Consider the following 56,033-nt stretch of genomic DNA (forward strand, 5'->3'; position numbering starts at 1 on the left):
ACAGCTTTTTCCGCGACGCCAAGGTCATCGACCTGATCAAGGAAAAGATGCCGGTATCGATTTCCCTCGGGCTGTGGAGCACCCTGATCATGTACCTGGTGTCGATTCCCCTGGGGATCGCCAAGGCCACGCGACATGGCAGCCACTTCGACGTCTGGACCAGTTCGGCGATCATCGTTGGCTATGCGATCCCGGCGTTCCTGTTCGCCATCCTGCTGATCGTGGTGTTTGCCGGCGGCAGCTATCTGGACTGGTTTCCGCTACGAGGACTGACTTCGAACAACTTCGATGAGCTGAGCCTGGGCGGCAAAGTGCTCGACTACTTCTGGCACCTGGCATTGCCGGTAACCGCCCTGGTGATCGGCAACTTCGCGACCATGACCCTGCTGACCAAAAACAGCTTCCTCGATGAGATCAACAAGCAGTACGTGGTCACCGCCAAGGCCAAGGGCCTGACCAAAAACCGCGTGCTCTACGGCCACGTGTTCCGCAACGCCATGCTGTTGGTGATCGCCGGTTTCCCGTCGGCCTTCATCGGCATCTTCTTCACCGGCTCGTTGCTGGTGGAAGTGATTTTCTCCCTCGACGGCCTCGGCCTGATGAGTTTCGAAGCCGCGATCAACCGCGATTACCCGGTGGTCTTCGGCACGCTGTTCATCTTCACCCTGCTCGGGCTGGTGGTGAAACTGATCGGCGACCTCACCTACACCTTCGTCGATCCGCGTATCGACTTCGAAAGCCGGGAGCATTGAGATGAACCTGTCCCCTCTCAATCGCCGCCGCTTCGAACTGTTCAAGGCCAACAAGCGCGGCTGGTGGTCGCTGTGGCTGTTTCTGATTCTGTTCGGCGCCAGCCTTGGCGCCGAGTTGATCGCCAACGACAAACCGCTGGTGGTGCACTACGACAACGGCTGGTACTTCCCCGCGCTCAAGCGCTATCCGGAAACCACCTTCGGCGGCGAATTCCCGCTGGAAGCCAACTACAAGAGCCCCTACATCCGCGAACTGCTCAAGGCCAAGGATGCCTGGGTGCTGTGGGCGCCGATTCCCTTCAGCTACCAGAGCATCAACTACGACCTGCGGGTCCCGGCCCCCGCGCCGCCGTCGGCGGATAACCTGCTGGGCACCGACGACCAGGGCCGCGACGTACTGGCCCGGGTGATCTACGGCTTCCGCGTGTCGGTGCTGTTCGCCCTGACCCTGACCCTGCTCAGCTCGATCATCGGCGTGATTGCCGGTGCCTTGCAGGGCTTCTATGGCGGCTGGGTCGATCTCGCCGGGCAGCGCTTCCTGGAGATCTGGTCGGGGTTGCCGGTGCTGTACCTGCTGATCATCCTCGCCAGCTTCGTGCAGCCGAACTTCTGGTGGCTGCTGGGGATCATGCTGCTGTTTTCCTGGATGAGCCTGGTGGATGTGGTCCGCGCAGAGTTCCTGCGTGGCCGCAACCTTGAATACGTGCGTGCGGCCCGGGCGCTGGGCATGCAGAATGGCGCGATCATGTTCCGCCACATCCTGCCCAACGCCATGGTCTCGACCATGACCTTCATGCCCTTCATCCTGACCGGCGCCATCGGCACCCTGACCGCCCTGGACTTCCTCGGCTTCGGCCTGCCGGCGGGCAGCCCGTCGCTGGGTGAGCTGGTGGCCCAGGGCAAATCCAACCTGCAGGCACCGTGGCTGGGCATGAGCGCGTTTGCCGTGCTGGCACTGATGTTGAGCCTGCTGGTATTCATCGGCGAGTCCGCTCGCGATGCCTTCGACCCGAGGAAGTGAAATGAATCAGGACAATCTGATCGAAGTGCGCGACCTCGCCGTCGAGTTTGTCGTCGGCGCCCACAGCCAGCGGGTGGTCGAAAATGTCAGCTTCGACATCAAGCGCGGCGAAACCCTGGCGCTGGTGGGTGAATCCGGTTCCGGCAAATCGGTGACCGCGCACTCGATCCTGCGCCTGCTGCCCTACCCGCTCGCCCGGCACCCGTCCGGCACCATCGAGTATTCCGGGCAGAACCTGCTGGACCTGAAAGAGAAAACCATCCGCCACATCCGCGGCAACCGGATCGCGATGATCTTCCAGGAGCCGATGACCTCGCTCAATCCGCTGCACTCGATCGAGAAGCAGATCAACGAGGTGCTGGGCATCCACAAAGGTCTGGTCGGCAAGGTTGCGACCAAGCGCACGCTGGAATTGCTGGAAATGGTCGGCATCCCGGAGCCGGAAAAACGCCTCAAGGCCCTGCCCCACGAGCTGTCCGGCGGCCAGCGTCAACGGGTGATGATCGCCATGGCGCTGGCCAACGAGCCGGAATTGCTGATCGCCGATGAGCCAACCACCGCGCTGGACGTGACCGTCCAGCTGAAAATCCTCGAATTGCTCAAGGAATTACAGGCCCGCCTGGGCATGGCCTTGCTGTTGATCAGCCACGATTTGAACCTGGTGCGAAGAATTGCGCATCGCGTATGTGTCATGCAGCGCGGTTGCATCGTCGAACAGGCATCGTGTGAAGAATTGTTTCGTGCGCCGCAGCATCCGTACACGCGGATCCTGCTGGCAGCGGAGCCCAGCGGGACGCCGGCGACCAATGAAATCGGCCCGCCGTTGCTGACGGTCGAGGACCTGAAAGTCTGGTTTCCGATCAAGAAAGGGCTGCTCAAGCGCACGGTGGATTACGTCAAGGCGGTGGACGGCATCAACTTCAACCTGCCCCAGGGCCAGACCCTGGGGATCGTGGGCGAAAGCGGTTCCGGCAAGTCGACCCTGGGTCTGGCGATCCTGCGGTTGATCGCCAGCAAGGGCGCCATCCGTTTTGAAGGCAAACAGCTAGACTGCCTGACGCAACAACAGGTCAGGCCGCTGCGTCGGGAGATGCAGGTGGTGTTTCAGGACCCGTTCGGCAGCCTGAGTCCACGGATGTGCGTGAGCCAGATCGTTGGCGAAGGCTTGCGGATTCACGGGATCGGCACCGAGGCCGAGCAGGAACAGGCGATTATTGCGGCACTCAAGGAGGTAGGTCTGGATCCGGAAACCCGGAACCGCTACCCCCACGAATTTTCCGGCGGGCAACGGCAGAGAATCGCCATTGCCCGAGCATTAGTGCTAAAACCGGCGTTGATTTTGCTGGACGAGCCGACTTCGGCCCTGGACCGCACCGTACAACGCCAAGTGGTGGAGCTTTTGCGTTCACTGCAAACCAAGTACAACCTGACGTACCTGTTTATCAGCCATGACCTGGCTGTGGTCAAGGCGCTGAGCCACCAGCTGATGGTGGTCAAGCATGGCCAAGTGGTCGAACAGGGAGACGCGCAAAGCATTTTTGCCGCCCCCCAACATCCGTATACACAGCAGTTACTGGAAGCCGCCTTCCTGGTTCCGGAAACTGCGCAATAACCTGAAAGAGGAGCAACACATGGGTTTTCTCGCCGGTAAGCGCGTACTGATCGTCGGTGTCGCCAGCAAGCTGTCCATCGCATCCGGCATCGCTGCCGCCATGCATCGCGAGGGCGCTGAGCTTGCCTTCACTTATCAGAACGACAAACTCAAGGGTCGTGTCGAAGAATTCGCACAAGGCTGGGGTTCGAGCCCTGAGCTGTGCTTCCCGTGCGACGTGGCCAGCGACGCGGAAATCGCCAAGGTTTTCGAAGAGCTGAGCAAGAAGTGGGACGGCCTGGATTGCATCGTGCACTCCGTCGGCTTCGCCCCGGGCGACCAACTGGACGGCGACTTCACCGAAGCCACCACCCGTGACGGTTTCCGCATCGCCCACGACATCAGCGCCTATAGCTTCGTGGCCCTGGCCAAGGCCGGTCGCGAAATGATGAAAGGCCGCAACGGCAGCCTGCTGACCCTGTCGTACCTGGGCGCCGAGCGCACCATGCCGAACTACAACGTAATGGGCATGGCCAAGGCTTCCCTGGAAGCTGGCGTACGCTACCTGGCCGGCTCCCTGGGCCCGGACGGCACTCGCGTGAACTGCGTATCGGCCGGTCCTATCCGTACCCTGGCCGCTTCCGGCATCAAGAACTTCCGCAAGATGCTGGCCGCCAACGAAGCGCAAACCCCGCTGCGTCGCAACGTCACCATCGAAGAAGTCGGCAACGCCGGCGCGTTCCTGTGCTCGGACCTGGCGTCCGGCATCAGCGGCGAAATCATGTACGTGGACGGTGGTTTCAACACTACTGCCATGGGCAACATCGAAGAGTGATCTTCGGTTAGCCAATAAAAAACCCGCCTCTTTGGCGGGTTTTTTGTGCCTGTCATTCCCGACTCCCGTAGGAGCGAGCATGCTCGCGATGAACCTGAGAACGCCAAGGGGTGTCAGGCTTCCCGCGTTATCGTTAACGTCCATCGCGAGCATGCTCGCTCCTACAGGGATGCGGTGTTCAGGCATTTGGCAAACAACTGCTGGATCGGCTGCTGTCGCTGGCTGTAGCGCTGCAACAGCACCATTTCCCGGTAAAACGTCAGCTCGCCCAACTCAATCACCCTGACCTTCGCACCATGCTCCAGCCACAACCCGGCTTGCGGCAGCAGCGAAACGCCCAACCCGCACTCGACCATTTTCACAATGGCCTCCAGCTCATCCAGCTCCAGCGCGACCTGTACGTCAATCTGTTGCTCACGCAGAAACCGCGTCACCAGACGCCCGCCGAAGGAGTTGCGGTCGTAGCGCACATGGGGATGGTCGGCCAGCAGTTGCAGCGGATCGTCGCCTTCGAGGTCCGCGGGCACGATCAGCACGAACGGCTCGCGGCGGATCACCTGGGCTGACAGCTCCTTGGGCAGTTCGAACGGCGGCTTGATCATGATTGCCAGGTCCACTTCGCCGGTGTCCACCTGGCTCAGCAGGTTAAGCGACACGCCGGGTACCAGCTTCGGCTCCAGGCGTGGCGCCTGCTGGCGCAATCGCAGCAGCGCCTGAGGCAACAGGCCAGTCTGCGCCGTGGCCACCGCGCCTATCTTCAACTCACCACGGTACTCGCTGACGTCCTCGCTGATCGCCATGCGACTGAAGGTCTCCAGCATCTCCCTGGCCATCGGCAATGCACGCTGCCCCGCCGCATTGAGCAGCGCCTGACGCCCGGTACGGTCGAACAGACGAATGCCCAGTGCCTGTTCCAGGTTGCGAATCTGCGCGCTGACTGCCGACTGCGTCAGGCCTATGTGCATCCCCGCTGCGGCGAAGGTGCCATAGCGGGCCACGGCGATAAAAGTTTTCAGTTCTCGCAGCATGGCGGCCCCTGATTGATCGAAATAATTTGTGCTCGACGCAAAAACTATCGTCTTTCAATAAAGAATCACAGGGATAAACTCGCAAGAACCTTCACGAACGAGGAACGCATGATGCAGCTGTCCCCTTTTCATCTGGCCATCCCGGTGTACGACCTGGTCGCCGCACGGCACTTCTATGGCAGCGTTTTCGGTCTGGAGGAAGGTCGCTCTAGCGATCACTGGGTGGATTTCAACTTCTTCGGCCATCAACTGGTGATCCACCTGGCGCCGAAAAACGCCTCGCAAGAAGCCGCCCACACCAACGCCGTCGACGGCCATGACGTGCCGGTGCCGCATTTCGGCGTGGTGCTGGGGATGGCGGAATGGGAGGCGCTGGCGCAACGCCTGACGGCGCTGGAGACACGCTTTGTGATCGAGCCGGGGATTCGTTTTCAGGGACTGGTGGGTGAACAGGCGACGATGTTTCTGTTCGATCCGTGCGGCAATGCGCTGGAGTTCAAGGCGTTCAAGGATATCGGGCAGTTGTTTGCCAAATAAGGTGTCGCCAGCAAGGGCCCCATCGCGAGCAGGCTCGCTCCCACAGTGGATGTGTATTCACAAAACTCATTGTGGGAGCGAGCCTGCTCGCGATGAGGACCGCCCACACAACACCTAACTCAACGGCCCAACACCCTCTCAGCCTCCACCAACAACTCCTCCACCGATTCATGCTGCCCGGGGTCATGCTCAATTTGCCCGATACTGAAGCGAATCCCATACCCGCGATGCGCCATGGTATTGCGCTCATCAAGCATCTCTTCCAGCCGTGCCTTGATCGCCGCGACATCCACGCCGCAGGAGCCAGTGAGCAAGGCCACGAACGTGGCGCCTTCCAGGCGGCCAATCACATCGCTTTCCCTGAAGCCGATGCTCAGCACGTCGGCGAAGGTTTTCAGCGCGTGATCGCCCTCTTTGCGGCCAAACAGGTAGTTGATGCGCTTGAAGTCTTCGAGGTTGAAAAACAGCAGCGTGGCCGGCCGGCCCAAGCGTTGACAGGCGTCCAGCCCCAGTTGGGCCAGGGCGATGAAGCCATGGCGGTTGGGCAACAGCGTCAACTCATCCATGCTCGCCATCTGCACGCCGATCAGTTCCTGCTCGGCCTTGCGGGCCAGATCGCGCAGCAGTTCGCGCTCGTTTTGTGGCGTCCCTGCACATACGCGTGTCTTGTGCGGTTTGCCTGAGGTCAGCATCGGATACTCCCTGGGTGGTTATAGTTTTTAGAGTCCTCGATAGCAGGTTTGACTCCGGATTCATTGACCGACGGTCATGTACCCGCCAACGGACAGGGCCCTCCTGCGTCAGCCCACAGCTTGAATTGCGTGACAAATACATCGTGCGGCACCGGCACCGGAGCGCGATTGCCCCCCGGATTCCAGCCCCACAGCACCAGCTTGTCTTCGCTGACATGCTTGATCAGAGCGGCGAAATCACGGTCGCCGTTGCTCGCACGGTCCTTGATCATGTTGCACAGCCTGTCCGGTGGCAGGCCGATCCAGGCCATTTTGTGCGCGGCCGGCGGCAGGCTCCAATGAGGCGCACCCGGCGGCGTCGAGGGGCCGTAACTGGCCGGCGGGTTGGCGTCGGCATGGCAAGTGGCACAGGGCAAACCCGCGGCGCCCTTGCCATCCATGCCCCGCACTACATTCATCGCGTGGGGCTTTCCGGCATCGAACTGCAGCGGCGAATCACCCGGGATGTGGCAGTTCTGGCAACGGGGGCTCTGGAAGACCTGTCGCACGGTGTCGAAGGCCTTCAGCGCCTCCTTGTCATCGGCGAACAGCTCGGTTGCATAGATAAACAGGCACACCAGGATCAGCGTTCCGAGAATCCAGTGATGTCGTTTCATCTCACACCCCCGACAACTGCAGCGGCAGTTCCCGCAGGCGTTGCCCGGTCAGGGCGAACACCGCGTTGGCCACTGCCGGCGCCGTGGGCGGTACACCGGCCTCGCCGATACCGCCAGGTTTTTCGCTGCTGGGCAGAATATGCACTTCGACCACCGGCATCTCATTCAGCCGCAGCACCTGATAATCGTGATAGTTGGACTGCACCACCTGGCCGCCCTTGATCGTCAGCTTGCTGTGCAAGGTGAAACCCAGGCCAAAGGCGATGCACGACTCCATCTGCGCCTCGATGCTCTTGGGATTGACTGCAATCCCGCAGTCCACCGCACACACCACGCGATGCACGCGGATTGCCAGGTTGTCCTGGGAAACCTCGGCAACCTGAGCCACGTAGCTGCCAAACGACTCATGCACCGCCACGCCGAGGGCATGGCCGTCCGGCAGCGGCGCCTTCCAGTTGGCCTTCTCCACCGCCAGGTTCAACACCCCCAGGTGTCGCGGATGGTTCTTGAGCAAGGTTCTTCGGTACTCCACCGGATCCTTGCCCGCCGCGCTGGCCAGTTCGTCGATCAGCGACTCCATGACGAACGCGGTGTGGGTGTGCCCCACCGAACGCAGCCAGAGCACGCTGATGCCGGTTTTCGGCGAATGCAGCTGGACCTGATGGTCAGCCAGGTCCTCGAGGTAGGGACTGTCCGCCACCCCCTCCACCGAAGTCTTGTCGACGCCGTTCTTGACCATGGCCGCTTCGAGCGAAGTGCCAGCCATGATCGACTGTCCGACCAGTACATGCTTCCACGCCAGCGGCAGGCCATCAGGTCCCAGCCCGACCCGCGCCTGATGCAGAAACGCCGAGCGGTAATAGCCGCCACGGATGTCATCTTCCCGCGCCCACACGGTTTTCACCGGCGCGCCCGCGGCCTTGGCGACCTGCACTGCTTCGGCGACGAAATCCGAAGTCGGGTTGGCCCGCCGACCGAAGCCGCCGCCGAGGAACTCGGTGTGGATCTCGACCTGCTCGGGTTTGAGCCCGGTGATTTTCCCGGCGATCATCTGGTCCAGGGTCTGGAACTGCGTACCGGTCCAGATCTCGCATTTGTCCTGGGTGATTTTCACCGTGCAATTGAGCGGCTCCATGGGCGCGTGGGCCAGATACGGCACGCTATATTCGACGTCGAGGGTCTTGGTCGCTTTGGCCAGCGCTGCCTGGGCGTCCCCGGCCTGACTTGCTGCGATACCAGGCGTCGCGGCGAGTTTGCGGAAGCTCTCCAGCAGCTTCTGACTGTCCAGGCCGCTGTTGGGCCCCAGGTCCCACTCCACATGTAATGCATCGCGCCCCAGTTTCGCCGCCCAATAGTGATCGGCGATCACCGCGACGCCGGTCGGCACCTGCACCACCTTGCGCACGCCGGGGATTGCCAGCGCATCGGCGCCTTCAAAGGATTTGACGCTGCCACCGAAGCCCGGCGGACGAGCGACCATCGCGGTCAACAGGCCGTCGAACTGCACGTCCATGCCGAACTTCGCGCGACCGGTGATTTTCTCCGGCGTGTCCAGGCGCTTGGTGGGCTTGCCAATGATGGTCCAGTCCTTGGCCTCCTTGAGTTTGATCGAGGCAGGATCCGGCACCGGCAGCTTGCCCGCGTCATCGGCCAGTTCACCGTAGGTGGCGCGCTGGTCGCCGGCAATCGCCACGCCCGATTCGGTTCGAATTGCCGAAGGTGCAACGTTGAAGCGCTTGGCCGCCGCCTCGATCAGCATCATCCGCGCCGCCGCGCCGGCCTGGCGGTAGCGGTCGAACTCCATCCAGGTCGAGGTCGAGCCACCGGTGATCTGCATGCCGCCGAAACCCGCCAGGCCGTAATCCTTGGCTGACGCGGGGGAATGTTCGACGCGGATTTTCGACCAATCGGCGTCCAGTTCTTCGGCGATCAACATGGTCAGGCCGGTCCAGATACCCTGGCCCATTTCCGAATGCCCCAGCAGCACCGTGACGCTGTTGTCATTGCCGATACGCAGGAAGGCATTGGGGGCGAACACACTGCCCTCGTTTTCCGCGCCCTGGGCAAAACGGTGGGCACCGGGGATAACAAATGCCACCACCAGCCCGCCGCCCAATACGGCAGTGCCCCTGAGAAAGCTGCGACGTGAAAGTGGATTGAGACTGTTCATGGCCATCAACCCAGTTGCGCGGCGCGTTTGACCGCGGCACGGATTCTTGGATAGGTGCCGCAACGGCAAATATTGCCGGACAACGCCTGATCGATATCGCTGTCGGTCGGCTGCGGGATCTTCGCCAGCAGCGCCGCCGCCGACATGATCTGCCCCGACTGGCAGTAGCCGCACTGCACCACATCAAGCTCGGCCCAGGCTTTTTGCACCGGATGCGAACCGTCCAGCGACAGGCCTTCGATGGTGAGGATTTTCTGCCCATGGGCCACGGCCGTGGCAGGGGTGATGCAGGATCGCAGCGGTGCACCGTCGACGTGCACGGTACAGGCGCCACACTGGGCCATGCCGCAGCCGAACTTGGTCCCGGTCAGGTGGGCTACATCGCGCAAGACCCACAGCAACGGCATGTCCGCGGGGACATCCAGTTCCTGGTCCTTGCCATTGATATTGAGGGTCAGCATTGCAAGGCTCCTCAGACTCACGGTGTTCTGAAGGGGGGCGCGTTCTGGGGCACTTCGTTGTTTTCTGTAGGAGCAAAGCTTGCTCGCGATAGCGTCAGGTCTGTTGTACCGAGTTATCGTTCATCGCGAGCAAGCTTTGCTCCTACAGTCAGCGGGGTCACGCGCGCCTCGGTTATCCCTTCAGCTAAGTCCAATTTGCTTCGCAGGCCGAACTCTATCGACCACCGGTCAAAAAATGTGTGGGCACCACGGACCTGTGTTGATCGTTCCCACGCTCTGCGTGGGAATGCAGCCCGGGACGCTCCGCGTCCCAGAAGCGTGACGCAGAGCGTCACAGGAGGCGTTCCCACGCGGAGCGTGGGAACGATCGCTAATAGTCTTCAAGCCCTCGGTTTGAGGAGGATGTCGGTATAGCGCAGCAGGAACAGGCCAAAGGCAGCACACCAAAGCACCGCCGACAAGCCCAGGCCAAGTCCGGAAAACGGCACCAGCAGCACCCGTGACAAGCCTGCCACCAGCACCAGGGCAAAACCCGTGACAATCGCTTTCGACGGCAGCAGCGGCCGCCCGGTATGACCCAGGCTCACCCGGGCAATCATCGCCAGGACCAAGCCGCCCACGCCACCGACCGCCAGCGAATGAGTGGCCAGGCTTTGCTGCGGCAGCAACCCGGCGTGCCACAGCGCCATGCCAACCGCCGCGACCAGCAGCCAGGTGTAGGACAGGTACAGCGACCACAACAGCGGCACGCGCCACATGCCCCGATCGTGCCAACGCCACAGCCGCAGCAGGTGCAAGCCAGTCATCAATGCAAACAACGCCGCCAGCCATGGGTTGGGAACGTCGTTCAAGCCCAGGGCAAACGTCAGCGCTGCCATCAGACTGCTCACCAACAGCACGCGCGTCGGCCAGGGGCTGGCAGCAGGCGTTGCCGGGCGATTGAGGCCACGCTGGATAAAGAACGGAATCACCCGGCCACCGATCACCGTCATCATCGCGCCCACCAGCCACAGCGCGGCCAGCACGCCACGACGTTGCAGGCCGACGTCGTCGCTCCAGATGCCCCACAGGGTCATGGCTTCGCATCCGGCCAACAGCGTGAGCATCAACAGGATCGGGTAGTTTTCGCGCTTGCCGGCTGCAATCAGATCACGCCCGAGGACGACGGCCAGCAGCGGCAGCAAAGGCAGTTGCAGGATCAGCAGCAACCCGGGAGGAATCGGCATCAGCCAGGCCAGCCGCGCGAGCAGCCAGACCAGTACCAGCCCGATCAGAGGCCAGCCCTTGAGGCCCGGTCGACCGGTCCAGTTTGGCACCGCGGTCAGCAGAAATCCGGCAATGATCGCCATGGCAAAACCGAACGGCATTTCGTGGCGGTGCCAGGCAAGCATGCCGCCCACCGGCTGTGAGCCGGGCAAACGGCCATACAGCCACAACGCCCATATCGCCACCGCCAGTGCGGCAAACGCAGCCCCCGCCAGAAAGAAAGGACGAAAGCCGAGACTGAAGACCGGTGCCGCCGATAGTTTGCCCATCAGGCCACCACCGCTGCCTGGGGCATGCTCAAGCGGTGCTGTGACAGCAGGCGCATGACGTAGCCGATTTTCAGCAGGGTTGGCCCGACGATGGTCATGGCATGCAGCGACACCAGAGCCAGGATCGACAGGTGACCGTCGTAGAGGTAAGCGCCGTAGATCCCCGCCAGCAGCATTGCTAGGCCGACGCCGAGTACACGGCTGGAAAGTTGCAGTACATTCTGAGCATTGCTGAAGAAATGGAACATTTTCCGTACTCCTGTAGCAGTTCAGTAGTACCTGTCATGTATCAAGTCCCGTGCCAGCTATTCAGGCCATATGAATCAAGCGCTTGAGACAGGCCATGTCAAAACGACTCTTTTGCGAATAAGTCTAATTGACTCGAAACGCAGTCATACTGACTACATAAAACCCTGTAGGAGCGAGCCTGCTCGCGATGGTCGTTAACAAAGACGAGGGCTATCTGGATTAACGCGGCGCTCTTGAGTTCATCGCGAGCAGGCTCGCTCCTACAGAGGGCAAGGAGCCGTTTTATGCATTTCTCGATCTATGGCACAGCCATACCCACGGTGGCTGACTACGCTGATAGTCCAGCATGCAAAAACCTGCCAGGGAGACCCGCCATGCTACATGTTCAAAAACTTACGCCTTGCCTGTGGTTCGACGGTCAGGCCGAAGACGCCGCGAAGTTCTATTGCGCGATCTTCGACCATTCGAAAATCACTGCCATCACTCACTACGGCAAGGCCGGCCAGGAGATCCATGGGCATCCGGAAGGTTCGGTGCTGACGGTCAGCTTCGAACTCGACGGCCAGACTTTCACCGGGCTCAACGGCGGCCCGAACTTCACCTTCAACGAGGCGATCTCCTTCCAGGTCAATTGCCAGACCCAGGAAGAAGTCGATCACTTCTGGGGCCGGCTGTCCGCTGGCGGTCCGGTGGAGGCGCAGCAATGCGGCTGGCTCAAGGACAAATTCGGCGTGTCGTGGCAGATCGTGCCGGTGGCGATGATGGACATGCTCAAGGATCCGGACACGACCAAATCCCAACGTGCCATGGCCGCGATGATGCAGATGAAAAAGCTCGATATCGCCGAGTTGAAACGAGCCTTTAATGGCGAGAGCTAATACACTCCGGGGCTGATTTGCCAAGGACCGACCATGACGCGTTCACAGCTCAAGGACACCGACAAGGCCCCGCGTTTCTGGCGCGATGATGCCCTGCCCTTCATCGAGGCTCGCTCCATCGCCGACGGGCGCGAGGTCTGCTACACCCGGCATGCCCACGCGCACTTTTCCATTGGGGCGATCACCGCCGGGCGCAGCACCTATGTCCATGAGCAATCGCAGTTCGAGGTGGGTGCAGGCACGGTGGTGCTGATGAACCCCGGCGACGTCCATGCCTGCAATCCGATCGACGACCAGCCCTGGTCGTACCTGATGCTGTATGTCGAAACACCGTGGCTCACCGACTTGCAGCATCAGCTTGGTTTTAGTGACGACCTGGCGTTTCGCCGCTTTGCCGTCACCCATACGCAGGACGCGGATCTATTCACGGGTTTGCAAGCCTTGTATCAGGTGCTGGTCAATCCGCAGCAGGACATCCTGCGCAAGCAGAGCGCGGCGGTGGAATTTTTCAGCGAAGTGCAGTGGCGCCTGAACCCGGTCGATTCAGCGTTGCGCGAACCCAATTTCAAACTGGAACGCGCCGCCGATTTCATCCGCGAACACTGCACGCAAATGCTCAAGCTCGAAGACATCTGCGAGGCGGCGCAGTTGTCGCCGTCCTACCTGATCCGCGCCTTCAAGCAGCATTACGGCATGACGCCCCACGCCTTCGTGGTCAACCAGCGCATCCAGTTCGCCCGCGATCAACTGCGCAACGGCAAGCTGATCGCCGACGTGGCGCTGGAAGCGGGTTTTGCCGATCAGGCGCATTTCCAGCGAGCGTTCAAACAGCATTTGGCCGCCACGCCGGGGCAGTATCGAGGCTGAGCCCCCCTGTAGGAGCGAGCTCGCTCGCGATGGTGGCGAACGATAACGCGTGAAATCGGGCATCCCGCGGTGGCCTTTGGTTTTTCGCGAGCAAGCTCGCTCCTACAGGATCAAGTAAATGGCACTCACCGCCAGCAACATCGCCATCACCCGATTGAACAAGCGCATCCCCGCCGGATTGTTCAGGTACCCGCGCAAAAACGTCCCGGCATATGCCCAGCAACCGACCGACACATAACAGATCACCAGGTACACCGCCGCAAACTGCCACACCAGTCGTGCTTCGCCATCGGCCACGAAGGCGCCCATGCCGGCGACGCAGGCCAGCCAGGCCTTGGGGTTGAGCCATTGCATGACCGCGCCATAGAGCATCGATGGCGCGCGACTCGCGTCTTTCGCCTCGAGCTGCCCGTTGTCCGCCGCCAGCTTGAACGCCATGTACAGCAGGAACCCGACACCGGCCCATTGCACCACTTGAGTCATCGCCGGCCAGACCTGCAACAGCTCATGCAGCCCCAGCCCCATCAGCACCAGCAACAGCACGAACCCCAGGGTTGCCCCGGCCACATGCCGCTGGCTGGCGCGAAAACCGAATCGCGCTCCCGAGCTCAGCGCCACGATATTCACCGGCCCCGGGGTGATTGAAGCGGCCAGCGCAAACGCCGCCATGGACATCATCAGACTCATCGCACACCTTCTTCTTTTCAATTGAACCAGGCCTCAAGGTAAACAGCCCCTTGGCGTGCGTATTGAAGAAAACTGCCCTGGCGCCTGTCCGCTACTGGTAATAGCCCACCACCTTCTTCACTTTCACCAATGCCCGGCGCAGCGAGTCCATGTCCACCGAGCCCAGCGCCAGCCGGATTGCATGGGGTACATGGGGGGTGATCGCAAAAGGTTCGGCGGGCGAAACCGAGACCTGTTCCCGCATCAACGCCATGGCGATCTGGTCGGCGCGGGCATCTTCGGTCAGCGGCAGCCACATGAAGTAGGAAGATGGGTGGCTGATGATCCTCATTCCCGCCAGCTCCTCGCGGGCCAGCGTTTGCCGGGCCTGTGCGTCGGCGCGCTTTTGCGCCTCCAGCCCAGTCACCGTGCCGTCATCCAGCCAGGTCGTGGCAATGGCGGTCATCACACCGGGGGTGTTCCAGGTGGTGGCCATGATCGTGCGCTCAAACCCCGCCACCCAATGCGCGGGCGCGGCAATGAAACCGACGCGCAATCCGGTGGCGATGTTCTTCGATAAACCGGAGACGTACACCGTTCGCTCCGGCGCCATATCCACCAGAGGTGGTGGCGGGTTATCGGCGAGAAAGGCGTAGGCGGCGTCCTCGATGATGGTCAGGTCATGCTGGAGTGCGATCGCCACCAGACGTTCGCGCTGATCGGCGTCCAGCACCCAGCCCAGCGGGTTGTGCAGGGTCGGCATCGCATAAATGGCCCGCACCGGTCGAGTACAACAGAGCTTTTCCAGGGCCGGCAAATCCGGCCCCCGGTCGGTAACCGGGATGGGCAGGACTTCCAGGTGCAGGGTTTCGGCCAGGGTCTTGAACCCCGGATAGGTCAAGGCATCGGCAGCGATCACATCGCCGGGCTTGAGCAGCGTCATCATCACCACGGCCAGGCCATGCTGGGCGCCACTGACGATCAATACCTGCTCGGCCGGCACCTTAAGACCACGCGCCTGCAAATGCCGGGCGACCGACGCCCGCTCATGCAAGCGCCCTGCATGGGGTTGGTAGCGCAGGAGGGATTCGAGGTCACCGGACAGCGCGAGCTGACGCAGGGCGCCGCGCAGCAGGTCGGCCTGGCCAGGCAGCGACGGGTAGTTGAAGTTGAGATCAATCATCCCCGCCGCCACCACGGACTGGGAAATACCCTGGCCGGGCGGCAGCGACGTCTCCCGGACAAAGGTCCCGCGTCCGGTCTCGCCACTGATCAGGCCCATGCTCTCAAGCTCCGCATAAACCCGGCTGGCGGTGACCAGCGCCAGACCGTGCTCCGTGGCCAGTTGACGGTGAGTCGGCAGGCGCGTGCCCGGCGGCAATTGGCCGGAACGGATGTCGGCGGCGAAGGCATCCACCAGGGATTTGTAGCGGGACCGAGGCATGTCGAAATGTATCCATGACAATTTTTTGATTGTATCGATAGTCAGCCATAGCATGGGTTTCATGCAACCCATCAACGAGCGTGAGCGAAATGGAACGGACCTCTAACCTGCAAAACCCGACGCTGGAAAGTGGCGCCAGCGGCTGGATCAACGGCCTGATCGGCGTGGTGATCTTCAGTGGTTCACTGCCCGCGACCCGCCTGGCTGTGCTGGAATTCGATCCGCTGTTTCTCACGGTGGCGCGCGCGACCATCGCCGCCCTACTCGCCTTGGGCCTATTGCTGTTGTTCAGGGAAAGACGCCCGGCGCGCAATCAGCTTGTGCCGCTGGTCATCGTGGCCCTGGGCGTGGTGGTGGGGTTTCCGCTGTTGACGGCGCTGGCGTTGCAATACGTGACGTCTGCACACTCCATTGTCTTTGTCGGCCTGCTGCCGCTGGCGACCGCCACGTTCGGGGTGCTGCGGGGCGGCGAACGTCCTCGACCGGTGTTCTGGGTCTTCTCGGTATTGGGCAGCCTGCTGGTGGTAGGTTTTGCCATCGCCCAGGGTCTGACCGCCTCCCCCCAGGGCGATATCCTGATGCTGCTGGCGATACTCGCCTGTGGGCTGGGCTATGCCGAAGGCGCGAAGCTATCGCGCAGCCTGGGTGGCTGGCAGGTGATTTCCTGGGCTCTGGTGCTGGCGCTGCCCGTGATGGCGGCCCTGACCTGGTGGCGGATGCCGGCGTCGTTCAGCGGCATCAGCACACCAGCCTGGTTCAGCCTGGCTTACGTGTCGCTGTTCAGCATGCTGATCGGCTTTGTGTTCTGGTATCGCGGGCTGGCCCAGGGCGGGATTGCCGCCGTCGGCCAGTTGCAATTGCTGCAACCGTTCTTCGGCCTGGCACTGGCAGCCACTGTGCTGCACGAACAGGTGAGCATCGGCATGCTCGGGGTGACCATCGCCGTGATTCTTTGCGTGGCCGGGGCGAAGAAATTCGCTCGCTAGCCACTGCTACGGCGCTTGCCTGCACGACTGTATGGGTCGATACACCGGGGTCCCATGTTAAAAACAGGGCCTTTGTACAGGAGCCCGCCCATGGACCTCGCCACCCTCACACTTTTCCTTCCGGCCTGCTTCGCCCTGAACATGGCTCCCGGCCCGAACAACCTGCTGTCGGTCAGCAATTCGACCCGCTACGGCTACCGCACTGCGTGCCTGGCCGGGGTCGGGCGCCTGCTGGCGTTCGCCGGCATGATCGCCCTCGCCTCCGCTGGCCTGGCGGTGGTCCTGCAAACCTCGGAGCTGCTGTTCTATGGGATCAAGATCCTCGGCGCGGCCTACCTGTTCTATCTCGCCTGGCAACTGTGGCGTGCCGACCCTGGCGTTGAAAATATCGTGACCGGCGCGCCGGTGGGGATGCTGGCGCTGGCGCGACAAGAGTTTCTGGTGGCGGCCGGCAACCCGAAAGCCATCCTGATCTTCACCGCGTTCCTGCCGCAATTCGTCGACTCGACCCGCGCCATCACCCCGCAATTCGCGGTGCTGGGCGCGCTGTTCCTGGTGCTGGAGTGGATCGCCATCGCCGCCTACGCCTACATGGGCCTGCACATGCGCCGCTGGTTCGCCAAACCGTCGGGCAAGCGGCTATTCAACCGCTGCTGCGCGGGGCTTTTGTCAGCCGCGGCCTCGGTGTTGTTGATGGCACGGCGTACCTGACACACCAGATCCACTGTAGGAGCGAGCCTGCTCGCGAAAAACGTCTGGACACCGCGAACTTTCAGATAGGGCGCGTTATCGTTGACGTCCATCGCGAGCAGGCTCGCTCCTACAGGGGAACGGTGGCCAGCAGGGAAATTCCCTGTCGATTTTCCGGTGGAGGCGCCCCCTGCCCCGTTCTATGCTGCGCCCATGAACCTACAAAACACGCTACTGCCACCCCGCGCCGAGATGGTTCGCGCCATGCTCGAACGAGACACCTCCTACGAGGGGGTGTTCTTTACCGCGGTCAAGACCACCGGGATTTTCTGCCGTCCCGGTTGCACCGCACGCAGCCCAAAACCTGAGAATGTCGAGTTCTTCGCCCATGCCGACGAGTGCCTGGCGGCGGGCTATCGGGCTTGCCTTCGCTGCAAGCCCATGGGCGCTGCCGCGGTTGCGCCGCCGTGGGTGCAGAGGCTGCTTACCCTGGTGGACACCGACTCCGAACGACGCTGGACTGACGCACAGCTGCTGGCCGAGGACATCGAGCCGCTGAAGTTGCGGCGCTGGTTCAAGCAGCATTTCGGCATGACCTTCCATGCCTGGCTGCGCACCCGGCGCCTGGGCATGGCCCTGGGCGGGATCAAACAGGGCGATTCCATCGACAGCGCGGCCTTCGATTCGGGGTACGAATCCCTGAGCGGTTTTCGCGATGCCTTTCAAAAGTCCTTTCACATCACCCCGGGTCGCGCCGCCAACAGTGAACCTCTGCTGTTCACCCGGCTGACCACCCCCCTGGGTCCGATGATCGCCATGGCTGAACGGCGCGGCCTGGTGCTGCTGGAGTTTCTCGATCAATCGTCTCTCTCCAGGGAAGTCGAGAGCCTGCAAAACCGCTTTGGTTACGCCGTGGCGCCGGGGCACAACGCGCATTTGCAGCAGATCGAGCAACAGCTTGCCGAGTATTTCGCCGGCGAGCGCACGGAGTTCAGTGTTGCCCTGCACATGCCCGGCAGCGAGTTCTCGCGCCAGGTCTGGGCCGAGCTGACGAAAATCCCCTACGGCCAGACGACCACCTACGGCGCTATCGCCCACCGGCTGGGCAAACCCGGTGCCAGCCGCGCCGTGGGCCTGGCCAACGGTCACAACCGCCTCTCGATTGTGGTGCCCTGCCATCGCGTGATCGGTGCTGACGGCTCGCTGACGGGCTACGCTGGAGGCGAACCGCGCAAGGCGTTTCTGCTGCGGCTGGAAAACGCGGCGGTGCAATTCACCGAGCAACTGGCCTTTTGACCACCGGCTGCACTGGTCAGCCCTCAAGGATGCTTCATGCCCGATCCCTACCGGCCTGCCACGCAATGGCTGGCCTCCCTGGATGATGACTGGCGTCGCCACATCGACGCCATCGGCCCCTGCCTGCACCAACCCCACGCCGCGCGCGATCCTTATGAGTCGCTGGTGCGGGCGATTGCCTACCAGCAACTGCATGCCAAGGCCGGCGATGCGATTCTCGGGCGGCTGCTGGCGCTGTTCCCGTCGGTGTCGTTCCCCAGGCCCGAACAGATCGTCGCCACCGGCTTCGATGAAATGCGCAGCTGCGGTTTTTCCGCGAGCAAGATCGCGACTATTCAGGGCATTGCCCAGGCGACACTGGATGGCGTGGTACCGGATTACGCCACCGCCCGGGCCATGGACGATGAAGCGCTGATCGAGCGCCTGATCACCCTGCGCGGTGTGGGGCGCTGGACCGTGGAGATGCTGTTGATCTACAGCCTGGAGCGCCCGGACATTTTGCCCGCCGATGATTTTGGAGTGCGTGAGGGCTATCGGCGCCTGAAGGGCCTGGAGGTGCAGCCGACGCGCAAGCAGATGATCGAGATCGGGCTGGCGTGGAGCCCGTATCGGACGGTGGCTTCGTGGTATTTGTGGCGGGTGCCCGCCCGTTAGAGCGCGTTATCGTTCATCGCGAGCAGGCTAGATGCATCACAACCCCGACTTCAAGCGACTGAACGCCCGAATCAACGCCCGGTTGAAGGCCTTGCCATTGTCATTCTTGCTGTACAACGACGCACGAACGGCCTGGGGCGGGTAAGTCCCCGGATCATTGCGAATCGCCGGATCGATCAGGCTGTCTGCCGCGGTAATCGCATTGGCGTAATGAATGGTGTCGGTAATCGGCGCGATCACCTCCGGTGTCATCAGGTAGTCCATCAAGGCCAGGCCGGCCTCGGGATGCGGCGCGTCTTTGGGGATGACCATGGCATCGAACCAGATCAGCGTGCCCTCCTTCGGAATGCGGTAGGTCAGCCTGTACGGCTTGTGCGCCGCCTCGGCCTGGCCGGCGGCGATGGCCACGTTGCCGTTCCACGACATCGCCACGCAGGTGTTGCCATTGGCCAGGTCGCTGATGTTCAGGTCGTTGTCGAAATAACGAATGTACGGGCGGATTTTCGCCAGTTGCTGCTCCGCCAGTTTCAGGTCGTCCAGGCTCTGACGATTGATGTCCAGGCCCATGTACTTCATGACGGCGGCGAATACTTCATTGGGATCGTTGAGCAGGCTGACCCCACAATCGGCGAATTTCGACACCACTGCCGGATCGAACAGCATCGCCCAACTGTCGGTGGGCGCATCAGGTAGGCGCTTTTTCACGGCCTCCTCCTGAAAGCCCACGCCCGTGGTGCCCCAGGCATAGATCCCGGCATAGCGATTGCCCGGATCGAACACTGCCATGTGCTGGCGGAATTCTTCACCGACGCCGGCGAAGTGCGGTAATTGCTGCTTGTCGACGGTCTGCACCGCGCCACTTTCGATGGCCCGGGACAAATGCTGCCCCGCCGTCAGCACCAGATCGTAGCCACTGCGGCCGGTCAGCAGTTTGGTCTCGACGGTTTCCAGGGAGTCGAAATGATCGGCCACCACCTGAATGCCGGTTTTCTTCTCGAAATTCTTCAGGGTGTCCGGGGCCAGGTACTCGCCCCAGATGTACAGGTTGACCACCGGTTTGGTGGTGTCGGCGGCCTGCACACACAGGGGTGCAAGCACCAGCATCAAGGCTTGGGTCAGTTTGTGCAGGCCCATGGTTATCTTCCTTTGCCGGCGTATTGAGGCATGGTGATGCAGGCGACGTTGCCGCCACCCAGGAGGATTTCCCGGGAGTTTTCGATGCCAACGATCTTGTGTCGCGGGAACAGCTCGGCCAGGGTTGCCAGCGCCACCTGATCGTTACGGTCGCCAAACAGCGGCACCACAATCGAGCTGTTGCCGGCGTAGTAGTTGATGTACGAGGCGCAGATTTTGGTCCCTGCCTGACGGGTGTGGGTGCTGTCCAGCTGATCCAGGCCTTCGGCTTCTTCGGCAGTCCACTCCAGCACATCCGGCTGCGGCAGCTTGTGCACGATCAGCTCGCGACCACGGCTGTCGCGGGTGCTGCGCAGGATGTCGTAGGCCTCCTGATAGATTTCCCACTGTGGGTCATCGCGATTGTCGGTCCATTGCAGCACCACTTCGCCAGGGCGCACAAAACACGCGAGGTCGTCGACATGACCGTCGGTTTCGTCGAACTTGCAGCCACGGGGCAGCCAGATCACCTGCTCGGCGCCGAGATAGTCGGTCAGGCGACGGGTCACTTCATCCTTGCCCAGATGCTGGTTGCGGTTACGGTTGAGAAGGCACTGTTCGGTGGTGAGGATGCTGCCCTGGCCGTCACTCTGAATGCCGCCCAGCTCCGCGATCAACGGCGCGCGATAGCGGTCGAAGCCTTCGATTTCGAGGATTTTGCTGGCGATCTGGTCGTCCTTGTCCCAGGGGTAGTACAGGCCACCGTCGAGGCCGCCGTAGGCATTGAATTCGAAGTCGACGCCACGGACTTCTCCGCTCTGGTCATTGACCACAAAGCATGGACCGCTGTCGCGGAACCAGGTGTCGTTGCAGGTCATTTCCACGACCCGCACCTGCGGCGGCAACTGCCGGCGAGCGGTGGCGAACTGCGCGGCGGAGGCACAAACCGTGACCGGCTCGCTCATGGAAATGGCGGTGACGATCTGCACCCAGACTTTCTGCGCAGGCTTGGCGCCGTTGCGCCAGACGTCCGTGCGCTCCGGCCAGCCGAGCCAGCAGCCGGACTTGGCTTCGAATTCGCCTGGCAAGCGGAAGCCGTCGAGTTTAGGGGTGGAGTCGAGCAAACGTGCCATGGTCAAACCTCATCAGCGGGGATTGGAATGACCACAGGCTAAGGTCGCCGGCGCCCTCCTCGCCAACGATGATTATTTCGGAATACCTGAATTAAACTCATCAATCAGCCAGCTGATCGTTGAACCATTCCAGCATCTGCGCCACCGCCGGACGCTCCAGCCGCACCCGCTCGCACACCAGCGCGTATTGGCCCAACGCGGTCATGCTCGCGCTGAACGGCCGCACCAGCCGGCCGCTGAGCAAGTCTTCCTGGGCGGTCAGGTTATCGCCCATGGCCACGCCCTGCCCTTGTGCCGCCGCCTCCAGCGCCAGGCCGGCATGGGCGAAATACAGCTGTCGTTGTGGGCGCAGGTCACCGGCATGGCTGGTGAGCCAGGCGGTCCAGGTCTTGCCGTCCTGATCGTCGTGCAACAGGCAATGACGGACCAGGTCTTTCGGGGTTTTCAGGGTGCCCTGGTTGAACAGGCCGGGACTGCACACCGGGAAGAACTGCAACGCCGGCAGTGGGCGTACGAAATACGCCGAGCTGTCCACGGGGCCGGTGCCATAGGTGATCGCAAGGTCGATGTCTTCCCCCGGCGCGGCGGCGTCGATCGGCTGTTCGTAGAGGTGCAGGGTGATGTGCGGGTAACGCGCGTAAAAATCCGTCAGCCGGCTCATCAGCCACTTTTGCGCAAGCTCCGCGGTGACCGCCAGACGCAACACCGCCAGGGATGACGGGTCGCGTAGCTCGTCGCAGGCTTCGCCGATCAGTTCGAAGGCTTGCTGCAGGCTTTGCATCAGGCGCCCGGCAGCCATCGTCGGACGGATCTGCCGGCCCTCGCGGATGAACAGCGAGACCCCCAGTTGCTCTTCGAGCTGCCGAATCTGATGACTGACCGCACTGTCGGTCACGCACAACTCCGCCGCCGCCCGGCCGAAATGGGCATGGCGCGCGGCGCATTCGAAGGTTTTGAGGGCTGCCAGGGAGGGTAGTCGGCGCATTATCGAGATCTCATTTTTGAGTCGCACATGCTGAACCGGCCATTGGTGTGCGTCCAGTGACACCGCGTTATCGTTCATCGCGAGCAGGCTCGCTCCCACATTTGGAATGCAATCCCCTGTGGGAGCGAGCCTGCTCGCGAAGGCGCCGGCACTGTCGCCCCATATCTTCTAGGCTAAACCAAATCATTTCAGCCACCGGAGACCCCCATGCACCTCGAAGGCTCCTGCCATTGCGCCGCGGTTTCGTTCAGCCTGACCAGCGCCCACCCCTACCCCTATCAGCGCTGCTATTGCTCGATCTGCCGCAAGACCCAGGGCGGCGGCGGTTACGCGATCAACATTGCCGGCGACGCCGACAGCCTCAAGGTTCGCGGGCGCAAGAACATCGCGATTTACCATGCGCTGCTCAAGGGTGAAGGCGAAGCCCGTGCCCACCGCAGCAGCGCCGAGCGGCACTTCTGCAAGGTGTGCGGTTCGGGTTTATGGCTGTTCAGCCCCGAGTGGCCGGAGCTGATCCACCCGTTTGCCTCGGCCATTGATACGCCGCTGCCGGTGCCGCCGCAGCACACGCATTTGCTGCTGAATTCCAGAGCCCCCTGGGTGGAGGTCGACGTCCGGCCTGGCGACAAACAGTTCGATGGATACCCAGAAGAGTCCATTGCGGACTGGCATGAGCGTTTGGGGTTAGACCTGTAGGAGCGAGCATGCTCGCGATGAGCCAGAGAACAGCACGGTGCATCAGTTTTCCCGCGTCATCGTTCACGACCATCGCGAGCATGCTCGCTCCTACACAGGGTCAGGCAGCGGTTGGGATGCCGCTGTGGAAGCGGAATTCAACGTCCGGGGACTCGATCAACTCCTGCTCGGCGGCGCGCACGCGGTCGATCACGTTGGCGATGTCCTTGGCATCCCCGTACTGGTAAGCCAGTTTCAAGTACCCCTGAAAATGCCGGGCTTCACTCTTGAGCAAGCCGAAATAGAACTTGCCCAGTTCTTCGTCCAGATGCGGCACCAGCGCCTCGAAACGCTCGCAGCTGCGCGCCTCGATGAACGCGCCGACCACCAGGGTATCCACCAGCTTGACCGGCTCGTGACTGCGCACCACCTTGCGCAGCGCCGAGGCATAACGCCCCGCGGACAACTGGCGCAGCTCGATCTTGCGTTTTTTCATCAGGCGCATGACTTGTTCGTGATGCACCAGCTCTTCCCGGGCCAGCCGCGACATCATGTTGATCAGGTCAACATGGGAGTGATATTTAGCAATCAGGCTCAGCGCGGTACTGGCGGCCTTGAATTCGCAGTTCTTGTGGTCGATCAGCAGGGTTTCCTGATCGGCCAGCGCGGCCTGGACCCAGCCATCGGGGGTGCGACAGCCAAGGAATTCGTGAATTTCGGGAAGGATCATGGGGCCCACGGGATAAAGGTTCAAAACGAAGGGCGACGATTATACCGGCCTGCCCGCAGACCACCAGCCGCCGACCGTTGATATGTATCAACACCCCGGCCGGCAGCCAGCAACTATAGTTGAGCAACGCCACGCTTTTTCATTTCAGGAGATCCCGATCATGCAAGCCATACGCAGCATTCTGGTGGTCATCGAACCCGAACACGCGGAAAGCCTGGCGCTCAAACGGGCCAAATTGATTGCCGGCGTGACCCAGGCGCATCTGCATTTGCTGGTGTGCGACCCCAAGCATGATCACAGCGCCATGCTGAGCGTGCTCAAGGCGGCATTGCTGGAAGACGGTTTCAGCGTCACCACCGAACAGGCCTGGAACCAGAGCCTGCACGAGACCATCGTCGATGTGCAGCAGGCCGAAGGCTGCGGGCTGGTCATCAAGCAGCATTTTCCCGACAGCGCACTGAAAAGAGCCCTGCTGACCCCGGCAGACTGGAAACTGCTGCGCCATTGCCCTACTCCCGTGCTGCTGGTGAAAACCGCCGGCTCCTGGAAGGACAAAGTGATTCTGGCGGCCATTGACGTCGGCAATACCGACCCGGAACACCGCCACCTGCACAACACCATCATCGATCACGGTTATGACATCGCCAGCCTGGCCAGGGCCCAGTTACACGTGATCAGCGCCCATCCCTCGCCGATGCTGTCGTCGGCCGACCCGACCTTCCAGCTCAAGGAAACCATCGAGGCGCGCTACCGCGAGCAATGCCAGGCGTTCCAGGCGGAATTCGACATCGACGATGCGCACCTGCACATCGAGGAAGGCCCGGCGGATGTACTGATTCCGTTCATGGTCCACAAGCTGCAGGCGGCGGTGACGGTGATTGGCACCGTGGCGCGCAGCGGGATTTCAGGGACCTTGATCGGCAATACGGCGGAAGTGGTGCTCGATGCGGTGGAGAGCGACGTGCTGGTGCTCAAGCCGCAGGAGATCGAAGATCATCTGGATGAGCTGGCCAGCAAGCATTGAGGCTTGCGGCGTAGATTAAATCGCTATCGCGAGCAGGCTCGCTCCCACATTTGGAAGGCATTTTCCTGTGGGAGCGAGCCTGCTCGCGATGCTTTCAGCCGCCAAACGCGTCCTTGAGGAAACCGGGCGCGATATAGCGCTGGTAATGGGCCTCGGACAGCAGGAAAAACTCGCGATCGATGGCATCGCGCAATTCCGGCAGGTTCCAGTCGCGGAACTCCGGCAGCAAGACCATCCCGTAGGCTTCCAGATTGTTGATCACGCGCGCGCCCCGGGCAATCAACTGGTACGCCCAGCAATACGCCGACTGATGTGGTACAAAGCGGATCTTGCGCTGTTCCAGCTGGGTGCGCAGCAACGACGCATCGAAAATCTCCACCTTGGCCGCCATTACCTGGGACAGCAGCTGCTCCAGACGCAACCACACCGCGCGCTTTTCTTCCTCGTTGTAACCGTTCCAGTGAATCACTTCATGGTGGAAACGCTTGCAGCCACGGCACACCAGGTCACCGTAAACGGTGGAGCAAAGGCCGACGCAGGGGGTCTTGATGGTCTGATTGGGCATAGGTAGGCAGAACGCGAAAAAGCAGAACAGGCCGGCATGTTAGCCCTTTGCCCGCCATTGATCACCCCTCAAAGTTCAGGGCCATGGCCGATCGAGCTCAATAGAACGCCTCCACCAAAGTCCAATAAACCCCGACTTACCTTTAATTTTTTTTTGCCGTAGAATCAGCCAGCCTTTTTAGGCGCCAATGTCCGTTAGAAGCTGTTTTCAAAGCGTCACGAGCACAGTCGTTCCTTCAGAGCGGTGTTGGCGAAGGGTTTTTCCAGCGGGGAAAAGTCCGGCGCCAACCCTCATCAGCTCCCGTTCTGCAGGCGTAAAACTTTGAAAGCAGCTTCTGTAAGGAATTGCCGGTAATTCTGGCTAAGTGGCTCACAACGCCATGCAGCGCATGAGTACGGCAATTTCGGGATGAGCGTCCCGGACACCCATTTGGGACCACTGATGAGGGTAATAACTGTGCTTGAAGCCTACCGCAAACATATCGAAGAGCGTGCAGCACTGGGTATCGTTCCCCAGCCGCTTAACGCCGAACAAACTGCAGGCCTGGTCGAGCTGCTGAAAAATCCCCCGGCTGGCGAAGAAGCTTTCCTCGTTGACCTGATCACCAATCGCGTTCCGCCAGGAGTGGACGAAGCAGCCTACGTGAAGGCCGGCTTCCTCTCCGCCATCGCCAAAGGCGAAGCCAACTCCCCTCTGATCGACAAGAAGCGCGCTGTTGAACTGCTCGGCACCATGCAGGGCGGCTACAACATCGTGACTCTGGTAAACCTGCTGGACGACGCCGAACTGGCACCAGTAGCCGCCGAAGAACTCAAGCACACCCTGCTGATGTTCGATGCTTTCCACGATGTGGCTGAAAAAGCCAAGAACGGCAACGTTCACGCCAAGGCCGTGCTGCAATCCTGGGCTGACGCCGAGTGGTTCGTGAAGCGTCCGACCCTGGCCGACAAGATCAGCCTGCGCGTCTTCAAGGTCACCGGCGAGACCAACACCGACGACCTGTCCCCTGCTCCCGATGCCTGGTCCCGTCCTGACATCCCGCTGCACGCCCTGGCCATGCTGAAAATGGCCCGTGACGGCATCGTTCCGGACGAGCAAGGCAAGACCGGCCCGATGAAGCAGATCGAAGAAATGCGCAACGCCGGCTTCCCGATCGCCTACGTGGGCGACGTGGTCGGTACCGGTTCTTCGCGTAAATCGGCAACCAACTCGGTTCTGTGGTTCTTCGGCGACGACGTTCCTTACGTGCCGAACAAGCGTGCCGGCGGTTTCTGCTTCGGCAGCAAGATCGCTCCGATCTTCTACAACACCATGGAAGATGCTGGCGCACTGCCAATCGAATTCGACGTATCCAACATGCACATGGGCGACGTGATCGACCTGTACCCGCATGCTGGTAAAGTCTGCAAGCACGGCACCGACGAAGTCCTGACCACCTTCGAAATGAAGACCCCGGTCCTGTTGGACGAAGTTCGCGCCGGCGGCCGTATCCCGCTGATCATCGGCCGTGGCCTGACCGAGAAGGCTCGCGCCGAACTGGGCCTGGCACCTTCGACCCTGTTCAAGAAGCCTGAAGCACCGGCTGAAAGCACCAAGGGCTACACCCTGGCGCAGAAAATGGTCGGCAAGGCTTGCGGCGTGACCGGCATCCGTCCGGGCACCTACTGCGAACCGAAGATGACCACCGTGGGTTCCCAGGACACCACCGGTCCAATGACCCGTGACGAACTGAAAGACCTGGCGTGCCTGGGCTTCTCGACCGATCTGGTAATGCAGTCCTTCTGCCACACCGCGGCTTATCCGAAGCCGATCGACGTGACCACCCACCACACCCTGCCTGACTTCATCATGACCCGTGGCGGCGTGTCCCTGCGTCCGGGCGACGGCATCATCCACTCGTGGCTGAACCGCATGCTTCTGCCGGACACCGTCGGTACCGGTGGTGACTCCCACACCCGTTTCCCGATCGGTATCTCGTTCCCGGCCGGTTCCGGCCTGGTAGCGTTCGCCGCTGCCACCGGTGTCATGCCGCTGGACATGCCAGAGTCGATCCTGGTCCGCTTCAAGGGCAAACTGCAACCTGGCGTCACCCTGCGTGACCTGGTGCATGCCATCCCTTACTACGCGATCCAGAAAGGCCTGCTGACCGTCGAGAAGAAAGGCAAGAAGAACGCTTTCTCCGGCCGCATCCTGGAGATCGAAGGTCTGGAAACCCTGACCGTCGAGCAAGCCTTCGAACTGTCCGACGCCTCGGCCGAACGTTCGGCTGCCGGTTGCACCATCAAGCTGTCCAAAGAGTCGATCGCCGAATACCTGCAGTCGAACATCACCCTGCTGCGCTGGATGATCGGCGAAGGCTACGGCGATGCCCGCACCCTGGAGCGTCGTGCTCAAGCGATGGAAGCCTGGCTGGCCAACCCTGAGCTGCTGGAAGCGGACAAGGACGCCGAATACGCCGAAGTCATCGAGATCGACCTGGCCGACGTCAAGGAGCCTGTGCTCTGCGCGCCGAACGACCCGGACGACGCTCGCCTGCTCTCCAGCGTTGCTGGCGAGAAGATCGACGAAGTGTTCATCGGTTCGTGCATGACCAACATCGGTCACTTCCGCGCTGCCGGTAAACTGCTGGATCAGGTCAAGGGTCAGCTGCCAACTCGTCTGTGGCTGTCGCCTCCGACCAAGATGGACGCTCACCAACTGACCGAAGAAGGCTACTACGGCATCTACGGCAAGGCTGGCGCCCGCATGGAAATGCCAGGCTGCTCGCTGTGCATGGGCAACCAGGCACGTGTAGAGCCGAACAGCACCGTGGTGTCGACTTCGACCCGTAACTTCCCGAACCGTCTGGGTGACGGCGCGAACGTCTACCTGGCTTCGGCCGAGCTGGCGTCCGTGGCTTCCATCCTGGGTCGCCTGCCGACCGTCGAGGAGTACATGGAATACGCTGGCAAGATCGACAGCATGGCGGCCGATGTCTACCGCTACCTGTCCTTCGACCAGATCGCCGAGTTCCGTGAAGCTGCAGCGAACGCCAACATCCCGGTCGTTCAAGCCTAACGCTACAAAGCAATGAAAAACGCCGCCCATCGTGAGATGAGCGGCGTTTTTTTTGTGGGAGCAAAGCTTGCTCGCGATGAACGATAATGCGGTTCATCAGGAAGGACGCCATCGCGAGCAAGCTTTGCTCCCACAGGTTCTCCCCACAGGTTATGCGGTCGACTCAAGCGCCTGCTGCACCGCACCATCCACACTTAGCCCGCTCAACATCACTTTGCAGGCCTTCACCTCGGGCAACGCAGACAATGCGGTTTCGGCACTGTCCTTCAGACGAGCCAGAATCAATCGCTTGCCTTCCTGATCCACCCGCACAAAAAACTCCTGCATCGCCTCAATGCTGGTGCCATCCAGATCCGGCGACTCTTCCAGACTGAGAATCACCGTATGAATGGGCACCTGCGAATGCCGGATCAGGCGCAAGGCGCCGCCGAGGATCCGCTCGACGTTGGCAAAGAACAACGCTTCGCCCGGACGGACAATCAACACACCCGGCTGCGCTTTCGCCGTCGGATGGCGTTGCAGGTCGACAAAATCGTGACCGTCATCGATGCGACCGAGAATCTGGATGTCCGCTGCCGACATCTGTTTGAGCATCAACAACACGCTGATTGCCACCGCCACCAGCAAACCGTCGAGCACACCCAGCACCAGTACCGCCCCCACGGCGCAGATCACCAGCAAACGGTCACGGCGCCAGACGAAATAGCGCCCCAACGGTTGCAGGCTCAAGCCACGGCCCAGCGCGTGGATAACGATGGCGGCGAGAATCGGCTCCGGAGTCAGGGCGATATAAGGCAACACCGTCAAGACAATGAGCAGCACCACCAGTGCCGCCACCCCACCGGCCAGCCGTGAGGTCGCGCCAGCGGCTTCATTGGCCGATGTCGCCGAGTACCCTGCTCCCGCAGGCATGCCGTGGAACAGGCCCGACAGCAGATTGGAAGCACCGAGCGCCAGCAGGTCCCGATTCGAGGTAATGCGATCGCCGTGTTTAAGAGCGTAGGAGCTGATGGAGCCGTAGGACTCCGCGTACAGGATCATCACCATGGCAAACGCCAGCTCTCCCAGACGCAACCAGTCGGCAAACGACAGAACCGGTAGCGTTGGCACCTCCAGGCCGAGGTCGATCACCCCGATCAGCTTCACGCCATACGCCGGCAGATTCAGCCAATGGCCAGCGGCGATGCCAATCACCACCACCAGCAAACCGCCAGGCAGGCGTCGAAACCTCGCAAACAGCCATAAAAGCAGCAAAGCCACCGCGCCGACGCCAGCTGCCACCCAGTTCCATTGCGGCAGTTGTTCGAGCAGTTGCGGCAGAAAGCGCACCAGGTTGGCATCGGTCAGATGCACCCCGACCACGCTGGCAACTTGCTTGAGAATGATGGTCAGCGCCAGGCCGAAGGCAAAACCGCGCAACACGGGCTTGGCGATGAATGACGTCACGCTGCCGAGCTTGAACAAGCCCGCCAGCAAAAAGAATGCACCGGTCATCAGCACCAGCCCGATCGCCAGGGTCGAGCGCAGTTGCGGGTCGCCATTGGCCAGGGTGGCGGTCGCGGCAGCCAGCACGGCGGCCGAGGATGACGTCGCCGAGACAATCGCAAAGCGGCTGGTGCCGAACAGGCCATAGCACAACAGGCCGGCGAACAGGGCAATGACCCCCGCCTGGGGAGCGAGTGCCGCGATGCTTGAGTAAGCGACCGCTTCGGGCAACAGCAGCCCGGCAATCGACAACCCGGCCAACAGGTCCTGCCATCGGTTGGGTTGCTCGGAGGGGTTTTGAGGCGAGGCGCTCGACAATCCAGTGTCTCCAGGCGAAAAAAAGCCGCTGCGCGCAGAGCGCGCAGCGGCCACTGTAGCTGTCAAACCGGCACTAGGCGAGCCGGCCGAACGATCACGCCGTCAACGAATAGATCAGCGCCGAAATCGCCACCAGACCTACCGCCACCACAAACACGTTCGACGCCTGGCCGCGATAGCGTGCCATGGCCGGGATCTTGCGGATGGCGTACATCGGCATCAGGAACAGGATCGCCGCGATCACCGGGCCGCCCAGGGTTTCGATCATGCCCAGGATGCTCGGGTTCAGCGTGGCGACGATCCAGCACACCACCAGCATGAAGGCTGCGGTCATGCGGTCCAGGGTCTTGGCTGCCGGACGCTTGCCGGTCTTGACGATCAGGCCCTTGAGGCCTTCGCTGGCGCCGATGTAGTGCCCCAGGAACGACTTGGAAATGGCCACGAAGGCAATCAGCGGCGCCGCGAAGGCGATGGTCGGGTTGCTGAAATGGTTGGCCAGGTAGGACAGGATCGACAGGTTCTGCGCCTTCGCTTCGGCCAGTTGCGCCGGCGACAGGGTCAGCACGCAGCTGAAGACGAAGAACAGCACCATCACCACCATCAAGGCGTGGGCGCGGGACAGAATCTGCGAGCTGCGCTGTTCAGCGTGGTCACCATAACGACGCTTCTGGTCCACCGCGAACGCCGAGATGATCGGCGAGTGGTTGAACGAGAACACCATCACCGGGATTGCCAGCCACAGGGTATGCAACAAGGCCGACGGCTCAGGGAGTGTGCTGGCGGTGGTCAGGATGCCGCCGTTCCAGTGCGGAATCAGGAACACCGCCAGGAACAGCAAGGCGACGATGAACGGGTACACCATCAGGCTCATGGCCTTGACGATCATCTGCTCGCCGCAACGCACCACGGCCAGCAGGCCGAGGATCAGCACCAGCGACAGCACCGCGCGCGGTGGCGGCATGATGTGCAGTTGATGCTCAAGGAAGCTGCCCACGGTGTTGGTCAGGGCCACGCTGTAGATCAACAGGATCGGGAAGATCGCGAAGAAGTAGAGCAAGGTGATCAGCGCACCGGCCTTGAGGCCGAAATGCTCTTCCACGACTTCGGTGATGTCCGCGCCTTCACGACCGGACAACACGAAACGGGTCAGGCCACGGTGCGCGTAGAAGGTCATCGGGAACGCCAGCAGCGCCAGGATCAGCAGCGGCCAGAAACCGCCAAGGCCCGCGTTGATTGGTAAAAACAGGGTGCCCGCACCAATCGCCGTGCCAAACAGGCCCAGCATCCAGGTGGTGTCATGACGATTCCAGCTCGAAAGCGTTGCTGGTGTCGCTGCTACAAAGCGTTCGTTAACGCTATTGGCCTGATCATTCATCCGGTGGGATCTCCACATTCCGGTCACTTGCCACCCGGCCAGAACGCGTCGGAGTACCCGACAGGCAGCGCCCTGGCCGAAACAAGCGCGCGATTCTCCGGGATTAATGAGCAGAAGCAAAGACTTAGGTGAGGAACGGTGGTGCCAATTTGCTATTTCAGGCACCACAAATAACCCTGTGGGAGCGAGCCTGCTCGCGATGGCGTCGTCACATCCGGCACATCTATTGGCTGATCCACCGCCATCGCGAGCGAGCTCGCTCCTACAGGGATGCGTGTCATTTCATCGGCAAACGCCGACCCGCACTTGATAAAGGTTAATCGTCATGTATTTTTAATGCACCTGCCCTCAATCCGGAGTCATGCCATGCCACTGGTTCGCATCGAGATCAAAAAGCAACAGGACCCCACCTACGCCAAGCGCATCGGCGAGCTGGTCTACGCCGCCATGCACAGCGCCATTGACGTGCCCAAGGACGATAACTTCCAGATCCTCGCCGAACACGACGAGCATCACTTCATCTTCGATCCGAATTACCTCGGCATTGCGCGCAGCGACAAGCTGGTGATCATCCAGATCACCATGAGTGAAGGCCGCACCGTCGAGAAGAAAAAACTGCTCTACAAGACCATCGCCGAGAGCCTGAATCAGGAACTGGCCGTGCGTCTGGAGGATGTTTTCATTAATCTGGTGGAAGTGAAGAAGGAAAACTGGTCGTTCGGCAATGGCATTGCCCAGTACGCCCTCTGACGTTCAATTCAGCTATCTGTGAGCCCCTGATGCCTCGAGTTTCCCGCAAGCAAGCCGACCTCAACCGCGAAATCATTGTCGACGCCGCGACCCGATTGTTCCGCGAACGCGGACTGCACGGGATCAGCGTCGTCGATGTGATGGCCGCAGCCGGTCTGACTCACGGCGGTTTTTATGGCCATTTCGAATCCAAGGAAGCCTTGGCCAAGGAAGCCAGCGAGCGGGCGTTCAAGCAGGTGGGAGAGCGCTGGAAGCTACGAGCCGAGACTGGCGAAGACAAGGCGGCTGCGCGCCAGGCCTTGATCGAGCCGTACCTGTCGACCCACAGCCGTGACAATCCCGGTGACAGCTGCCCCGTGGTGGCTTTCGCCGGTGACATGTGCCACGAAAGTGCCGGCAGCGGCTTACGGGAGCCATTCATGGCGGGGCTGAACCGCCTGCTTGATTCCTTCGGCAAGCTGATGGACTCGGACAACCCCGAGGAACAGCGCCAGCAGGCACTGGTGCAGTATTCGCTGATGATCGGCGCCCTGACGCTGGCCCGTGCCACCCGGGGCGAAGCACTGTCGGACGAAATCCTCGAAGCGGCGCGGCACTTCCTGACCGCCGAAAAGCCGGAATAACCGCGCCACCTGTAGGAGCGAGCCTGCTCGCGAAGAACGCCCAGACAACGTGGGCATCCAGAAAGCCCGCGTTATCGTTAACACCCATCGCAGCCTGCGGCAGCTCCTACAATGATGGGTGCGGCTCGGACATGACAATTGCCAAAATGCGCGGGAAGCAGCAATCTCCCCCGACGTTCGAGCCCGACACTCATGCCCAAAGGAGCCAAGCATGCCCGCAACCGTACTGGTACTGGTTGAGACCATCAACGATTACCTGCCCATCCTCGAACATCAGGGCTTCCACCTGATTCTGGCCCCGACTCCCGCCGAGCGCGCCGAAGCCATCAAGCGCCACGGCGCCGGGATCGATGCGGTCCTGACCCGCGGCCCGCTGGGCCTGCATGGCAATGAAATCGCCGCCCTGCCCAAGCTGAAAATCATCTGCGTGATCGGCGCCGGCTATGAAATGGTCGACCTGCAAGCGGCCGCCGACCGGGGCATCACCGTCACCAACGGCGCCGGGGTCAACGCCTCGTCGGTCGCCGACCACGCCATGGCCCTGCTACTGTCGCTGGTGCGCGACATCCCCCGCTGCGACGCCGCCGTGCGCCGCAGTGAATGGCCGAAAATCATGCGCCCTTCCCTTGCCGGCAAACGCCTGGGGATTCTGGGCCTGGGTGCAGTCGGCATGGCCATCGCCAAGCGCGCCGCTGCCGGGTTCGACATGAGCGTGTGCTACCACAACCGCCAACATCGCGATGACGTGCCCTACGAGTTCTGCTCGACCCCCACCGAACTGGCACGCGCCTCGGACTTCCTGGTCATCGCCACCCCCGGCGGCCTTGGCACCCAGCACCTGGTCAATCGCCAGGTCCTCGACGCCCTGGGACCCAACGGGTTTCTGGTGAACATCGCCCGCGCCAGCGTGGTGGTCACCGCCGACCTGATCACCGCCCTTGAGCAACGGCGTATCGCCGGTGCAGCGCTGGATGTGTTCGATGCCGAGCCCCAGGTGCCGGACGCGCTCAAGACCCTGGGCAACGTCATCTTGACCCCACACGTCGCCGGCCTGTCGCCGGAGGCTACCCAGGGCACCGTCGAACTGGTGGGCCGCAACCTCGTGGCGTTCTTCTCCGGCAAGCCTGTGCTGACCCCGATCGAGTTGCCGCGCGGCCTCAGCAACGCCGCGGTGTAGGACAATTCAAACAGGTGTATCAAAAGCAATGATTGCCCGGCAACACGCTCACCTATAAGGGCCGTTCGTGGTTGTGGCTGCCGGGCACGCGCATTAGATTAGCCAATAGTTTGAGGCCTCCAGAATAAGCAGAAGGGATAAGCATGGCGCTTACTGACCAGTCCACCCGTATCCGCTCCGGCGAAGAACTCGATGCCAGCCTGATCGATCCGTACCTCAAGGCGCACATCCCCGGCCTCAGTGGCTTGCCGCAGATCAGCCAGTTTCCCGGCGGCGCGTCGAACCTCACCTATTTGCTCGAATACCCGGAACAGGAGTTCGTCCTGCGCCGGCCACCCTTTGGCCACAAGGCCAAGTCCGCCCATGACATGGGCCGCGAATTCCGCATCCTCAATCAATTGCGCGACGGCTTTCCGTATTGCCCGAAAGCCTATGTGCACTGCACTGACGAATCGGTGATCGGCGCCGAGTTCTACGTGATGGAACGGGTCAAGGGCATCATCCTGCGCTCGGAACTGCCGCCGGAACTGGAGCTTGATTCAGCGAAAACCGAGGCCCTGTGCAAGAGCTTCATCGACAAGTTCGTCGAACTGCATCGCGTCGATTACAACGCCTACGGCCTGGGCGACCTGGGCAAACCCGAAGGTTACGTGGCGCGGCAGATCAAGGGCTGGAGCGATCGCTACGAGAAAGCCCTGACCCCGGACGCGCCGCAGTGGGAAGCGGTCAAGGCCTGGCTCAACGACAAGATGCCGGCCGATCACCCGACCTCCAGCATCGTCCACAACGACTATCGCTTCGATAACGTGATCCTCGACCCGAACAACCCGATGCAGATCATCGGTGTGCTCGACTGGGAGCTGACCACCCTCGGCGATCCGCTGATGGACCTGGGCAACACCCTCGCCTACTGGATCGAAGCCGGCGACCCGGCGCCGGTGCAACTGATGCGCCGCCAGCCGAGCCATGCACCGGGCATGCTGACGCGCCGCGAATTCGTCGATTACTACGCCGAACGTTCCGGCATCAAGATCGACAATTTCGATTTCTACTACACCTACGGCCTGTTCCGCCTGGCCGGCATCGTGCAGCAGATCTACTACCGCTTCTACCACGGCCAGACCCAGGACAAACGCTTCGCGCAGTTCATTCACATGAACAAGCTGCTGGAGCAGATGAGCCTGCAGGTCATCAATAAATCCAGCCTCTGACCGCCCCTCTGCAGGAGCGAGCATGCTCGCGAAAAACGTCCGGACAACGCGTTCATCCAGGTAGCACGCGTTATCGTTAACGACCATCGCGAGCATGCTCGCTCCTACAGTGAACTGAATCGGCCTCTGATCCAGATCTCCAACAAGGAAAAACCCATGTCCAAGACTCAGTTGTTCGACCTCGACGGCAAGATCGCTTTCGTCTCCGGCGCCAGCCGCGGCATCGGTGAAGCCATCGCCAAACTGCTGGCCCAGCAAGGTGCCCATGTGATCGTCTCGAGCCGCAAGCTCGAAGGCTGCCAGCATGTGGCCGACGCGATCATCGCCGCCGGCGGCAAGGCCACTGCCATCGCTTGCCATATCGGGGAAATGGAACAGATCAGCCAGGTCTTCGCCGGCATCAAGGAACAGTTCGGGCGCCTGGACATCCTGGTCAACAACGCGGCCACCAACCCGCAGTTCTGCAACGTGCTGGACACCGACCTCGGCGCGTTCCAGAAGACCGTCGACGTCAACATTCGCGGCTATTTCTTCATGTCGGTGGAAGCCGGCAAGCTGATGCGCGAGAACGGTGGCGGCAGCATCATCAACGTCGCCTCGATCAATGGCATCTCGCCGGGCGTGTTCCAGGGCATCTATTCGGTGACCAAGGCGGCGGTCATCAACATGACCAAGGTCTTCGCCAAGGAATGCGCGCAGTTCGGCATCCGCTGCAACGCGCTGCTGCCAGGCCTGACCGACACCAAGTTCGCCTCGGCCCTGGTGAAGAACGAAGCCATCCTCAACACCGCATTGCAGCAGATCCCGCTCAAGCGCGTGGCGGACCCGAGTGAAATGGCCGGCGCGGTGCTGTACCTGGCCAGCGATGCGTCCAGCTACACCACAGGCGTTTCGCTGAATGTGGATGGCGGTTTCCTGTCCTGACCCACGCACCCAAGCCAAACCACTGTGGGAGCGAGCCTGCTCGCGATAGCGGTCTGCCAGTCAACATTGAAGTTGAATGTCACACCGTCATCGCGAGCAGGCTCGCTCCCACAAGTGTTTATTGCGTCACGCAGCGAGTAGTCGTAGTGACCCGCGTCACCTCGCCGTTTTCGTCTCGCACATCACCCAGCACATCGGTTTTATCCATGGCCTGGCAGGTGCGGACCGGCGGTGGTGGCGGCGCGGCGGGTGGAGGTGGCGGCGGACTGGCACAGCCACCGAGAATGACAGCGCACAGCGCAAGTGGTGTGAAAACGCGTTTCCCAAGACTGTTCATAGGATGACCCGCGAAAAGTGATCGACAAGTTTGTGACAACAAAACACTGCCAAAAAGTTCACGGGTAACCGACAGAAAACCTGCTTTTATGGGTCTTGCGGCCCAAGCGGTAGTCAAAACCGACAAAAACTACATCACCGGATCCGGGCGATGCAGGTTGTTGCTCTCCAGCTCGTAACGCAATTCCTCAATCAGCGTGGCCACCGCTTCCTCCGACTGCAGGGTCGTCATGTTCAAGCCACTGACCACCAGATCCACTTGCCCGGATATGGGGTGGTAGAGCTTGACGGTCAGGTAATGATCGCCCGTGATGCTGCAATCGCAGGCGAGCGGCGAAAAACTGCGTTCGATCAACAGGCGCAGCTGGGCCAGCGTCATCATTGGAACCGACCCAGGCGGCGTAATTCGGCAGGTTCAAGACTCATCAGTGTTCCTTCGGCGGCTCGCGGGAAAGATACAGGCATTGGAAAAACACCTGTTCCAGTGATCCATCCTATGAACCGTCGCACCAGCCCGACACATGAAATTGCACCCTGCCAGCTAGTGCATTTGCACCTTACTGCTACTCCCTCGGTTTCCCCGCGCCGGAAAACAACCCCCGCTCCCGCGCCCAGACAATCGCCTCGCTACGGCTGTGCACATCGAGCTTGGAATACACCGTCGCCACATGGTTGCGCACCGTGTTCGGCGCCAGCTTCAGGCGCGCGGCGATTTCCTTGTCCGCCAGGCCTTCGCAGATCAACCCCAGCACATCGCGCTCCCGGGCAGTCAGGTCGGTAAAGGACGCACTGGGCAATCGCGGTGAATTGACGTTTTTCACATTGGCGAGTTTTTCGATCAGCGTGCGGCTGAACCAGGAAGCGTCTTTCATCACCTCTTCAATCGCCGCCACCAGTTCCAGTTCGGTGCGCTTGCGCTCGGTGATGTCCATCAACACCAGCAGATAGCAGGGATTGTCCTGAATGTTCACCGTGTCCGCCGACACGGCGCAATCAATCAGCCCCGCGTCTTTTTTACGCACCCGCACGTCGATGCGGTCCAGGCGCCCGGTTTTCTCCAGCGCCGCGAACAGCCGCGTGCGTGCTCCGTTGTCTTCGATGAAATCGATGTGCGTGATGCTTGCGCCGATGACCTCTTCGCTGGAATAACCAAGGGTATCGAGGAAGGCTTCATTGACGTCCAGCACCACCTGATCGTCGGCAACGCACATCAGGATCGGTACCGGCGACAGTCGAAACGCCTTGGCGAAGCGTTCTTCGCTCTGGCGCAGGGCCATTTCCGCCTTGTATCGCGGCTGCATGTCGACGAAGGAAAACAACATGCAGGCTTCGTCGTTGAGTTCCAGGGGCTGGCCAGCGACTATCACCTGCTTGCAGTCTCCGTCGGCCAAACGCAGTTCGGCCTGCATCTGCGGAATGGTCGCGCCTTCGCGCAAGCGCTGCTTGGCCAGGTCCTTGTTTTGTGCCTGTTCCAGGACGTCCAGCTCATAGGTGGACGTGCCGATCACCTGATCCCGCGCATAACCGGTCATTTCCAGAAACCCCGGGTTGACCTTGATGTAACGCAAATCGCTGAGACGACAGATCACCGCCGGCGCCGGGTTGGCCGCAAAAGTTTTCTCGAAGCGCTGCTCGGCGCTGGCCCAGTCGGTGACATCGTCCATGATCAGCACCAGGGATTCCGGTTCGCCGTGGCTGTCGGTCACCACCAGGCTGCGAACGCGATGGACCCAGGTACGCTCTTCGTCATGGGCCGGGGTGAGTTCGACCAGTACGTCGCTGAAAGTCTCGCCGCGCGCGACACGACTGATCGGATAATTCTCGACCGGGACCGGGTGATTGTTGCGATAACGCAAGGCGAAGCGCCGTGCGTACTCCCTGGCATTGGCCCCCAGCTTGCCGATCCTGTCCACGCCATGCATTTCCAGCGCGGCGTCATTGGCCCAGACGATCGTCTGGTCGAGTTCCAGCAGAATCACGCCGTCAGACAGCCCGGTGATGATCTGCTGCAACTGGCGGCGACTGGTTTCGGTGATCAGGACGTCCTGGCTCATTGGCTCTCCACGAATGCGGCGGCGTGTTCAGGCACCGGCTTGTGAAGATGTCGACCGCAGAGCTACGTGATAGTGCGAAAAAGCCACCCTCACCCTCCTGTAGGAGCGAGCCTGCTCGCGATGGAGGATCAGACACCTCAGTGTCTGCTGACACACCATCGCGAGCAGGCTCGCTCCCACAGGGAGAGTGAGGGCAGTCCTTATGCGGCCAATTGTCCCTTCGCAATCGCCGCCGACGCCGCCAGCATCGCCCGCAACAACACCGCACACCCGGCCGCCAAATCATCCGGCGCGGCGTTTTCGATTTCGTTGTGGCTGATGCCGCCTTCGCAGGGTACGAAGATCATCCCGGCCGGGCCGAGCTCGGCGAGGAAGATCGCGTCGTGCCCCGCGCCGCTGACGATATCCATGTGCGACAGGCCCAGGCCCTGTGCGGCGCCGCGCACGGCTTCGACGCAACCCTTATCGAAATACAGCGGCGGGAAGTCGGCGGTGGGGGTCAGTTCAAAGGTCAGGCCGTGTTCCTCGCAGGTGGTTTCGATGACTTCACGAACTTCGGCGATCATCGAGTCCAGGCGTGCCGGTTCCAAATGACGGAAGTCGAGGGTCATGCGCACTTCGCCGGGGATGACGTTGCGCGAGCCGGGATAGGCTTGCAGGCAACCGACGGTACCGCAGGCATGGGGTTGATGGCCCAGGGCCGCGCGATTGACCGCGCCGACGATCACCGAGGCGCCGACCAGTGCGTCCTTGCGCAAGTGCATCGGGGTCGGCCCGGCATGGGCTTCGACGCCGCGCAGTTTCAGGTCGAACCATTTCTGCCCGAGGGCGCCCATCACCACGCCGATGGTTTTGCGTTCGTCTTCGAGAATCGGCCCCTGCTCGATGTGCGCCTCGAAATACGCGCCCACCGGATGACCACTGACCGCGCGCGGCCCGGCATAGCCGATGGCATTCAACGCCTCGCCCACCGTCACGCCCTCGGCATCGACCTTGGCCAGGGTTTCTTCCAGGGTGAATTTTTCCGCGAACACGCCGGAGCCCATCATGCACGGGGCGAAACGCGAACCTTCTTCGTTGGTCCACACCACCACTTCCAGCGGCGCTTCGGTTTCCACACCCAGGTCATTGAGGGTACGCAGCACTTCGACGCCGGCCAGCACGCCGAAGCAACCATCGAACTTGCCACCGGTGGGCTGGGTGTCGATGTGGCTGCCGGTCATTACGGGCGGCAGGTTCGGATTGCGCCCCGGGCGACGGGCGAAAATATTGCCCACGGCGTCGATGCTGACGGTGCAGCCGGCCTCCTCGCACCACTTCACGAAGGTATCGCGGGCCTGGCGGTCGAGGTCGGTCAGGGCCAGGCGGCAGACGCCGCCCTTGACCGTGGCGCCGAGTTTGGCCAGTTCCATGAGCGACTGCCACAGGCGATCGCGGTTGATGTGCTGATGGGCGGACTGCAGAACGTCTACAGCTGCGTTCATGATGATCTCCTCAGGCTGTTCTTATGTGTTTCTTCAGGCATTTGCTCGGTGAACTTGAGATCGCCATCGCGAGCAGGCTCGCTCCCACAGGGGATCGCATTCCAATTGTGGGAGCGAGCCTGCTCGCGATGAGGCCAGTGCTCACACCGCAGTTTTCGCGACCGATGGGCTGGGCCGCATCGCGCACAACCCGTAGTAAATCAACCCACCCAGCGCCGACCCGGTAAACCAGCCGTAGCTGTAGAACCAACTGAACGCATCGCTGCCAAGCGACAACAGCGTCAGCACCACCGGCACGGCGAAGGCGAGAAACCCGTTCCAGTTCCACGCCGGGTAAACGTCATCGCGATACAGGCCGGCAAGGTCCAGTTGCTGTTTCTTGATCAGGAAATAGTCCACCACCATGATCCCGGCAATCGGCCCCAACAGGCTGGAATAGCCCAGCAGCCAGTTGGAATACACCGTCTCCAGGCTGATGTCCGAGACGATCAGGCCGAGCTTCTTGAGCAGTTCATGAGCCATCAGCGCCAGGCCGACGAAACCGGTGAGCATCACCGCCTTGGTGCGGTTGATCACCTTGGGCGCGATGTTCTGGAAGTCGTTGGTCGGCGACACGATGTTCGCCGCCGTGTTGGTGGACAGCGTGGCGATGATGATCAGCGCCATGGCCACCGCGACCCAGACCGGGCTCTGGATGTGGCCGATCAGGGTCACCGGATCGGACACCGTAACCCCCACCAGTTTCACCGAGGCGGCGGTCATCACCACACCCAGCGCAGCGAACAGGAACATGGTCAGCGGCAGGCCCATGATCTGCCCGACGATCTGCGCTTTCTGGCTTTCGGCATAGCGGCTGAAGTCCGGAATGTTCAGCGACAGCGTGGCCCAGAAGCCAACCATCGCGGTCAGCCCGGCGGCGAAGTAACTGACCACACTGGCCCCTTCGGGACGCTTGGCCGGAATCGCCAGCAGTTCGGTCATCGACACATTGGGCATCGCCCACACCAGCAGCCCCACGCCCACGGCCACCAACAGCGGTGCGGACAGGGTTTCCAGCCATTTGATCGACTCAGCGCCGCGGATCACCACCCACAGGTTCAAGGCCCAGAACATCATGAAGCCCAATACTTCACCGGTGCCGCCCAAGGACTTCCAGCCCTCGAACACCGAGCCCAGAAACAGATGGATGGCCAGGCCGCCGAACATCGTCTGAATGCCGAACCAGCCACACGCCACCAGCGCGCGGATCAGGCACGGAATGTTGGAACCGAGGATGCCGAACGACGAACGCAACAGCACCGGGAACGGAATGCCATATTTGGTGCCGGGAAAGGCATTCAGGGTCAGGGGAATCAATACGATGATGTTGGCGAACAGAATCGCCAGCAGTGCTTCACCGACGGTCAGGCCGAAATAGGCCGTCAGCACGCCGCCCAGGGTGTAGGTCGGCACGCAGATCGACATGCCGACCCACAACGCGGTGATGTGCCATTTATTCCAGGTTCGCTCACGCACCTTGGTCGGTGCCATGTCGTGGTTATAACGGGGACTGTCGAGGACATCGCTGCCGGCTTCCAGCTCAAACAAGCCGTTGCGCTCGATCACTTGCGATCTGTTCTGTTGCATGGCCGCTCCACTGTTCTTTGAATTATTTTTTGCTCATCGAGGGCTGGCGACTTCAATAAGTGTGCCGCGCACCCCGGTTGCGCATCGGGCAGTTCCATAAACACTTTGTAAGCAACTGATGTTTATCAGTTTTGTTATTGAGTCCCGGAATTGACTGCCCTGTCACTCAGGCCGAATGCCAAGTCAGTCATTCAAACTATCGAGACTCAATCTGGTGCGTGAATCTTTATTGCCAGGCTGCGCACCAACCCACAACCCGCCTCAAACAGCTGATTTCACATAGGAAATCTCGACCATATTTCGATCCTGTCAAGTGCGTCAAAATGGGGAAACGCTGCACCATTTTGTTTATTTGCATTTTTAATTCTTATTAATCAACTACTTAAAACAGGCATAAGCATATAAAAAATATTCTTGCTGATTCCAGAAACAGCAGCTAGCGTTTAATCCTGACAGCGTTGACAGGAATAACGTTCAACGCTGGCTTTATATAAAACATCTAGAACCGACATCAGTCGGTCATGCCTGCGAGGAATCCGGAATGTCTCTGTTGATCCGTGGCGCTACCGTTGTTACCCATGATGAAAGTTATCGCGCCGATGTGTATTGCGCAGACGGCGTGATCAAAGCCATCGGCGACAACCTCGACATACCCGCAGGTGCCGAGGTCCTCGACGGCAGCGGACAGTACCTGATGCCCGGCGGCATCGATCCCCACACTCATATGCAATTGCCCTTCATGGGCACCGTGGCCAGCGAGGACTTCTACAGTGGCACGGCAGCGGGCCTGGCCGGTGGCACCACCTCGATCATTGACTTCGTGATTCCCAATCCACAGCAGTCTCTCATGGAAGCCTTCCACCAGTGGCGCGGCTGGGCCGAGAAATCCGCTTCCGACTACGGGTTTCACGTCGCCATCACCTGGTGGAGCGAGCAGGTCCGCGAGGAAATGGCCGAGCTGGTGAACCATCACGGGGTCAACAGCTTCAAGCATTTCATGGCCTACAAGAACGCGATCATGGCTGCGGACGACACCCTGGTGGCAAGTTTCGAACGCTGCCTGGAACTGGGCGCGGTGCCTACCGTGCACGCGGAAAACGGCGAGCTGGTCTATCACCTGCAACGCAAGCTGATGGCCCAGGGCATGACCGGGCCGGAGGCGCATCCGCTGTCGCGCCCTTCCCAGGTGGAAGGCGAAGCCGCGAGCCGGGCGATCCGCATTGCCGAAACCCTCGGTACGCCGCTGTACCTGGTGCACGTTTCGACCAAGGAAGCCCTCGACGAAATCACCTACGCCCGGGCCAAGGGCCAGCCCGTCTATGGCGAGGTACTGGCCGGGCACTTGCTGCTGGACGAGAGCGTCTATCAACACCCGGACTGGCAGACCGCCGCCGGCTACGTGATGAGCCCGCCCTTCCGCCCGCGCGGCCATCAGGAAGCCCTGTGGCATGGCCTGCAAGCGGGCAACCTGCACACCACCGCCACCGATCACTGCTGTTTCTGCGCCGAGCAGAAGGCCGCCGGCAAGGACGACTTCAGCAAGATCCCCAACGGCACCGCCGGCATCGAAGACCGCATGGCCGTGCTCTGGGACGAAGGGGTCAACACAGGGCGCTTTTCGATGCAGCAGTTCGTCGCCCTCACCTCTACCAACACCGCGAAGATCTTTAATCTTTACCCACGCAAAGGCGCGATCCGCGTGGGCGCCGATGCCGATCTGGTGCTGTGGGACCCGAACGGCACCCGGACGATTTCGGCCAAGACCCATCACCAGCAGGTCGACTTCAATATCTTCGAAGGCAAGACCGTACGCGGCGTGCCCAGCCACACCATCAGCCAGGGCCGGGTGGTCTGGGCCGACGGCGACCTGCGCGCCGAACGGGGTGCCGGGCGCTACATCGAACGGCCGGCGTATCCGGCGGTGTTCGATTTGCTGAGCAAGCGGGCTGAGTTGAATCAGCCGGTTGCGGTGAAACGCTGAAATCGAGGCCTTCGGCCATCGCGAGCAGGCTCGCTCCCACAGTTGGAATGCGTACCCCTGTGGGAGCGAGCCTGCTCGCGAAGAGGCAGGTCCAGACAACAAAAAACCAATGCCCGACAGAGGCATAACCTCCATCACCGTGAGGCTAAAAACCGTGATCAAGACCCTGACCCATCTCCCGCACCCCTACGAGAACGCGGCCGTCCTCGCCGGTCATTTCACCGACCTGGCGCCGCCGCTCAATGACCGGCAGGCCCATCTGGAAGCCTCGCGCTGCCTGTATTGCTACGACGCGCCCTGCGTCAACGCCTGCCCCAGCGAAATCGATATCCCTTCGTTCATCCGCAACATCCATCAGGACAACGTGCAGGGTGCCGCGCAGAAAATCCTCTCGGCCAACATTCTTGGCGGCAGTTGCGCGCGGGTCTGCCCCACGGAAATCCTTTGCCAGCAGGCCTGTGTGCGCAACAACGCCCACGAATGCGCGCCGGTGCTGATCGGCCTGCTGCAGCGCTATGCCGTGGACAACGCGCATTTCAGCCAGCACCCCTTCCCTCGCGCCGCCGCCACCGGCAAGCGCATTGCCGTGGTCGGTGCAGGCCCGGCCGGGCTGTCCTGCGCCCATCGCAGCGCCATGCATGGCCATGACGTGGTGATTTTCGAAGCGCGGGAAAAGGCCGGCGGCCTCAATGAATACGGAATCGCCAAATACAAGCTGGTGGACGACTACGCACAGAAGGAGCTGGAATTCCTGCTGGAGATCGGCGGCATCGAAATCCGCCACGGGCAAAAACTCGGCGACAACCTGAGCCTCAGCGAACTGCACCAACAATACGATGCGGTGTTCCTCGGCCTTGGACTCAATGCTAGCAAACAACTCGGCCTGCCCCACGAAGATGCCCCGGGCCTGATGGCCGCCACCGACTACATCCGCGAATTGCGCCAGGCCGATGACCTGACCCAATTGCCGCTGGCCGACCACTGCATCGTCCTCGGTGCCGGCAACACTGCCATCGACATGGCCGTGCAAATGGCCCGCCTCGGCGCCCGCGACGTCAACCTGGTGTACCGCCGTGGTGCCGAAGACATGGGCGCCACCCACCACGAACAGGAGATCGCCAAAGCCAATCAGGTGCGCCTGTTGACCTGGGCGCAACCGGACGAAGTGCTGCTCGATGACCAGGGTCAGGTGCGCGGCATGCGCTTCGCCCGCACCCATCTGGTCGAGGGCCGCCTGCAAACCACCGGCGAAACCTTCGAGCTGGCCGCCGACGCGATCTTCAAGGCCATCGGCCAGAGCTTCGATGACAGCGCCCTCGCCGATCCGCTGGCCCGGGAACTCAAGCGCCAGGGCGATCGCCTGTTGGTGGACGAAAACCTGCGCACCAGCATCCCCGGCGTGTATGCCGGCGGCGACTGCACCAGCCTCGATCAGGACCTCACCGTGCAAGCGGTGCAGCACGGCAAGCGAGCCGCCGAGGCCATTCATGCTCAATTGATGCTCAACGTGGAGGCTGCGTAAATGGCCGATCTATCGATTGTCTTCGCCGGCATCAAAAGCCCCAACCCGTTCTGGCTGGCCTCCGCGCCGCCGACCGACAAGGCCTACAACGTGGTCCGCGCCTTCGAGGCCGGCTGGGGTGGAGTGGTCTGGAAAACCCTGGGTGAAGACCCGGCGGCGGTCAACGTGTCGTCGCGCTACTCGGCGCATTACGGGGCCAACCGCGAAGTGCTGGGCTTCAACAACATCGAGCTGATCACCGACCGCTCGCTGGAGATCAACCTGCGGGAAATCACCCAGGTCAAAAAGGACTGGCCGGACCGCGCGGTGATCGTGTCTCTGATGGTGCCCTGCGTCGAAGAGTCCTGGAAACACATCCTGCCGCTGGTGGAAGCCACTGGCGCCGACGGCATTGAACTGAATTTCGGTTGCCCCCATGGCATGCCGGAACGCGGCATGGGCGCGGCGGTCGGCCAGGTGCCGGAGTACGTCGAACAGGTCACCCGCTGGTGCAAGACTTATTGCTCGTTGCCAGTGATCGTCAAGCTGACGCCGAACATCACCGACATCCGCGTCGCCGCCCGTGCAGCCCACCGGGGTGGTGCCGATGCGGTGTCGCTGATCAACACCATCAACTCGATCACCAGCGTCGACCTGGAGCGCATGGTGGCCAACCCGGTGGTCGGCAGCAAAAGTACCCATGGCGGTTACTGCGGCTCGGCGGTCAAGCCGATCGCCTTGAACATGGTCGCCGAAATCGCCCGCGACCCGCAGACCTCAGGCCTGCCCATCAGCGGCATCGGCGGTATCGGCAACTGGCGCGATGCCGCGGAATTCATGGCCCTGGGCAGCGGTTCGGTGCAGGTGTGCACGGCGGCCATGCTCCATGGTTTCCGCATTGTCGAGGAGATGAAGGACGGCCTGTCGCGCTGGATGGACAGTCAGGGCTACGCCAGCATTTCAGAGTTCGCCGGGCGCGCCGTGGCCAACACCACGGACTGGAAGTACCTGGACATCAACTATCAGGTGATCGCGAAGATTGACCAGGAGGCCTGCATCGGTTGCGGTCGCTGCCATATCGCCTGCGAAGATACTTCGCACCAGGCGGTGGCCAGCCTCAAGCAAGCCGATGGCACGCACAAATATGAAGTGATCGACGAGGAATGCGTGGGCTGCAACCTGTGCCAGATCACCTGCCCGGTGCAGGACTGCATCGAAATGGTTCCGGTGGACACCGGGAAGCCGTTTCTGGACTGGAATCATGATCCGAGGAATCCGTATCACGTTGCGGTTTGATATCTGCGGCGTCTGATCCGACGCCATCGCGAGCAGGCTCGCTCCCACATTGGAATGCATTTCAAATGTGGGAGCGAGCCTGCTCGCGATGAGGTCTGCACTTGCAACACAGACCTCAAGGCTCCAACCCAATCCCCCGCAAAATCACACTCGTCACCGTCTGCACCGCCCGCTCGAACTGCATGTCCGAAAGCGGCTGGTGATCATTGAGAATGTTCACTTGATGATCGAAGTCCGCGTAATGCTGGGTCGAAGCCCAGATCATGTACAGCAGGCTTGAAGGCTCCACCGGCAGGATGCGTTTGTCGTCCACCCACTGGCGGATTTTCGCTTCCTTCATCTTGGCCCAGTCGTACAGGCTGGCGTCCAGCGCTTCGCCCAGGGTCGGCGCGCCGTGGATGATTTCGTTCGCCCAGACTTTCGAACCGTAGGGGCGGCTGCGGGAGTGGTTCATCTTGGCGCGGATGTAGCTGCTGAGCACCACGCGTGGGTCGTCGAACATTTCAAAGCACAGCGCGTCCTGCTTCCACACTTCCAGCAGGCCCAGCAGCACGGCGCTGTACAACTCGGTCTTGGTGCTGAAGTAGTAATGCAGGTTGGAGCGCGGCAGTTGCACCTCGGCGGCGATGTCGGCCATGGCGGTGCTGCCGAAGCCTTTTTCGGCGAAGACCTTCTCGGCCCCCAGCAGAATTTTCTCGACGTTACTGCGACGAATCTCGATCTTGTGATTGCCCATAAGGGCTCCCTGACAACAGCGTTAAACAAGACTAGCATCCGCTCTACCGCGCGGCGACAGGGGGAAAGCAAACTTCCTGCAACCGGTCCTTCACGACTAGACTTGCGCCCACACTGAACCTGCCATCGAGGGATTGAACATGCTGAAAAAAACCCTGACCACCGCCGCCCTGCTCGGCTCGCTGCTCGCCGCGTCCTCGGTGTGGGCCCACGCGCATTTGAAGAGCCAGAGCCCGGCCGCCGACAGTACCGTCAGCCCGCCGGCGGAGCTGAGCCTGGTGTTTTCCGAAGGGGTCGAAGCCGACTTTTCCAAAGTCATGATCAGCAAGGATGGCGCCGAGATCCTGGTGAAAAGCCTGGCCACCCAAGGCAGCGACAAGAAGACCCTGATCGTCACCCCGGCTGCACCTTTGACCGCCGGCGACTACAAGGTCGAGTGGCACGTGGTGTCGGTCGATACCCACAAAAGCGAAGGTGCCTACGCCTTCAAGGTGGGCCAGTAATACATGACCGACGCGATGGTGCTGTGCCGCTTCCTGCATTTCACCATGGTGCTGATGCTGTTCGGGGCGTGGGTCTTCAAGCCGCTGCTGTTGGGACGCGACACCACTCGGGATGAGCCGCTGGCGCGCATCGGCCGCTGGCTGGCAGCGGGTGCGCTGCTCAGTGGTGTCGGTTGGTTGCTGCTGGTCACCGCCAGCATGGCCGGCGCCTGGAGCGCGGCGTTCGAGCCATCGACCCTGAGCCTGGTGCTGGGCCGCACCTTTTTTGGCCAGGTGTGGCGCTGGCACTTGTTGATCAACGCCCTGCTGCTCCTGTTGCTGCTGTCTCCGCTGCGCACCAACCGAACCTTGCAACTGATCCTCGGCGGCCTGCTGCTGGCGACCCTCGCCCCGGTCGGCCATGGCGCGATGTTCGATGGCGTCACAGGCCGCTGGCTGATCTTCAATCAACTGCTGCACCTGACCTGCGTCAGCGTGTGGCTCGGCGGCCTGATGCTGCTGTTGATGGTCCTGCGTCGACCTGACGGGCATTCCATCGAGGCGTTGTTGCGGCGCTTCAGTGGCGTCGGTTATGGCCTGGTGGCCGGCCTGCTGGTCACCGGGCTGATCAATGTGCGGGCCCTCACCGGGGCGTTCTGGCCGACGCCGCTGCTGACCGGCTTTGCCTTGATCCTGTTGATCAAGGTCACGCTGGTGGGCGCGATGCTGGGGCTGGCGCTGTTCAATCGGCTGAGGATCGACGATTGTCAGCAGCATCTGCCGACCCTGCGGCGCAGTGTGCTGCTGGAGTGGTTGCTGGGGATGGGCGCGGTGGCGGCGGTTTCGTTGCTGGGCACCTTGCCGCCGATGATGCCCGGTTGATCGGACCTGTTTTTGCGCAACCTTTTCCTTCCTTGAGCATAAGAAAGAAACCATGACCCTTGTCGAGCTCGAAGACGACCTCACCCACCTCACCCTCGCTCCGCAACTGGGTGGCAGCATCGTCAACTGGACCGTACGCGGCAGCGGCCAACCGCTCCTGCGCCACACCGATACCCAGGCACTCGACAGCGGCCTGCCCGGCGGGCTCGGCTGCTTTCCCCTGGCGCCCTGGTCAAACCGCATCGCCGAAGGCGGTTTCGATTGCCCGGATGGCTGGCTGGCGCTTGAGCCCAACAGCCTTACCGACCGGCTGCCGATTCACGGCAGCGCCTGGCAGCAAGCGTGGCAAGTGCTCAGCCAATCGGCGAATGAAGTGATCCTGCAACTGCACAGCACTACGCCCTTTGCCTACCGCGCCCGTCAGCGTTTCCATCTCAGTGCCGGTCGATTGAGCATCGAACTGCAGGTTACCCATCTGGCCGACCGCGCCGCCTGGCACGGGCTGGGTTTGCACCCCTACTTTCCGCGCCTGGCGAGCACTCGCCTCAAGGCGCCGGCCGAGCAGGTCTGGCTGTGCGATGCGTCGAAATTGCCGACACAGCTCAGCCGCCTGCCGACCGAATGGGATTTCCGGCAATTGTCGGCACTGCCCGAGTCACTGGTCGACAACGGCTTTTGCCAATGGAACGGCCACTGCCTGATCCGGCAACCGGACCTGGGCCATGAACTGGAATGCCAGGCCAGCGGCAGCGACTGCTACCTGCTCTACTGCCCGCCCGGCCTGGATTTTTTCTGCCTCGAACCGGTCAGCCACCCGGTCAACGCCCATCACCTGCCCGGTCGGCCGGGCTTGCGTTTACTGGAGCAAGGCCAAACCACTGAACTGGGCTTCACCCTGCAATATCGATCGCTTCAAGCCGGCGCGCCCAACAACTGACTCAGTACCGCACGCAACTTGCCGGGTTTCACCGGTTTGTTCAGCAGCGGTGCATCCAGCCGTTGCAGCGAGCGCCGGCACTGATCGGTACGGTCCGCCGTGATGATCACCGCGGGAATACGCTGGTGGAAATGCTCGCGCAGATGACGCACCACATCACAGCCAACCACGGCGTGATCGAGGTGATAGTCCGCCAGGATCAGCTCCGGCGCCCTGCCCGCCAACGCCGCCAGCGCCGAGCCTTCATCGGTGGCCGTGACCACCTCGCAACCCCACTGCCCGAGCAACGCGCTCATGCTCTGCAGGATGCTCACTTCATTGTCCAGCACCAGCAAGCGCCGGCCCGGCAACGGGTCACCGGTGCTCGGCTGGGGCGCAGCCTGGCCGATCGGCAAGGGGATGTCATGGGCAAGCGGCACGTCGATGCTGAACATCGAGCCGCGCCCCGGCCGTGAATGCACGCCAATGGGATAGCCGAGGATCCTGGCGATGCGTTCGACAATCGCCAGCCCCAGCCCCACGCCTTTGCGGTCCGCGGCACGGCCGACATCCAGCTGGTTGAATTCGAGGAAGATCGAGTCGAGGCGGTCGGCCGGGATACCGCGCCCGGTGTCCCACACCTCCAGGCGCAGATACTCGCCCCTGCGCCGAACGCCAAGCAGGATGCTGCCGGCGTCGGTATAGCGGCAGGCATTGCTGAGGAAGTTGCGCAGGATCCGGGTCATCAGGCGCAGGTCGGTGCTGATGGCGTAGTCGCCCATGCGCACCCGCAGGTTCAGCCCCGCCGCCTGGGCAACGGACTGGAACTCCGAGACCAAAGGGGCGAGCAGTTCATCCAGACGGTAGGACGCGATGTCCGGCTTGACCGCCGACTGATCGAGCCGGGAAATGTCCAGCAGATCGGTCAGCAAGTCTTCCGCCCCTTCCAGGGCCTGGTGCGTACGCTCGACCAACACTTGCTCGACGTCCGGCAACTTGCGTTCGCGCAGGGTCGAGATCAGCAACCTGGCCGCGTTCAGCGGTTGCAACAGGTCATGACTGGCCGCCGCCAGGTATTTGTCCTTGCTGCGGTTGGCGGCCTCGGCGGCATCGCGGGCATCGCGCAGGGCTTGGGCGATCTGTTTACGCTGGGTGATCTGCTGTTGCAGGTTGCGGTTGGCTTCCAGCAGTTCGTCGGTGCGCGCGGTCACCCGCTGCTCCAGTTCGTCATTGAGTTGTTGCAGGCGTTGCTGAGCCTGTACGCGCTCGGTGATATCGGCGACAAACCCTTCCACCAGCCCTTCCTGGCCGGGCTTGAGCAACAGGTTCATCAACACATCGATATGGCTGCCGTCCTTGCGCCGCAGGCGGGTTTCGTAACCGTTCAGGCTGCGTTGTTGCTGGAGGATTTCGCCGATGTCCTGCAGTTCCTGCGCGCCGCCGCAGAACAGCTTGCTGGCCAGATCATTCAGGGAAAACAGCACGTCCTGCGGGTCCTGATAGCCAAGCATGCGCGCCAGTGCCGGGTTGGCGGCGCGCATGCCCGCTTGCAGGCTGGCCTGGAAAATCCCGTGGACCGCGTTTTCGAACAACCATTTGTAGCGGTTGCGCTCCGCTTCCAGCTCATCCAGGCGCGCGGCCAGTTCCGGGTAGTGGCTCTTGCGCGCCGAGTGGCTGCCCAGCCCCAGCAACCCGGTCAGCGCCGCGCGTTGCTGCTCGTCAGAGGGCTTCGCCATAGACGACCTCGACATCACGCTGGCTGGACTCGCGCGGGTTGGTCAGGATGCACGGGTCATCCATGGCGTGTTGCGACAAAAACGGAATGTCCGACGTGCTGACCCCATGTAAGCCGAGGGTTTCGTGGAAGCCGATGGCGTGTTTCAACGCGATCAGGTGCTCCACCAGGCGCCCACAGATCTGCCGCTGGTTCAGCCCTCGGCAATCGATGCCGAAAGTCTCGGCAATGACTTTGAAACGCTCCGGTGCGGAGCTGTAGTTGAAGGCCACCACGTGTTCCACCAGCACCGCGTTGCACAGGCCATGGGGCAGATCGAGAAAACCGCCCAGGCTGTGGGACATGGCATGCACCGCACCGAGGATCGCGTTGGAAAACGCCAGCCCGGCCTGCATGCTGCCGAGCATGATCTTTTCCCGCAGGGCGATGTCCGTCGGGTTGGCGATCATCTGCACCAGGTTGCCATTGATCAGGCGCATGGCTTCCAGCGCGTGGGGATCGGTCAGCGGCCCGTGACCGGTGGAGACGAAGGCTTCGATGGCATGCACCAGGGCATCGATGCCGGTACAGGCCGAAAGGAACGGGTCCATGCTCAGGGTGGTTTCCGGGTCGATCAGCGACACGTCCGGCACCACCGCCTTGCTGACGATGGAGAACTTCATGCGTTCCTGCTGGTTGGAAATGATCACGAACTGCGAGACATCGGCCGAGGTGCCGGCGGTGGTCGGGATCAGGATCAACGGCGGGCTGGGCACGCGGATGGTGTCCACCCCTTCGAATTCGAGGATGTTGCGACCGTGGGCGACGACAATCCCGATGCCCTTGCCGCAATCCATCGGGCTGCCGCCGCCGACCGCGACAATCACATCGCAGTGATTTTCCCGGTACATCTCGGCACCGAGCATGACCTCTTCGATCCGCGGATTGGGCGAGACGGCGCTGTACAGGCAATATTCGATGCCCAGCGCCTGAAGGCTGGCCTCGACATCGGCGACCCACCCGGCGGCAATCACGCCCGGATCACTGACCACCAGCACCTTGCGTGCGCCAAAGGTCTTGGCGTAGTTACCGACGTTGTGCCGGCAACCGGCACCGAAGATGATTTCAGGCGAGACGAACTTGCGCAGCTGACTGAGACTCTGGCTCATTGGAAGCCTGTTTTTATTGTTTTGAAAGGTAACATCCACACTAAAGCATCCGGCTGCGAATGCAATCAGACCAATTGACGGGGAAGCGCAGAAACCGAATTCACCCAGGGCCCCTGTGGGAGCGGGCTTGCCCGCGATGAGGCCAGCACATTCAACATTGATGTCGACTGTCAGTCCGTCATCGCGGGCAAGCCCGCTCCCACAGGTTCCGCGGTGTTTGAATTATCCGCGATAGATCAACTGTGAAGCCTTCTCATTGCGCAACGTCAGGTGCTCCATGCCCTGCCCCGGCGCTTCGGCCTCCTCCCGGGCCTTGAGGATGACGCCGTGGTGTGGCGACTTGCTGCACACCGGGTCGGCATTCTCGGCATCGCCCGTCAGCATGAACGCCTGGCAGCGGCATCCACCCAGGTCCTTGTGCTTTTCATCGCAGGAGCGACACGGCTCCTTCATCCACGCATCGCCGCGAAAGCGGTTGAAGCCGAACGAATCGTTCCAGATGTGCGAAATGCTGTGTTCACGCACGTTGGGAAATTGCACCGGTAACTGGCGGGCGCTGTGGCAAGGCAATGCCGTGCCGTCGGGGGTGATGTCGAGAAACAGGTTGGCCCAGCCGTTCATACAGGTCTTGGGACGTTCCTCGTAGTAGTCCGGGGTGACGAAGATCAGTTTGCACGGATGGCCCTGGGCCTCGAGGCGCTGGCGATATTCGTTGGTGATGCGCTCGGCGCGCTGCAATTGCTCGCGGGTCGGCAGCAGGCCCACGCGATTGAGTTCGGCCCAGCCGTAGAACTGGCAGGTGGCGAGTTCGACAAAATCCGCTTCCAGCTCCAGACACAGGTCAATGATCTGCTCGATCCGGTCGATGTTGTGCCGGTGGGTGACGAAGTTCAGCACCATCGGATAGCCCTGGGCTTTCACCGCCCGGGCCATGGCCAGTTTTTGCGCGAAGGCTTTTTTCGAGCCGGCCAGCATGTTGTTCACCGCTTCATCGGCGGCCTGGAAACTGATCTGGATATGGTCGAGCCCGGCCACCTTGAAGTCGCGCACCTTCTGTTCGGTCAGGCCGATGCCCGAGGTGATCAGGTTGGTGTAGTAACCCATGTCCCGCGCGGCCTTGATCAACTGCGCCAGGTCCTGGCGCACCAGGGGCTCGCCACCGGAAAACCCCAGTTGCGCGGCGCCCATCTCCCGGGCTTCGCGGAATACCCGGATCCAATCCTCGGTGTCCAGCTCTTCACCATGGCGGGCGAAGTCCAGCGGATTGGAGCAATACGGGCATTGCAGCGGGCAACGGTAGGTCAACTCCGCCAGCAACCACAGCGGCGGCCCCGGCAGTGCTTCACTCGATCCAGAACTGCGCATGGGCCACCTCCAGAAACGCCAGCACATCCTCGTCGATTCCCGGCACACCGGGGAAATCCGCCGTCAGCCGATCGATGATCGCGGCGACGCTGCGCTCACCATCCAGCAGGGTCAGAATCTGCCCGGCACTGGCGTTGAGCTTGATCATGCCTTCGGGGTACAGCAGCACATGGCAGGCCTGGCGCGGTTCCCATTGCAGGCGAAAACCCCGGCGCAACGCGGGTGACTGTTGGCGATTGATCAGGCTCACAGGGCGATCCCCCGATGCCAGACCTTGTCCCGGGTGACCGTGTGATAAGGCGGACGCTCCATCTCATAGGCCATGCTCATGGCATCGAGCATGCTCCACAGCACGTCGAGCTTGAATTGCAGGATTTGCAGCATGCGTTGCTGGGCCTCAAGGGTGACGTAATGCGCCAGGGTGATGCGCAAACCGTGCTCGACATCGCGCCGGGCCTGGCCCAGGCGCGTGCGGAAGTATTCGTAGCCGGCCGGGTCGATCCACGGGTAGTGCTGTGGCCAGCTGTCCAGGCGCGATTGGTGGATCTGCGGCGCGAACAGTTCGGTCAGCGAACTGCTGGCGGCTTCCTGCCAGCTGGCACGGCGGGCGAAGTTGACATAGGCATCCACGGCGAAGCGCACGCCGGGCAACACCAGTTCCTGAGAAAGGATTTGCTCACGATCCAGCCCCACTGCTTCGCCCAGGCGCAACCAGGCTTCGATACCGCCTTCGCTGCCGGGGGCGCCGTCGTGGTCCAGCAGGCGCTGAATCCACTCGCGGCGGATCTCGCGGTCGGGGCAGTTGGCCAGGATCGCGGCGTCCTTGAGCGGAATGTTCACCTGATAGTAGAAGCGGTTGGCCACCCAGCCCTGGATCTGCTCGCGGGTGGCGCGGCCCTGGTACATCGCTACGTGATAGGGGTGATGGATGTGGTAATAGGCGCCCTTGGCGCGTAGGGCCTGCTCGAACTGACTGGGGGTCATTGGGGCCTGGGTCATTGCGTTTCTCCGGAAAATCTTCGGTGTCTGGTCTGTCCCTATCGCGAGCAGGCTCGCTCCCACAGGAGTACGCGATCACTGTAGGAGCGAGCCTGCTCGCGATAGACCGCGCAGCGGTCTCAATTCCTACAGTTCAATACTCATTCCGTCATACGCCACCTCGATCCCCCGCCGCGCCAGCAGCGCCCGTTCGGCCGAGTCTTCGTCGAGGATCGGGTTGGTGTTGTTGATGTGGATCAGCACCTTGCGCTGGCGAGGGAAAGCTTCCAGCACGTCCAGCATGCCGCCCGGCCCGCTTTGCGCCAGGTGCCCCATTTCACTGCCCAGGCTGTCACCGACTTCGCACAGGCGCATCTCGTCATCGCGCCATAGCGTGCCGTCCAGCAACAGGCAATCGGCGCGCTGCATCCAGCACAGCACCTCGTCGTCGACTTGCCCCAGCCCCGGCGCGTAGAACAGCGAGGCGCCGCTGCGCTGGTCCTCGATGAACAAACCGATGGTGTCGCCCGGCTGCGGATTGCCGCGATTGGGGGAATACGGCGGCGCGTTGCTGACCAATGGAATGGCGCGAAACTGCAGGTGGCTGCAGGCGGCAATCCCGAACGGCTTGCGATCCAGGCGCAGCGGTTGCCACTGCAATCCACCGTTCCAGTGCTTGAGCATGGTGAACAACGGGAAGCCGCTGCTGAGATCCTGGTGAACCCGCTCGGTGCACCAGACGTTATGTGGGCAGCCTTCGCGCAGGCTCAGCAGGCCGGTGCAGTGATCGATCTGACTGTCCATCAACACCACGCCGGCGATGGCGCTGTCACGCAAGCGGCGGGCCGGTTGCAGCGGCGCGAAACTCTCGAGTTGCGCGCGGATGTCCGGCGAAGCGTTGCACAGCACCCAGTCCACACCGTTGTCGCTCAGGGCAATCGACGATTGCGTGCGCCGCTGCGCGCGCAGGCTGCCGTTGCGCACGCCGGCGCATTGCCGGCAATTGCAGTTCCACTGCGGAAAACCACCGCCGGCGGCGGAGCCAAGGACACGGATGTGCATGAGCAATGCTCCAGAAGGCAGACCCGGCCAACGCAGCCGCTGGCCGGGTGAACAATCAACGGTTGGCGAAATACATCGTCACTTCGAAGCCAATGCGCAGATCGGTAAACGCGGGTTTAGTCCACATGGGTCATTCCTCTTCTTGTGCCGGGCGATTCCGGTAGCACCATTAATGCACGCAGCGCCGGGCGCCCGAATGCTACTTTCGAAGGAGGTTCGGGGGTGCGTTGGTAGGGGGTGGCGAACACACAAAACCAATGTGGGAGCGGGCTTGCTCGCGAAGGCGGTGTGCCAGTCAA

The 56,033-nt window shown here is 61.7% G+C and carries 53 protein-coding genes (1 of these 53 running past the window's edge); 25 read left to right on the top strand and 28 right to left on the bottom strand.

What is annotated here, in order from left to right:
* The 4 genes in view from ABTV29_RS17265 to fabI are tightly spaced (at most 19 nt apart) and all read left to right on the top strand, a layout consistent with a single transcriptional unit that may run on beyond the window.
* Positions 1-752, top strand: partial view of a microcin C ABC transporter permease YejB gene (locus tag ABTV29_RS17265; RefSeq protein WP_433765733.1) — the 3' portion only. 322 nt of this gene lie to the left of the window's left edge; only the last 752 of its 1,074 coding nucleotides appear in the window; its start codon lies beyond the left edge, outside the window; it ends in the stop codon at positions 750-752.
* A gap of 1 nt (position 753) precedes the next feature.
* Positions 754-1,773: an ABC transporter permease gene (locus ABTV29_RS17270; RefSeq protein ID WP_175377332.1), complete on the top strand. Its 1,020-nt coding sequence runs from the start codon at positions 754-756 to the stop codon at positions 1,771-1,773.
* Position 1,774: 1 nt separating this feature from the next.
* Complete coding sequence (locus ABTV29_RS17275; protein WP_433765735.1) at positions 1,775-3,385, top strand: ABC transporter ATP-binding protein; 1,611 nt, start codon at positions 1,775-1,777, stop codon at positions 3,383-3,385.
* 19 nt (positions 3,386-3,404) lie between these two features.
* Positions 3,405-4,199 carry an enoyl-ACP reductase FabI gene (gene fabI, locus ABTV29_RS17280; RefSeq protein WP_175377330.1) on the top strand — a complete coding sequence of 265 codons (795 nt, stop codon included), beginning with the start codon at positions 3,405-3,407 and terminating at the stop codon, positions 4,197-4,199.
* Between the two features lie 161 nt (positions 4,200-4,360).
* On the opposite strand, the gene ABTV29_RS17285 is transcribed toward fabI, so the two are convergent.
* Positions 4,361-5,227, bottom strand: coding sequence for a LysR family transcriptional regulator (locus ABTV29_RS17285; RefSeq protein WP_433765738.1), 867 nt, complete (start codon positions 5,225-5,227; stop codon positions 4,361-4,363).
* Between the two features lie 111 nt (positions 5,228-5,338).
* On the opposite strand from ABTV29_RS17285, the gene ABTV29_RS17290 reads away from it, so the two are divergent.
* On the top strand, positions 5,339-5,764 hold the full coding sequence (locus tag ABTV29_RS17290; protein ID WP_433771916.1) for a VOC family protein: 426 nt from the start codon (positions 5,339-5,341) through the stop codon (positions 5,762-5,764).
* A 119-nt stretch (positions 5,765-5,883) separates the two neighbouring features.
* Here the strand turns inward: ABTV29_RS17290 and ABTV29_RS17295 are convergent, their stop codons facing one another.
* The 6 genes from ABTV29_RS17295 to ABTV29_RS17320 form a co-directional block, all read right to left on the bottom strand.
* Complete coding sequence (locus tag ABTV29_RS17295) at positions 5,884-6,456, bottom strand: GGDEF domain-containing protein (protein WP_433765740.1); 573 nt, start codon at positions 6,454-6,456, stop codon at positions 5,884-5,886.
* 74 nt (positions 6,457-6,530) lie between these two features.
* Positions 6,531-7,112 (bottom strand): hypothetical protein, encoded by a 582-nt coding sequence (locus tag ABTV29_RS17300; protein WP_433765742.1) that lies wholly within the window; start codon positions 7,110-7,112, stop codon positions 6,531-6,533.
* A 1-nt stretch (position 7,113) separates the two neighbouring features.
* Complete coding sequence (locus ABTV29_RS17305) at positions 7,114-9,282, bottom strand: molybdopterin cofactor-binding domain-containing protein (protein WP_433765743.1); 2,169 nt, start codon at positions 9,280-9,282, stop codon at positions 7,114-7,116.
* 5 nt (positions 9,283-9,287) lie between these two features.
* A complete protein-coding gene (locus tag ABTV29_RS17310) occupies positions 9,288-9,743 on the bottom strand; it encodes a (2Fe-2S)-binding protein (RefSeq protein ID WP_224539610.1) in 456 nt (151 codons plus the stop codon).
* 380 nt (positions 9,744-10,123) lie between these two features.
* Positions 10,124-11,278: an NnrS family protein gene (locus ABTV29_RS17315; protein ID WP_433765746.1), complete on the bottom strand. Its 1,155-nt coding sequence runs from the start codon at positions 11,276-11,278 to the stop codon at positions 10,124-10,126.
* Positions 11,278-11,526, bottom strand: a complete 249-nt coding sequence (locus ABTV29_RS17320) for a transmembrane sensor/regulator PpyR (protein WP_433765748.1) — start codon at positions 11,524-11,526, stop codon at positions 11,278-11,280. The genes ABTV29_RS17315 and ABTV29_RS17320 overlap by 1 nt, the downstream gene beginning before the upstream one ends.
* 375 nt (positions 11,527-11,901) lie before the next feature.
* Here ABTV29_RS17320 and ABTV29_RS17325 point away from each other — a divergent pair, with 375 nt between their 5' ends.
* Positions 11,902-12,405: a VOC family protein gene (locus ABTV29_RS17325; protein ID WP_433765750.1), complete on the top strand. Its 504-nt coding sequence runs from the start codon at positions 11,902-11,904 to the stop codon at positions 12,403-12,405.
* A 33-nt stretch (positions 12,406-12,438) separates the two neighbouring features.
* Positions 12,439-13,272, top strand: coding sequence for an AraC family transcriptional regulator (locus tag ABTV29_RS17330; RefSeq protein WP_433765752.1), 834 nt, complete (start codon positions 12,439-12,441; stop codon positions 13,270-13,272).
* Positions 13,273-13,374: 102 nt separating this feature from the next.
* Here the strand turns inward: ABTV29_RS17330 and ABTV29_RS17335 are convergent, their stop codons facing one another.
* Together ABTV29_RS17335 and ABTV29_RS17340 are read right to left on the bottom strand one after the other, a co-directional pair.
* Positions 13,375-13,959, bottom strand: a complete 585-nt coding sequence (locus ABTV29_RS17335) for a LysE family translocator (protein WP_433765754.1) — start codon at positions 13,957-13,959, stop codon at positions 13,375-13,377.
* 91 nt (positions 13,960-14,050) lie between these two features.
* The gene (locus ABTV29_RS17340; protein WP_433765756.1) at positions 14,051-15,382 is read right to left on the bottom strand and encodes a PLP-dependent aminotransferase family protein; all 1,332 of its coding nucleotides are present in this window, start codon (positions 15,380-15,382) and stop codon (positions 14,051-14,053) included.
* Positions 15,383-15,471: 89 nt separating this feature from the next.
* On the opposite strand from ABTV29_RS17340, the gene ABTV29_RS17345 reads away from it, so the two are divergent.
* The 4 genes from ABTV29_RS17345 to ABTV29_RS17360 all read left to right on the top strand — a co-directional run bounded on the left by ABTV29_RS17345 (position 15,472) and on the right by ABTV29_RS17360 (position 19,008).
* Positions 15,472-16,368, top strand: coding sequence for a DMT family transporter (locus ABTV29_RS17345; protein WP_433765758.1), 897 nt, complete (start codon positions 15,472-15,474; stop codon positions 16,366-16,368).
* Between the two features lie 90 nt (positions 16,369-16,458).
* Positions 16,459-17,079 carry a LysE family translocator gene (locus ABTV29_RS17350; protein WP_433765759.1) on the top strand — a complete coding sequence of 207 codons (621 nt, stop codon included), beginning with the start codon at positions 16,459-16,461 and terminating at the stop codon, positions 17,077-17,079.
* 192 nt (positions 17,080-17,271) lie between these two features.
* Positions 17,272-18,354, top strand: coding sequence for a bifunctional transcriptional activator/DNA repair enzyme AdaA (locus ABTV29_RS17355; protein ID WP_433765761.1), 1,083 nt, complete (start codon positions 17,272-17,274; stop codon positions 18,352-18,354).
* 36 nt (positions 18,355-18,390) lie between these two features.
* Positions 18,391-19,008 carry a DNA-3-methyladenine glycosylase family protein gene (locus tag ABTV29_RS17360; RefSeq protein WP_433765763.1) on the top strand — a complete coding sequence of 206 codons (618 nt, stop codon included), beginning with the start codon at positions 18,391-18,393 and terminating at the stop codon, positions 19,006-19,008.
* A 36-nt stretch (positions 19,009-19,044) separates the two neighbouring features.
* Here ABTV29_RS17360 and ABTV29_RS17365 read toward each other — a convergent pair whose 3' ends face one another.
* From ABTV29_RS17365 to ABTV29_RS17375, 3 genes are all read right to left on the bottom strand, one after another.
* Positions 19,045-20,142 (bottom strand): extracellular solute-binding protein, encoded by a 1,098-nt coding sequence (locus ABTV29_RS17365; protein ID WP_433765765.1) that lies wholly within the window; start codon positions 20,140-20,142, stop codon positions 19,045-19,047.
* A 2-nt stretch (positions 20,143-20,144) separates the two neighbouring features.
* Positions 20,145-21,254 (bottom strand): agmatine deiminase, encoded by a 1,110-nt coding sequence (gene aguA / locus ABTV29_RS17370; protein ID WP_433765766.1) that lies wholly within the window; start codon positions 21,252-21,254, stop codon positions 20,145-20,147.
* A gap of 100 nt (positions 21,255-21,354) precedes the next feature.
* Complete coding sequence (locus ABTV29_RS17375) at positions 21,355-22,239, bottom strand: LysR substrate-binding domain-containing protein (protein ID WP_433765767.1); 885 nt, start codon at positions 22,237-22,239, stop codon at positions 21,355-21,357.
* A 207-nt stretch (positions 22,240-22,446) separates the two neighbouring features.
* Here ABTV29_RS17375 and ABTV29_RS17380 point away from each other — a divergent pair, with 207 nt between their 5' ends.
* Positions 22,447-22,935, top strand: a complete 489-nt coding sequence (locus ABTV29_RS17380) for a GFA family protein (RefSeq protein WP_433765769.1) — start codon at positions 22,447-22,449, stop codon at positions 22,933-22,935.
* A 100-nt stretch (positions 22,936-23,035) separates the two neighbouring features.
* Here the strand turns inward: ABTV29_RS17380 and ABTV29_RS17385 are convergent, their stop codons facing one another.
* Complete coding sequence (locus ABTV29_RS17385) at positions 23,036-23,644, bottom strand: tRNA-(ms[2]io[6]A)-hydroxylase (RefSeq protein ID WP_433765771.1); 609 nt, start codon at positions 23,642-23,644, stop codon at positions 23,036-23,038.
* 160 nt (positions 23,645-23,804) lie between these two features.
* Between ABTV29_RS17385 and ABTV29_RS17390 the strand changes: the two genes are divergently transcribed.
* Entirely contained in the window at positions 23,805-24,668 is an 864-nt protein-coding gene (locus ABTV29_RS17390) for a universal stress protein (RefSeq protein WP_433765773.1), read from the top strand.
* 94 nt (positions 24,669-24,762) lie between these two features.
* Here the strand turns inward: ABTV29_RS17390 and ABTV29_RS17395 are convergent, their stop codons facing one another.
* The gene (locus tag ABTV29_RS17395) at positions 24,763-25,233 is read right to left on the bottom strand and encodes a DUF1289 domain-containing protein (RefSeq protein WP_096510965.1); all 471 of its coding nucleotides are present in this window, start codon (positions 25,231-25,233) and stop codon (positions 24,763-24,765) included.
* A 456-nt stretch (positions 25,234-25,689) separates the two neighbouring features.
* Between ABTV29_RS17395 and acnB the strand changes: the two genes are divergently transcribed.
* Positions 25,690-28,290: a bifunctional aconitate hydratase 2/2-methylisocitrate dehydratase gene (gene acnB / locus ABTV29_RS17400; RefSeq protein WP_433771918.1), complete on the top strand. Its 2,601-nt coding sequence runs from the start codon at positions 25,690-25,692 to the stop codon at positions 28,288-28,290.
* 150 nt (positions 28,291-28,440) lie between these two features.
* On the opposite strand, the gene ABTV29_RS17405 is transcribed toward acnB, so the two are convergent.
* Complete coding sequence (locus tag ABTV29_RS17405; RefSeq protein WP_433765775.1) at positions 28,441-30,093, bottom strand: SulP family inorganic anion transporter; 1,653 nt, start codon at positions 30,091-30,093, stop codon at positions 28,441-28,443.
* Positions 30,094-30,187: 94 nt separating this feature from the next.
* Entirely contained in the window at positions 30,188-31,468 is a 1,281-nt protein-coding gene (locus ABTV29_RS17410; RefSeq protein WP_433765777.1) for a serine/threonine transporter, read from the bottom strand.
* A gap of 366 nt (positions 31,469-31,834) precedes the next feature.
* Here ABTV29_RS17410 and ABTV29_RS17415 point away from each other — a divergent pair, with 366 nt between their 5' ends.
* The 5 genes from ABTV29_RS17415 to ABTV29_RS17435 all read left to right on the top strand — a co-directional run bounded on the left by ABTV29_RS17415 (position 31,835) and on the right by ABTV29_RS17435 (position 36,153).
* On the top strand, positions 31,835-32,218 hold the full coding sequence (locus ABTV29_RS17415) for a tautomerase family protein (RefSeq protein ID WP_433765778.1): 384 nt from the start codon (positions 31,835-31,837) through the stop codon (positions 32,216-32,218).
* 29 nt (positions 32,219-32,247) lie between these two features.
* Positions 32,248-32,841: a TetR/AcrR family transcriptional regulator gene (locus ABTV29_RS17420; RefSeq protein WP_433765780.1), complete on the top strand. Its 594-nt coding sequence runs from the start codon at positions 32,248-32,250 to the stop codon at positions 32,839-32,841.
* Positions 32,842-33,052: 211 nt separating this feature from the next.
* Positions 33,053-34,018 (top strand): 2-hydroxyacid dehydrogenase, encoded by a 966-nt coding sequence (locus ABTV29_RS17425; protein ID WP_433765782.1) that lies wholly within the window; start codon positions 33,053-33,055, stop codon positions 34,016-34,018.
* A 143-nt stretch (positions 34,019-34,161) separates the two neighbouring features.
* Positions 34,162-35,229, top strand: a complete 1,068-nt coding sequence (locus ABTV29_RS17430; protein ID WP_433765784.1) for a phosphotransferase family protein — start codon at positions 34,162-34,164, stop codon at positions 35,227-35,229.
* Between the two features lie 156 nt (positions 35,230-35,385).
* A complete protein-coding gene (locus ABTV29_RS17435; RefSeq protein WP_433765786.1) occupies positions 35,386-36,153 on the top strand; it encodes an SDR family oxidoreductase in 768 nt (255 codons plus the stop codon).
* 466 nt (positions 36,154-36,619) lie between these two features.
* Here the strand turns inward: ABTV29_RS17435 and ABTV29_RS17440 are convergent, their stop codons facing one another.
* The 4 genes from ABTV29_RS17440 to ABTV29_RS17455 all read right to left on the bottom strand — a co-directional run bounded on the left by ABTV29_RS17440 (position 36,620) and on the right by ABTV29_RS17455 (position 41,653).
* On the bottom strand, positions 36,620-36,871 hold the full coding sequence (locus tag ABTV29_RS17440) for a DUF1652 domain-containing protein (protein ID WP_433765788.1): 252 nt from the start codon (positions 36,869-36,871) through the stop codon (positions 36,620-36,622).
* Between the two features lie 181 nt (positions 36,872-37,052).
* Positions 37,053-38,543 carry a helix-turn-helix transcriptional regulator gene (locus tag ABTV29_RS17445; protein WP_433765790.1) on the bottom strand — a complete coding sequence of 497 codons (1,491 nt, stop codon included), beginning with the start codon at positions 38,541-38,543 and terminating at the stop codon, positions 37,053-37,055.
* A gap of 200 nt (positions 38,544-38,743) precedes the next feature.
* Complete coding sequence (locus ABTV29_RS17450; RefSeq protein ID WP_433765792.1) at positions 38,744-40,027, bottom strand: Zn-dependent hydrolase; 1,284 nt, start codon at positions 40,025-40,027, stop codon at positions 38,744-38,746.
* Positions 40,028-40,168: 141 nt separating this feature from the next.
* Positions 40,169-41,653: an NCS1 family nucleobase:cation symporter-1 gene (locus tag ABTV29_RS17455; protein ID WP_433765794.1), complete on the bottom strand. Its 1,485-nt coding sequence runs from the start codon at positions 41,651-41,653 to the stop codon at positions 40,169-40,171.
* Between the two features lie 541 nt (positions 41,654-42,194).
* Between ABTV29_RS17455 and hydA the strand changes: the two genes are divergently transcribed.
* From hydA to preA, 3 genes are all read left to right on the top strand, one after another.
* Positions 42,195-43,634 carry a dihydropyrimidinase gene (gene hydA, locus ABTV29_RS17460; protein ID WP_433765796.1) on the top strand — a complete coding sequence of 480 codons (1,440 nt, stop codon included), beginning with the start codon at positions 42,195-42,197 and terminating at the stop codon, positions 43,632-43,634.
* Between the two features lie 154 nt (positions 43,635-43,788).
* Positions 43,789-45,156 carry an NAD(P)-dependent oxidoreductase gene (locus ABTV29_RS17465; protein ID WP_433765798.1) on the top strand — a complete coding sequence of 456 codons (1,368 nt, stop codon included), beginning with the start codon at positions 43,789-43,791 and terminating at the stop codon, positions 45,154-45,156.
* A complete protein-coding gene (gene preA, locus ABTV29_RS17470; RefSeq protein ID WP_433765799.1) occupies positions 45,157-46,431 on the top strand; it encodes an NAD-dependent dihydropyrimidine dehydrogenase subunit PreA in 1,275 nt (424 codons plus the stop codon). It begins immediately after the preceding gene.
* A gap of 115 nt (positions 46,432-46,546) precedes the next feature.
* Here preA and ABTV29_RS17475 read toward each other — a convergent pair whose 3' ends face one another.
* Positions 46,547-47,167, bottom strand: coding sequence for a TetR/AcrR family transcriptional regulator (locus tag ABTV29_RS17475; protein ID WP_433765800.1), 621 nt, complete (start codon positions 47,165-47,167; stop codon positions 46,547-46,549).
* Between the two features lie 139 nt (positions 47,168-47,306).
* Between ABTV29_RS17475 and copC the strand changes: the two genes are divergently transcribed.
* From copC to ABTV29_RS17490, 3 genes are read left to right on the top strand one after another with little or no spacing between them, the layout of a single operon-like run.
* The gene (gene copC / locus ABTV29_RS17480; RefSeq protein ID WP_433765802.1) at positions 47,307-47,669 is read left to right on the top strand and encodes a copper homeostasis periplasmic binding protein CopC; all 363 of its coding nucleotides are present in this window, start codon (positions 47,307-47,309) and stop codon (positions 47,667-47,669) included.
* A gap of 3 nt (positions 47,670-47,672) precedes the next feature.
* On the top strand, positions 47,673-48,530 hold the full coding sequence (copD, locus tag ABTV29_RS17485) for a copper homeostasis membrane protein CopD (protein ID WP_433765803.1): 858 nt from the start codon (positions 47,673-47,675) through the stop codon (positions 48,528-48,530).
* Positions 48,531-48,582: 52 nt separating this feature from the next.
* Positions 48,583-49,467, top strand: coding sequence for an aldose 1-epimerase (locus ABTV29_RS17490; protein ID WP_433765804.1), 885 nt, complete (start codon positions 48,583-48,585; stop codon positions 49,465-49,467).
* Here ABTV29_RS17490 and ABTV29_RS17495 read toward each other — a convergent pair.
* The 7 genes from ABTV29_RS17495 to pqqA all read right to left on the bottom strand — a co-directional run bounded on the left by ABTV29_RS17495 (position 49,443) and on the right by pqqA (position 55,861).
* Entirely contained in the window at positions 49,443-51,182 is a 1,740-nt protein-coding gene (locus ABTV29_RS17495) for a hybrid sensor histidine kinase/response regulator (RefSeq protein ID WP_433765806.1), read from the bottom strand. The two genes, ABTV29_RS17490 and ABTV29_RS17495, sit on opposite strands and share 25 nt — an antisense overlap.
* Entirely contained in the window at positions 51,166-52,329 is a 1,164-nt protein-coding gene (gene ercA / locus ABTV29_RS17500) for an alcohol dehydrogenase-like regulatory protein ErcA (RefSeq protein WP_110962520.1), read from the bottom strand. Before ercA ends, ABTV29_RS17495 begins: the two co-directional genes overlap by 17 nt.
* Positions 52,330-52,551: 222 nt before the next feature.
* Positions 52,552-53,694, bottom strand: a complete 1,143-nt coding sequence (gene pqqE, locus ABTV29_RS17505) for a pyrroloquinoline quinone biosynthesis protein PqqE (RefSeq protein ID WP_433765808.1) — start codon at positions 53,692-53,694, stop codon at positions 52,552-52,554.
* On the bottom strand, positions 53,672-53,944 hold the full coding sequence (pqqD, locus tag ABTV29_RS17510) for a pyrroloquinoline quinone biosynthesis peptide chaperone PqqD (RefSeq protein ID WP_433765810.1): 273 nt from the start codon (positions 53,942-53,944) through the stop codon (positions 53,672-53,674). The genes pqqE and pqqD overlap by 23 nt, the downstream gene beginning before the upstream one ends.
* Positions 53,941-54,693, bottom strand: coding sequence for a pyrroloquinoline-quinone synthase PqqC (pqqC, locus tag ABTV29_RS17515; protein WP_433765811.1), 753 nt, complete (start codon positions 54,691-54,693; stop codon positions 53,941-53,943). The genes pqqD and pqqC overlap by 4 nt, the downstream gene beginning before the upstream one ends.
* 126 nt (positions 54,694-54,819) lie before the next feature.
* On the bottom strand, positions 54,820-55,734 hold the full coding sequence (gene pqqB / locus ABTV29_RS17520; protein WP_433765813.1) for a pyrroloquinoline quinone biosynthesis protein PqqB: 915 nt from the start codon (positions 55,732-55,734) through the stop codon (positions 54,820-54,822).
* Positions 55,735-55,789: 55 nt separating this feature from the next.
* Positions 55,790-55,861, bottom strand: coding sequence for a pyrroloquinoline quinone precursor peptide PqqA (gene pqqA / locus ABTV29_RS17525; protein WP_003253598.1), 72 nt, complete (start codon positions 55,859-55,861; stop codon positions 55,790-55,792).
* Between the last annotated feature and the right edge of the window lie 172 nt (positions 55,862-56,033).

It is taken from the genome of Pseudomonas putida (assembly GCF_050989985.1).
GTDB lineage: Bacteria > Pseudomonadota > Gammaproteobacteria > Pseudomonadales > Pseudomonadaceae > Aquipseudomonas > Aquipseudomonas putida_AI.

What these genes read in the sequence shown, in the direction of transcription:
- ABTV29_RS17340 (WP_433765756.1), bottom strand. Translation starts at nt 15,382, where the DNA reads ATGCCTCGGTCCCGCTACAAATCCCTGGTGGATGCCTTCGCCGCCGAC.
- ABTV29_RS17415 (WP_433765778.1), top strand. Translation starts at nt 31,835, where the DNA reads ATGCCACTGGTTCGCATCGAGATCAAAAAGCAACAGGACCCCACCTAC.
- ABTV29_RS17425 (WP_433765782.1), top strand. Translation starts at nt 33,053, where the DNA reads ATGCCCGCAACCGTACTGGTACTGGTTGAGACCATCAACGATTACCTG.
- ABTV29_RS17315 (WP_433765746.1), bottom strand. Translation starts at nt 11,278, where the DNA reads ATGGGCAAACTATCGGCGGCACCGGTCTTCAGTCTCGGCTTTCGTCCT.
- hydA (WP_433765796.1), top strand. Translation starts at nt 42,195, where the DNA reads ATGTCTCTGTTGATCCGTGGCGCTACCGTTGTTACCCATGATGAAAGT.
- ABTV29_RS17360 (WP_433765763.1), top strand. Translation starts at nt 18,391, where the DNA reads ATGCCCGATCCCTACCGGCCTGCCACGCAATGGCTGGCCTCCCTGGAT.
- fabI (WP_175377330.1), top strand. Translation starts at nt 3,405, where the DNA reads ATGGGTTTTCTCGCCGGTAAGCGCGTACTGATCGTCGGTGTCGCCAGC.
- ABTV29_RS17440 (WP_433765788.1), bottom strand. Translation starts at nt 36,871, where the DNA reads ATGATGACGCTGGCCCAGCTGCGCCTGTTGATCGAACGCAGTTTTTCG.
- preA (WP_433765799.1), top strand. Translation starts at nt 45,157, where the DNA reads ATGGCCGATCTATCGATTGTCTTCGCCGGCATCAAAAGCCCCAACCCG.
- ABTV29_RS17365 (WP_433765765.1), bottom strand. Translation starts at nt 20,142, where the DNA reads ATGGGCCTGCACAAACTGACCCAAGCCTTGATGCTGGTGCTTGCACCC.
- ABTV29_RS17320 (WP_433765748.1), bottom strand. Translation starts at nt 11,526, where the DNA reads ATGTTCCATTTCTTCAGCAATGCTCAGAATGTACTGCAACTTTCCAGC.
- ABTV29_RS17385 (WP_433765771.1), bottom strand. Translation starts at nt 23,644, where the DNA reads ATGATCCTTCCCGAAATTCACGAATTCCTTGGCTGTCGCACCCCCGAT.
- ABTV29_RS17450 (WP_433765792.1), bottom strand. Translation starts at nt 40,027, where the DNA reads ATGAACGCAGCTGTAGACGTTCTGCAGTCCGCCCATCAGCACATCAAC.
- ABTV29_RS17390 (WP_433765773.1), top strand. Translation starts at nt 23,805, where the DNA reads ATGCAAGCCATACGCAGCATTCTGGTGGTCATCGAACCCGAACACGCG.
- pqqC (WP_433765811.1), bottom strand. Translation starts at nt 54,693, where the DNA reads ATGACCCAGGCCCCAATGACCCCCAGTCAGTTCGAGCAGGCCCTACGC.
- ABTV29_RS17325 (WP_433765750.1), top strand. Translation starts at nt 11,902, where the DNA reads ATGCTACATGTTCAAAAACTTACGCCTTGCCTGTGGTTCGACGGTCAG.
- ABTV29_RS17445 (WP_433765790.1), bottom strand. Translation starts at nt 38,543, where the DNA reads ATGAGCCAGGACGTCCTGATCACCGAAACCAGTCGCCGCCAGTTGCAG.
- ABTV29_RS17270 (WP_175377332.1), top strand. Translation starts at nt 754, where the DNA reads ATGAACCTGTCCCCTCTCAATCGCCGCCGCTTCGAACTGTTCAAGGCC.
- ABTV29_RS17420 (WP_433765780.1), top strand. Translation starts at nt 32,248, where the DNA reads ATGCCTCGAGTTTCCCGCAAGCAAGCCGACCTCAACCGCGAAATCATT.
- ABTV29_RS17345 (WP_433765758.1), top strand. Translation starts at nt 15,472, where the DNA reads ATGGAACGGACCTCTAACCTGCAAAACCCGACGCTGGAAAGTGGCGCC.
- ABTV29_RS17395 (WP_096510965.1), bottom strand. Translation starts at nt 25,233, where the DNA reads ATGCCCAATCAGACCATCAAGACCCCCTGCGTCGGCCTTTGCTCCACC.
- ABTV29_RS17310 (WP_224539610.1), bottom strand. Translation starts at nt 9,743, where the DNA reads ATGCTGACCCTCAATATCAATGGCAAGGACCAGGAACTGGATGTCCCC.
- ABTV29_RS17430 (WP_433765784.1), top strand. Translation starts at nt 34,162, where the DNA reads ATGGCGCTTACTGACCAGTCCACCCGTATCCGCTCCGGCGAAGAACTC.
- ABTV29_RS17495 (WP_433765806.1), bottom strand. Translation starts at nt 51,182, where the DNA reads ATGGCGAAGCCCTCTGACGAGCAGCAACGCGCGGCGCTGACCGGGTTG.
- ABTV29_RS17295 (WP_433765740.1), bottom strand. Translation starts at nt 6,456, where the DNA reads ATGCTGACCTCAGGCAAACCGCACAAGACACGCGTATGTGCAGGGACG.
- ABTV29_RS17410 (WP_433765777.1), bottom strand. Translation starts at nt 31,468, where the DNA reads ATGAATGATCAGGCCAATAGCGTTAACGAACGCTTTGTAGCAGCGACA.
- ABTV29_RS17455 (WP_433765794.1), bottom strand. Translation starts at nt 41,653, where the DNA reads ATGCAACAGAACAGATCGCAAGTGATCGAGCGCAACGGCTTGTTTGAG.
- copD (WP_433765803.1), top strand. Translation starts at nt 47,673, where the DNA reads ATGACCGACGCGATGGTGCTGTGCCGCTTCCTGCATTTCACCATGGTG.
- ABTV29_RS17435 (WP_433765786.1), top strand. Translation starts at nt 35,386, where the DNA reads ATGTCCAAGACTCAGTTGTTCGACCTCGACGGCAAGATCGCTTTCGTC.
- ABTV29_RS17275 (WP_433765735.1), top strand. Translation starts at nt 1,775, where the DNA reads ATGAATCAGGACAATCTGATCGAAGTGCGCGACCTCGCCGTCGAGTTT.
- aguA (WP_433765766.1), bottom strand. Translation starts at nt 21,254, where the DNA reads ATGGCACGTTTGCTCGACTCCACCCCTAAACTCGACGGCTTCCGCTTG.
- ABTV29_RS17335 (WP_433765754.1), bottom strand. Translation starts at nt 13,959, where the DNA reads ATGAGTCTGATGATGTCCATGGCGGCGTTTGCGCTGGCCGCTTCAATC.
- ABTV29_RS17330 (WP_433765752.1), top strand. Translation starts at nt 12,439, where the DNA reads ATGACGCGTTCACAGCTCAAGGACACCGACAAGGCCCCGCGTTTCTGG.
- pqqB (WP_433765813.1), bottom strand. Translation starts at nt 55,734, where the DNA reads ATGCACATCCGTGTCCTTGGCTCCGCCGCCGGCGGTGGTTTTCCGCAG.
- ABTV29_RS17375 (WP_433765767.1), bottom strand. Translation starts at nt 22,239, where the DNA reads ATGCGCCGACTACCCTCCCTGGCAGCCCTCAAAACCTTCGAATGCGCC.
- ABTV29_RS17355 (WP_433765761.1), top strand. Translation starts at nt 17,272, where the DNA reads ATGAACCTACAAAACACGCTACTGCCACCCCGCGCCGAGATGGTTCGC.
- ABTV29_RS17475 (WP_433765800.1), bottom strand. Translation starts at nt 47,167, where the DNA reads ATGGGCAATCACAAGATCGAGATTCGTCGCAGTAACGTCGAGAAAATT.
- ABTV29_RS17490 (WP_433765804.1), top strand. Translation starts at nt 48,583, where the DNA reads ATGACCCTTGTCGAGCTCGAAGACGACCTCACCCACCTCACCCTCGCT.
- copC (WP_433765802.1), top strand. Translation starts at nt 47,307, where the DNA reads ATGCTGAAAAAAACCCTGACCACCGCCGCCCTGCTCGGCTCGCTGCTC.
- pqqE (WP_433765808.1), bottom strand. Translation starts at nt 53,694, where the DNA reads ATGCGCAGTTCTGGATCGAGTGAAGCACTGCCGGGGCCGCCGCTGTGG.
- ABTV29_RS17350 (WP_433765759.1), top strand. Translation starts at nt 16,459, where the DNA reads ATGGACCTCGCCACCCTCACACTTTTCCTTCCGGCCTGCTTCGCCCTG.
- ABTV29_RS17290 (WP_433771916.1), top strand. Translation starts at nt 5,339, where the DNA reads ATGCAGCTGTCCCCTTTTCATCTGGCCATCCCGGTGTACGACCTGGTC.
- ercA (WP_110962520.1), bottom strand. Translation starts at nt 52,329, where the DNA reads ATGAGCCAGAGTCTCAGTCAGCTGCGCAAGTTCGTCTCGCCTGAAATC.
- ABTV29_RS17300 (WP_433765742.1), bottom strand. Translation starts at nt 7,112, where the DNA reads ATGAAACGACATCACTGGATTCTCGGAACGCTGATCCTGGTGTGCCTG.
- ABTV29_RS17380 (WP_433765769.1), top strand. Translation starts at nt 22,447, where the DNA reads ATGCACCTCGAAGGCTCCTGCCATTGCGCCGCGGTTTCGTTCAGCCTG.
- ABTV29_RS17305 (WP_433765743.1), bottom strand. Translation starts at nt 9,282, where the DNA reads ATGAACAGTCTCAATCCACTTTCACGTCGCAGCTTTCTCAGGGGCACT.
- ABTV29_RS17285 (WP_433765738.1), bottom strand. Translation starts at nt 5,227, where the DNA reads ATGCTGCGAGAACTGAAAACTTTTATCGCCGTGGCCCGCTATGGCACC.